The sequence below is a fragment of the Microbacterium sp. EB106-03-03-XG65 genome (assembly GCF_058791955.1).
Genome location: NZ_JBYTEB010000001.1, coordinates 588508 through 644694 on the forward strand (window position 1 = coordinate 588508; position 56187 = coordinate 644694).

General features: G+C 69.0%; 53 protein-coding genes (2 of these 53 cut by a window edge). 24 read left to right on the forward strand and 29 right to left on the reverse strand.

Annotated elements, in window-relative coordinates; all coding sequences use genetic code 11:
- The 3 genes in view from AC3WS6_RS02855 to AC3WS6_RS02865 are tightly spaced (at most 30 nt apart) and all read right to left on the reverse strand, a layout consistent with a single transcriptional unit that may run on beyond the window.
- Positions 1-466, reverse strand: partial view of a carbohydrate ABC transporter permease gene (locus AC3WS6_RS02855; RefSeq protein WP_492499557.1) — the 5' portion only. Its footprint begins 455 nt before the window's first position; only the first 466 of its 921 coding nucleotides appear in the window; it begins with the start codon at positions 464-466; the stop codon falls past the left edge of the window.
- Positions 467-468: 2 nt separating this feature from the next.
- Positions 469-1440 carry a carbohydrate ABC transporter permease gene (locus tag AC3WS6_RS02860; protein WP_492499558.1) on the reverse strand — a complete coding sequence of 324 codons (972 nt, stop codon included), beginning with the start codon at positions 1438-1440 and terminating at the stop codon, positions 469-471.
- 30 nt (positions 1441-1470) lie between these two features.
- Complete coding sequence (locus AC3WS6_RS02865) at positions 1471-2718, reverse strand: extracellular solute-binding protein (protein ID WP_492499559.1); 1248 nt, start codon at positions 2716-2718, stop codon at positions 1471-1473.
- Positions 2719-3008: 290 nt separating this feature from the next.
- Between AC3WS6_RS02865 and AC3WS6_RS02870 the strand changes: the two genes are divergently transcribed.
- From AC3WS6_RS02870 to AC3WS6_RS02890, 5 genes are read left to right on the forward strand one after another with little or no spacing between them, the layout of a single operon-like run.
- Entirely contained in the window at positions 3009-3905 is an 897-nt protein-coding gene (locus tag AC3WS6_RS02870) for an SIS domain-containing protein (protein ID WP_492499560.1), read from the forward strand.
- A 24-nt stretch (positions 3906-3929) separates the two neighbouring features.
- The gene (locus tag AC3WS6_RS02875; protein WP_492499561.1) at positions 3930-4922 is read left to right on the forward strand and encodes an ROK family protein; all 993 of its coding nucleotides are present in this window, start codon (positions 3930-3932) and stop codon (positions 4920-4922) included.
- On the forward strand, positions 4919-5860 hold the full coding sequence (locus AC3WS6_RS02880; protein WP_492499562.1) for a 1-phosphofructokinase family hexose kinase: 942 nt from the start codon (positions 4919-4921) through the stop codon (positions 5858-5860). Before AC3WS6_RS02875 ends, AC3WS6_RS02880 begins: the two co-directional genes overlap by 4 nt.
- On the forward strand, positions 5857-6729 hold the full coding sequence (locus AC3WS6_RS02885; RefSeq protein ID WP_492499563.1) for a class II fructose-bisphosphate aldolase: 873 nt from the start codon (positions 5857-5859) through the stop codon (positions 6727-6729). The genes AC3WS6_RS02880 and AC3WS6_RS02885 overlap by 4 nt, the downstream gene beginning before the upstream one ends.
- A gap of 28 nt (positions 6730-6757) precedes the next feature.
- Positions 6758-7534 (forward strand): DeoR/GlpR family DNA-binding transcription regulator, encoded by a 777-nt coding sequence (locus AC3WS6_RS02890; RefSeq protein ID WP_492499564.1) that lies wholly within the window; start codon positions 6758-6760, stop codon positions 7532-7534.
- Between the two features lie 385 nt (positions 7535-7919).
- On the opposite strand, the gene AC3WS6_RS02895 is transcribed toward AC3WS6_RS02890, so the two are convergent.
- From AC3WS6_RS02895 to AC3WS6_RS02910, 4 genes are all read right to left on the reverse strand, one after another.
- Complete coding sequence (locus AC3WS6_RS02895) at positions 7920-10412, reverse strand: CHAT domain-containing protein (protein WP_492499565.1); 2493 nt, start codon at positions 10410-10412, stop codon at positions 7920-7922.
- A 155-nt stretch (positions 10413-10567) separates the two neighbouring features.
- Positions 10568-12136, reverse strand: coding sequence for a S8 family peptidase (locus AC3WS6_RS02900; RefSeq protein ID WP_492499566.1), 1569 nt, complete (start codon positions 12134-12136; stop codon positions 10568-10570).
- A gap of 185 nt (positions 12137-12321) precedes the next feature.
- Positions 12322-12801, reverse strand: a complete 480-nt coding sequence (locus tag AC3WS6_RS02905; RefSeq protein ID WP_492499567.1) for a hypothetical protein — start codon at positions 12799-12801, stop codon at positions 12322-12324.
- Entirely contained in the window at positions 12798-13424 is a 627-nt protein-coding gene (locus AC3WS6_RS02910) for an RNA polymerase sigma factor (protein WP_492499568.1), read from the reverse strand. Before AC3WS6_RS02910 ends, AC3WS6_RS02905 begins: the two co-directional genes overlap by 4 nt.
- Positions 13425-13924: 500 nt before the next feature.
- Here AC3WS6_RS02910 and AC3WS6_RS02915 point away from each other — a divergent pair, with 500 nt between their 5' ends.
- Positions 13925-14143 (forward strand): SCO4848 family membrane protein, encoded by a 219-nt coding sequence (locus AC3WS6_RS02915; RefSeq protein WP_492499569.1) that lies wholly within the window; start codon positions 13925-13927, stop codon positions 14141-14143.
- 83 nt (positions 14144-14226) lie between these two features.
- Here the strand turns inward: AC3WS6_RS02915 and AC3WS6_RS02920 are convergent, their stop codons facing one another.
- Positions 14227-14685 carry a GyrI-like domain-containing protein gene (locus tag AC3WS6_RS02920; protein ID WP_492499570.1) on the reverse strand — a complete coding sequence of 153 codons (459 nt, stop codon included), beginning with the start codon at positions 14683-14685 and terminating at the stop codon, positions 14227-14229.
- 71 nt (positions 14686-14756) lie between these two features.
- Positions 14757-16061, reverse strand: coding sequence for an MFS transporter (locus tag AC3WS6_RS02925; protein ID WP_492499571.1), 1305 nt, complete (start codon positions 16059-16061; stop codon positions 14757-14759).
- A 75-nt stretch (positions 16062-16136) separates the two neighbouring features.
- Here AC3WS6_RS02925 and AC3WS6_RS02930 point away from each other — a divergent pair, with 75 nt between their 5' ends.
- Complete coding sequence (locus AC3WS6_RS02930) at positions 16137-16718, forward strand: ArsR/SmtB family transcription factor (RefSeq protein ID WP_492499572.1); 582 nt, start codon at positions 16137-16139, stop codon at positions 16716-16718.
- Between the two features lie 9 nt (positions 16719-16727).
- On the opposite strand, the gene AC3WS6_RS02935 is transcribed toward AC3WS6_RS02930, so the two are convergent.
- The 7 genes from AC3WS6_RS02935 to AC3WS6_RS02965 form a co-directional block, all read right to left on the reverse strand.
- Positions 16728-17837, reverse strand: a complete 1110-nt coding sequence (locus tag AC3WS6_RS02935; RefSeq protein WP_492499573.1) for an FUSC family protein — start codon at positions 17835-17837, stop codon at positions 16728-16730.
- A 156-nt stretch (positions 17838-17993) separates the two neighbouring features.
- Positions 17994-18680, reverse strand: a complete 687-nt coding sequence (locus AC3WS6_RS02940) for a hypothetical protein (RefSeq protein ID WP_492499574.1) — start codon at positions 18678-18680, stop codon at positions 17994-17996.
- Positions 18680-19594 carry an ABC transporter ATP-binding protein gene (locus AC3WS6_RS02945; RefSeq protein ID WP_492499575.1) on the reverse strand — a complete coding sequence of 305 codons (915 nt, stop codon included), beginning with the start codon at positions 19592-19594 and terminating at the stop codon, positions 18680-18682. The genes AC3WS6_RS02940 and AC3WS6_RS02945 overlap by 1 nt, the downstream gene beginning before the upstream one ends.
- Positions 19591-19989, reverse strand: a complete 399-nt coding sequence (locus AC3WS6_RS02950) for a GntR family transcriptional regulator (protein ID WP_492499576.1) — start codon at positions 19987-19989, stop codon at positions 19591-19593. The genes AC3WS6_RS02945 and AC3WS6_RS02950 overlap by 4 nt, the downstream gene beginning before the upstream one ends.
- A 299-nt stretch (positions 19990-20288) precedes the next feature.
- Complete coding sequence (locus AC3WS6_RS02955) at positions 20289-21089, reverse strand: efflux permease Rv1217c-related protein (RefSeq protein ID WP_492499577.1); 801 nt, start codon at positions 21087-21089, stop codon at positions 20289-20291.
- Positions 21086-22087: an ABC transporter ATP-binding protein gene (locus AC3WS6_RS02960; RefSeq protein WP_492499578.1), complete on the reverse strand. Its 1002-nt coding sequence runs from the start codon at positions 22085-22087 to the stop codon at positions 21086-21088. The genes AC3WS6_RS02955 and AC3WS6_RS02960 overlap by 4 nt, the downstream gene beginning before the upstream one ends.
- Positions 22084-22740: a TetR/AcrR family transcriptional regulator gene (locus AC3WS6_RS02965; protein WP_492499579.1), complete on the reverse strand. Its 657-nt coding sequence runs from the start codon at positions 22738-22740 to the stop codon at positions 22084-22086. Before AC3WS6_RS02965 ends, AC3WS6_RS02960 begins: the two co-directional genes overlap by 4 nt.
- 61 nt (positions 22741-22801) lie before the next feature.
- Between AC3WS6_RS02965 and AC3WS6_RS02970 the strand changes: the two genes are divergently transcribed.
- The 11 genes from AC3WS6_RS02970 to AC3WS6_RS03020 all read left to right on the forward strand — a co-directional run bounded on the left by AC3WS6_RS02970 (position 22802) and on the right by AC3WS6_RS03020 (position 36975).
- Positions 22802-23929, forward strand: a complete 1128-nt coding sequence (locus AC3WS6_RS02970) for a class I SAM-dependent methyltransferase (RefSeq protein ID WP_492499580.1) — start codon at positions 22802-22804, stop codon at positions 23927-23929.
- Positions 23930-24209: 280 nt separating this feature from the next.
- Positions 24210-27221, forward strand: coding sequence for a hypothetical protein (locus AC3WS6_RS02975; protein ID WP_492499581.1), 3012 nt, complete (start codon positions 24210-24212; stop codon positions 27219-27221).
- Complete coding sequence (locus AC3WS6_RS02980; RefSeq protein WP_492501439.1) at positions 27221-27901, forward strand: alternate-type signal peptide domain-containing protein; 681 nt, start codon at positions 27221-27223, stop codon at positions 27899-27901. The genes AC3WS6_RS02975 and AC3WS6_RS02980 overlap by 1 nt, the downstream gene beginning before the upstream one ends.
- Positions 27898-28887: a hypothetical protein gene (locus AC3WS6_RS02985; protein ID WP_492499582.1), complete on the forward strand. Its 990-nt coding sequence runs from the start codon at positions 27898-27900 to the stop codon at positions 28885-28887. The genes AC3WS6_RS02980 and AC3WS6_RS02985 overlap by 4 nt, the downstream gene beginning before the upstream one ends.
- An 82-nt stretch (positions 28888-28969) precedes the next feature.
- Positions 28970-29782: an alternate-type signal peptide domain-containing protein gene (locus AC3WS6_RS02990; RefSeq protein WP_492499583.1), complete on the forward strand. Its 813-nt coding sequence runs from the start codon at positions 28970-28972 to the stop codon at positions 29780-29782.
- A 58-nt stretch (positions 29783-29840) separates the two neighbouring features.
- Entirely contained in the window at positions 29841-30668 is an 828-nt protein-coding gene (locus tag AC3WS6_RS02995) for a signal peptidase I (RefSeq protein WP_492499584.1), read from the forward strand.
- Positions 30665-31642 (forward strand): hypothetical protein, encoded by a 978-nt coding sequence (locus AC3WS6_RS03000; RefSeq protein WP_492499585.1) that lies wholly within the window; start codon positions 30665-30667, stop codon positions 31640-31642. Before AC3WS6_RS02995 ends, AC3WS6_RS03000 begins: the two co-directional genes overlap by 4 nt.
- A gap of 299 nt (positions 31643-31941) precedes the next feature.
- A complete protein-coding gene (locus AC3WS6_RS03005) occupies positions 31942-33306 on the forward strand; it encodes a quaternary amine ABC transporter ATP-binding protein (protein ID WP_492499586.1) in 1365 nt (454 codons plus the stop codon).
- Complete coding sequence (locus AC3WS6_RS03010) at positions 33306-34331, forward strand: ABC transporter permease (protein WP_492499587.1); 1026 nt, start codon at positions 33306-33308, stop codon at positions 34329-34331. The genes AC3WS6_RS03005 and AC3WS6_RS03010 overlap by 1 nt, the downstream gene beginning before the upstream one ends.
- A 79-nt stretch (positions 34332-34410) precedes the next feature.
- The gene (locus tag AC3WS6_RS03015; RefSeq protein WP_492499588.1) at positions 34411-35328 is read left to right on the forward strand and encodes a glycine betaine ABC transporter substrate-binding protein; all 918 of its coding nucleotides are present in this window, start codon (positions 34411-34413) and stop codon (positions 35326-35328) included.
- Between the two features lie 174 nt (positions 35329-35502).
- Complete coding sequence (locus AC3WS6_RS03020) at positions 35503-36975, forward strand: lipase maturation factor family protein (RefSeq protein ID WP_492499589.1); 1473 nt, start codon at positions 35503-35505, stop codon at positions 36973-36975.
- Between the two features lie 398 nt (positions 36976-37373).
- Here AC3WS6_RS03020 and AC3WS6_RS03025 read toward each other — a convergent pair whose 3' ends face one another.
- From AC3WS6_RS03025 to AC3WS6_RS03045, 5 genes are all read right to left on the reverse strand, one after another.
- Positions 37374-38141, reverse strand: a complete 768-nt coding sequence (locus AC3WS6_RS03025) for an ABC transporter permease (RefSeq protein WP_492499590.1) — start codon at positions 38139-38141, stop codon at positions 37374-37376.
- The gene (locus AC3WS6_RS03030) at positions 38138-38923 is read right to left on the reverse strand and encodes an ABC transporter ATP-binding protein (RefSeq protein ID WP_492499591.1); all 786 of its coding nucleotides are present in this window, start codon (positions 38921-38923) and stop codon (positions 38138-38140) included. Before AC3WS6_RS03030 ends, AC3WS6_RS03025 begins: the two co-directional genes overlap by 4 nt.
- A complete protein-coding gene (locus AC3WS6_RS03035; RefSeq protein WP_492499592.1) occupies positions 38920-39291 on the reverse strand; it encodes a DUF1048 domain-containing protein in 372 nt (123 codons plus the stop codon). The genes AC3WS6_RS03030 and AC3WS6_RS03035 overlap by 4 nt, the downstream gene beginning before the upstream one ends.
- Position 39292: 1 nt before the next feature.
- On the reverse strand, positions 39293-39649 hold the full coding sequence (locus tag AC3WS6_RS03040) for a PadR family transcriptional regulator (RefSeq protein ID WP_492499593.1): 357 nt from the start codon (positions 39647-39649) through the stop codon (positions 39293-39295).
- A gap of 550 nt (positions 39650-40199) precedes the next feature.
- Positions 40200-40931 carry an SGNH/GDSL hydrolase family protein gene (locus AC3WS6_RS03045; protein WP_492499594.1) on the reverse strand — a complete coding sequence of 244 codons (732 nt, stop codon included), beginning with the start codon at positions 40929-40931 and terminating at the stop codon, positions 40200-40202.
- 133 nt (positions 40932-41064) lie between these two features.
- On the opposite strand from AC3WS6_RS03045, the gene AC3WS6_RS03050 reads away from it, so the two are divergent.
- Entirely contained in the window at positions 41065-41541 is a 477-nt protein-coding gene (locus AC3WS6_RS03050; protein ID WP_492499595.1) for an adenylyltransferase/cytidyltransferase family protein, read from the forward strand.
- 54 nt (positions 41542-41595) lie between these two features.
- Here the strand turns inward: AC3WS6_RS03050 and AC3WS6_RS03055 are convergent, their stop codons facing one another.
- The 4 genes from AC3WS6_RS03055 to AC3WS6_RS03070 form a co-directional block, all read right to left on the reverse strand.
- The gene (locus AC3WS6_RS03055; RefSeq protein WP_492499596.1) at positions 41596-42597 is read right to left on the reverse strand and encodes a magnesium and cobalt transport protein CorA; all 1002 of its coding nucleotides are present in this window, start codon (positions 42595-42597) and stop codon (positions 41596-41598) included.
- A 487-nt stretch (positions 42598-43084) separates the two neighbouring features.
- A complete protein-coding gene (locus AC3WS6_RS03060) occupies positions 43085-43933 on the reverse strand; it encodes an SDR family NAD(P)-dependent oxidoreductase (protein WP_492499597.1) in 849 nt (282 codons plus the stop codon).
- Positions 43934-44043: 110 nt separating this feature from the next.
- Positions 44044-45681, reverse strand: a complete 1638-nt coding sequence (locus AC3WS6_RS03065; RefSeq protein WP_492499598.1) for an amidohydrolase — start codon at positions 45679-45681, stop codon at positions 44044-44046.
- Positions 45682-45759: 78 nt separating this feature from the next.
- On the reverse strand, positions 45760-47079 hold the full coding sequence (locus AC3WS6_RS03070; protein WP_492499599.1) for an MFS transporter: 1320 nt from the start codon (positions 47077-47079) through the stop codon (positions 45760-45762).
- Positions 47080-47193: 114 nt separating this feature from the next.
- Here AC3WS6_RS03070 and AC3WS6_RS03075 point away from each other — a divergent pair, with 114 nt between their 5' ends.
- Positions 47194-48132, forward strand: coding sequence for a LysR family transcriptional regulator (locus AC3WS6_RS03075; protein ID WP_492499600.1), 939 nt, complete (start codon positions 47194-47196; stop codon positions 48130-48132).
- 16 nt (positions 48133-48148) lie between these two features.
- Here the strand turns inward: AC3WS6_RS03075 and AC3WS6_RS03080 are convergent, their stop codons facing one another.
- The 4 genes from AC3WS6_RS03080 to AC3WS6_RS03095 all read right to left on the reverse strand — a co-directional run bounded on the left by AC3WS6_RS03080 (position 48149) and on the right by AC3WS6_RS03095 (position 52608).
- Positions 48149-48994, reverse strand: a complete 846-nt coding sequence (locus tag AC3WS6_RS03080) for an SMP-30/gluconolactonase/LRE family protein (RefSeq protein WP_492499601.1) — start codon at positions 48992-48994, stop codon at positions 48149-48151.
- On the reverse strand, positions 48991-49848 hold the full coding sequence (locus tag AC3WS6_RS03085) for a hypothetical protein (protein ID WP_492499602.1): 858 nt from the start codon (positions 49846-49848) through the stop codon (positions 48991-48993). Before AC3WS6_RS03085 ends, AC3WS6_RS03080 begins: the two co-directional genes overlap by 4 nt.
- 44 nt (positions 49849-49892) lie before the next feature.
- Entirely contained in the window at positions 49893-52118 is a 2226-nt protein-coding gene (locus tag AC3WS6_RS03090; protein ID WP_492499603.1) for a glycoside hydrolase family 3 C-terminal domain-containing protein, read from the reverse strand.
- Between the two features lie 139 nt (positions 52119-52257).
- Positions 52258-52608 carry a TraR/DksA family transcriptional regulator gene (locus AC3WS6_RS03095; RefSeq protein ID WP_492499604.1) on the reverse strand — a complete coding sequence of 117 codons (351 nt, stop codon included), beginning with the start codon at positions 52606-52608 and terminating at the stop codon, positions 52258-52260.
- 212 nt (positions 52609-52820) lie between these two features.
- Here AC3WS6_RS03095 and phnD point away from each other — a divergent pair, with 212 nt between their 5' ends.
- The 4 genes from phnD to AC3WS6_RS03115 form a co-directional block, all read left to right on the forward strand.
- Positions 52821-53723, forward strand: coding sequence for a phosphate/phosphite/phosphonate ABC transporter substrate-binding protein (gene phnD, locus AC3WS6_RS03100; protein ID WP_492499605.1), 903 nt, complete (start codon positions 52821-52823; stop codon positions 53721-53723).
- A 68-nt stretch (positions 53724-53791) separates the two neighbouring features.
- Positions 53792-54610 carry a phosphonate ABC transporter ATP-binding protein gene (locus tag AC3WS6_RS03105; protein ID WP_492499606.1) on the forward strand — a complete coding sequence of 273 codons (819 nt, stop codon included), beginning with the start codon at positions 53792-53794 and terminating at the stop codon, positions 54608-54610.
- Positions 54597-55433: a phosphonate ABC transporter, permease protein PhnE gene (gene phnE, locus AC3WS6_RS03110; protein ID WP_492499607.1), complete on the forward strand. Its 837-nt coding sequence runs from the start codon at positions 54597-54599 to the stop codon at positions 55431-55433. The genes AC3WS6_RS03105 and phnE overlap by 14 nt, the downstream gene beginning before the upstream one ends.
- On the forward strand, positions 55430-56187 hold the 5' portion of the coding sequence (locus AC3WS6_RS03115) for a tyrosine-protein phosphatase (RefSeq protein WP_492499608.1). It continues 10 nt past the right edge of the window; only the first 758 of its 768 coding nucleotides appear in the window; it begins with the start codon at positions 55430-55432; the stop codon falls past the right edge of the window. Before phnE ends, AC3WS6_RS03115 begins: the two co-directional genes overlap by 4 nt.

Sequence of the window (56187 nt, forward strand, 5' to 3'; positions counted from 1 at the left end):
GGCCGGAGGTGAGCACAGCCGGCTGCAGCATCTGCGTCACGATCACGAGGAACAGGAACACCATGCGCCCCGGGAATTTGAAGCGCGCGGTGTAATACGCGGCGGGCAGCGAGACCAGCAGCACGAGCAGCGTCGCGAACACGGCGATGATGATCGTCGAGATGAGGTTGTACGGCAGCGGCGTCTCGGGAGTCGACCACATCGAGATGTAGTTCTCCCAGTGCCACTCGACCGGCAGGTAGGTCGGGTCGACCGAGCGGATCTGCGACTTCGTCTTCACGGAGCCGAAGAACATGATCAGGTACGGCAGCACGAAGATCGCGAGCACCAGGATGCCGGCGGCCATGCGCAGGATGACGCGGGGCAGCGTGACCTGGTCTTCGGTGTAGCGACGCTTGCGTCCGGGGATGCGCGGCGCGGCGTCGGGGCCTGCGGTCGTGACGAGGGCGGTCTCGGTCAGGGTCATGATCAGACCTCCTTCATGGGCTTGACGGCCTTGACGTAGATCGCGACGATCACGATCACGATGAGGAAGGCCACGACCGAGAGCGCGCTCGCGACGTCGACCTTCTTCTGCAGCTCGATGTACTTGAAGATCATCGTCATGATCGTGTCGGCCCCGTAGCCGGGGATCGACCCCGTCATCACCTTGAGGATCGGCAGCGAGTTGAACACGTTGATGATGTTGATGAGCACCGCGACCGCGAGAGCACTCCGCAGCTGCGGCAGCACGATCGTCCAGTAGGTGCGCGCGGCTCCCGCGCCGTCCATCTTCGCGGCCTCGAGGGTGTCGGCTGGAACCGTCTGCAGCCCCGCGAGGATCGTGTAGGTCGTGAAGGGCAGCGACACGAAGATCGCGATCACGATCGACCAGGCGAACGCGGTGGCCGGGTTCTTGGTCCAGCCGTAGCCGACCGCGTCATCTGCGAGACCGATGTCGTAGAGGAACTTGTTGAAGACGCCGAAGTACGGCTCGAGGCTGTAGTAGAAGACCATCGTGGTCATCACGACGGATGCCGCCCACGGCACGATGACCGCCATGCGCACGATCTGGCGGCCGGGGAAGGCCTTGTTGAGGATCTGCGCGAGTCCGAGCGAGATGAGCACGGTGAAGGCGACCACCACCACGACCCAGACGATCGTGCGGAAGATGATCGGCCAGAACTCGGCGAATGTGAACACCGTCACGAAGTTGTCGAAACCGACCGAGCCCTTGTCGAGACCCGAGAGTGAGATGTCGCGGGTGGAGTTGAAGAACATCACCCCGGCGGGAAACAGCACCACGCCGATGATGAGGAGCAGCGCGGGGGCGATCCAGGGCAGCGCCTGGAGCAGGTCCTTGCCGCCCGGTCTGCCGGCGGCACGCGGGCGGCCCGCCGGGGTGCGGGGGCGGCCGGTGGCCGCCCCCGCGAGGTTCGAGGATTCTTTCGTCTGGCTCATGGGATACCCGAACCTCTCCGTCTGCGGGGCTCAGCCCGCGTCGACCTGTGCCTGGATCTCGGTCAGGACATCCTGCGCGGACTTCGTCTGCAGCTGGCCGAACAGCGACTTGAAGGCGCCGTCGGCGGCCGACCACTTCTCGTTCGTCGACGGGTAGAACTGCGCGTCGGGCAGCACGTCGAGGAACGGCTTGAGAGCCTCCTCGCCGGAGAGCTGCTCGGCACCCGACTTGGTGACGGGCAGGAAGCCTTCGGCCTGCACCCACGGCACGTACACGTCGGCCGAGTAGTAGTAGTCGAAGAAGGCGGTGATCGCCTCCTGCTTGTCGCCGTCGTTCTGGAAGGCCATCAGCTGATCCATGACGCCGAGGGTGAAGGGCGAGCCGTCCTTCGTGGGGATCGGGACGATCGAGTAGTCGAGCTCGGGGTTGCCCTCTTCGATCTGACCGACCGTCGGCGGGAGGCCGACCTGCATGCCGATCTTGCCCTGGATGAAGATGTCCATCAGGGGTGAGCGCTGCGTCGAACCCGGGTCTGCCTGCGTGGCACCGGCATCGATCATCTTCTTGATCTGCTCGGCGCCGACGAGGTTCTCGGGGGTGTCGATCGTGATCTCCGACGCGTCGCCGAACGATCCGCCGCCGCCCCAGAGCCACACGGCCGCCTCGGCCTGAGCCTCTTCAGAACCGAGCGGCATGCCGTAGCCCGCGACGCCGCCGCCGAGTGCCGACACCTTGGTCGCGGCATCCAGCAGCTCGTCCCAGGTTGTGGGCGCCTCGACGCCGGCCTGCGAGAGCAGTGCGTTGTTGACGAACAGCGCGCGAGCGGATGCGATGAGCGGCAGCGCGTAGGCGGTGCCGTCGACCTCGGCGTTCGCGAGGAAGGCATCCTGGAAGTCGGAGTACGTGTCTTCCGACACGACGTCCTCGACCGGGTAAAGCAGCTCGTCGCCGACGAAGCCGGCGAAGGGGCCGCCGTTGTAGATGTCCGGTGCCTCGCCGGCCTGGATCTTGGTGGAGACGACCTTCTCGAGGTTGTCCCAGGACTGCACCTCGAGGTTGACCGTGATGTCGGGGTTCTCCTTCTCGAACCCGGCGATCACGTCTTCCCACAGTCCCTTGGTGGCGTCCGAGTAGCTGGGCACCAGGAGGTCGAGCGTGGACGCTCCGTCGGCGTCGCCTCCGCCGCCGTCGGTCGAGCCGCCGAACCCGCACGAAGCGAGCGTGAGCGTGGCGGTGGCCGCCAGGGCGACGGCGCCGAATCGCAGTGACTTCTTCATGTGTATTGCATTCCTCACTGTGGTGGTGGTGCACAGTCGCAAGCACATCTCACGCGACAGTGCGTGTGACCGCATCTCGGGGGAGAAACGGTCGGTCGAGCCGGATCGGCTCGAGGAACCCTCTGCGGACCGGTCCGGTGGAGGGGCGGTGAAGCTGTTGTCTGATTATTTGTCAGGCGAATGAACAAATCAAGGAGTTTCCTTGCGGGATTCCCTTGAGTCGAAATACTATGATCGAATAACCGTCAAAACAATCACAAACTTGCAACATCTGGTCCGGAGGGCCCGACATGACCGAACTTCTCCCCGGCGCACACATGCGCGAAGAACTGAACTCGCAGCCCCAGACCTGGGCCCGCGCGGCCGATCTCCGCGACATGCAGGCGCTGCTGCCGGCATCCGGGGCCCGCATCGCCGTCGTCGGATGCGGCACGTCGTGGTTCATGGCGCAGTCCTACGCGTTCCTCCGCGAGACCGCGGGGCAGGGCGAGACCGACGCGTTCGCGGCATCCGAGGCGTTCACGGACCGCGGCTACGACGCCGTCGTCGCGCTGACGCGCTCGGGAACGACGACCGAGGTGCTCGAACTCGTCGACCGAATCAAGGGCCGCGTCCCCACGATCGGCGTGATCGGCGACGAGACCTCGCCGCTCGTCTCGCTCGTCGACGACGCCGTGCTGCTGCCTTTCGCCGATGAGAAGTCGGTCGTGCAGACCCGGTTCGCGACCACAGCACTGGCGCTGTTCCGGGCATCCCTGGGCGAAGACCTCACCGGCGCGATCGATGACGCCACCGCTGTGCTCGCCGCCGAGGACGACGACGAGCTGCGAGACGCCGAGCAGTACTCGTTCCTTGGACGCGGGTGGACCGTCGGCCTGGCGCACGAGGCCGCGCTGAAGATGCGCGAGTCGTCGCAGTCATGGACCGAGTCGTACCCGTCGATGGAGTACCGCCACGGCCCGATCGCGATCGCCGCCCCCGGCCGCGTCACCTGGCAGTTCGGCGAGGCGCCCGAGGGGCTGGCCGCTCAGGTCGAAGCAACGGGCGCGCGGTTCGTGCAGCATCCGATCGATCCCCTCGCCGACCTCGCGCGTCTGCACCGCGTGGCGCTGGACCGTGCCGTGGCCCGCGGGCTCGACCCGGACCAGCCTCGCAACCTCACCCGCTCCGTCATCCTGGATGCATGAGCCGGTCGTGCGGCGGAGTGATCGATGACCAGCGCTGAGGATGCCGCGAGCATCGCCGATGTCGTGAGCGACGCCTCTGGTGAGAGGCTCGCCGCCGCGCGTCCTCTGGGCCTCGGCGCGCCGGTGCTGGCCTTCGACGTGGGCGGCACCGACATCAAGTCGGCGCTGTTCGACGCCGAGGGCACCGCGCTCGGCCTTCGCCGCACGCCCACCCCGGTGGCCGACGGGGATCGCACCGGAGTGCTGATCGAACGCCTGGGCGCGCTCGCCGCCGAGCTGCGAGCCGATCATCCCGACGTCGTGCCGCAGGCGGCAGGACTCGTGGTGCCCGGAATCGTCGACGCGGAGGCCGGCCTCGGCGTCTTCGCGAGCAATCTCGGTTGGCGCGATTCGCCGCTGCGCGATCTCGCGTCGGCGAGTCTGGGTCTGCCGGTCGCGTTCGATCACGACGTGCGGGCGGCGAGCTGGGCCGAGCACCGCCTCGGCGGAGCCCGCGCCTACGCGAACTCCGTCGTGCTGGTGATCGGCACCGGCATCGCGGGTGCCCTGCTGGTCGGCGGCGAGCCGTACACGGCCGGCGGCTACGCGGGCGAGATCGGCCACTCTCCGATCGCCGACGGGCCGATCTGCGCCTGCGGTGCGCGCGGATGCCTCGAGGTGGTCGCGTCGGCCGGAGCCATCGCCCGCCGGTACCGCGAAGCAACGGGCATCAACCCCGACGGCGCCCGAGACGTGATCGCCCGCGCCGCAGCCGGCGACCGGGTCGCCGCCGAGATCTGGAACTCGGCACTCGATGCGCTCACCCTCTCGCTCGCGCAGCTGACGGCCGTCGTGGCGCCCGAGGCGATCGTGATCGGCGGCGGACTCTCGCGCGCCGGCGGAGCACTGTTCGACGAGCTGCGCACCCGGCTCGCCGCGCGGCTGAGCTTTCACCGCCTGCCCGCCCTCGTGCCGGCAGAGCTGTCGGGCAACGCCGGGATCCTGGGTGCAGCCCTGCGCGCAAGGGAGCTCGCATGATCCTCACCGTCACCCCGAACCCGGCACTGGACCTCACCTGGCATGTCGAGCGGCTGACTCCCGGCGAGACGCACAGGGCGGATGCCGGGGCGGCGCGTGCCGGCGGAAAAGGCATCAACGTCGCCAGGGTCGCGCACGCCCAGGGATCTTCAGTGCTCGCGGTGTCGACCGCCGGCGGGCGCAGCGGTGTCGAGTTCGCTGCCGAGCTCGGGGCCAGCGGAGTGCCGAACCGCCTCGTTCCGGTGGCCGGTGCCACGCGGCAGAGCGTCGCGATCGTCGACGAGGCACTCGGAGACTCGACGGTCGTGAACGAACGGGGCATCAATCCCACCGACCCCGAGTGGGCTGAGGTGCTGGGCGAGGTCGTCGACGCGCTCCCCGGAGCGCAGGTGCTCGTGATCTCGGGCAGCCTGCCGCCCGGGGCGCCCGAGACGCTGCTGCCGCTGTTGATCGGCACCGCGCGGGATGCCGGTGTGCCCGTGATCGTCGACACCTCGGGGCCGGCGCTGCTGCACGCGGCGGACGCCGGAGCATCCGTGCTCAAGCCCAACGCGGCCGAGCTCGTCGAGGCGACCGGCATCAGCGACCCTGTCGACGGCGCGCGCTCGCTGATCGAGCGCGGCACAGACCTCGTGCTGTTGTCGCTCGGCGCCGAGGGCATGCTCGCCGTCACGGCATCCGGTGTGCTGCGCGCGCGACTCGACGCGCCGCTCGCCGGCAACCCGACCGGTGCGGGCGACGCCGCCGTGGCCGCATGCGCGGTGCTCTACGCCGACGGCATCCGGGATCCCGAGGTCATCCTGCGTCGGGCCACCGCCTGGTCGGCCGCCGCGGTGCTCATGCCGCTCGCGGGGGAGATCTCCGACGAATGGCCCGCGCTCGAGTCGCGACTGGTCGTGACCCCCTCCGGTCCGACCGCACGAGAGGAACGTCTGTGACCCTTGTCTCCGCCCGCGGGCTCGTGTCGGATGCCGCGGCTCGCGGCACCGGCATCGGTGCCTTCAACGTGATCCACCTCGAGACCGCCGAGGGTCTCGTTCGCGCCTCGGCCGACGCCGGACTGCCCGTGATCCTGCAGATCTCGCAGAACTGCGCCGACTATCACGGCGGGCTCGAACCCATCGCGGTGGCGACCCTCGCGGTCGCCCGGCGCGCGTCGACCCCGGTGGCGGTGCACCTGGATCACGCCGAGCGCCCCGAACTCGTCGACGAGGCCATCGCGCTCGGCTTCGGGTCGGTCATGTTCGACGGAGGCGCGCTGCCCTACGACGAGAACGTCGCGATGACCGCGGCCGTCGCCGCACGCGCGCACGCCGCCGGGGTCTACATCGAGGGCGAACTGGGCGAAGTCGGCGGGAAGGACGGCGCGCACGCGCCGGGAGTGCGCACCGACCCCCACGAGGCACGGGCGTTCGTGGCGGCCACCGGCGTCGATGCGCTCGCCGTGGCCGTGGGCTCTTCCCACGCGATGACCGATCGCACGGCATCCCTCGATCTCGAGCTGATCTCACGGCTTCGCGAGGCGCTGCCCGTGCCGTTGGTGCTGCACGGATCGTCGGGTGTGGCGGATGCGACCATCGCCGCCGCCGTGCGTGCGGGGATGACGAAGATCAACGTCTCGACGCACCTGAACGGATTCTTCACGCGGGCGATCCGCTCGACCCTGCAGGCCGACGAGAAGCTCGTCGACTCGAGGAAGTACCTCACACCGGCGCGGGAAGCGCTCGCGGCGGAAGCGGCGCGGATGCTGCGGCTGTTCGCCCTCGAGCTCGGCGAGCCCGCCGAAGCCGTCGAGGTGGCGCGGTGAATGCCGCGAACCCGGGCAGGATGGTGACATGAAGCGCGCCGCCCGCCTGAATGCGATCCTCGACCTGCTGGCCGCGGACGGCGAGGTGAACGTCGACGAACTCGTCGAGCGCTTCGGCGCCTCGGCCGCCACGACGCGCCGAGATCTCGACTCGCTCGCCGAGCAGCGACTGCTCACCCGCACCCACGGCGGCGCGGTGGCGCACGACGTCGCCTACGAGCTGCCGATCCGCTACCGCAGCCACCAGCGCACGCAGCAGAAGGAGAGCATCGCCCAGGCGGCTGCCGCGCTCGTCGCCCCCGGCATGGTCGTCGGACTCTCGGGCGGCACCACGACCACCGCCATCGCCGCGGCGCTCGCGGCTCGGGACGATCTCTCGGCGGGTCCCGGAATCACGGTCGTGACCAACGCCGTGAACATCGCCGCGCAGCTCGCGACGCGGCCGGACATCAAGGTCGTGGTGACGGGCGGCGTGATCCACTCGCGCAGCTACGAGCTGGTGGGCCCGTTCGTCGAGCAGCTGCTGCGCGGCGTGCGACTCGACATGGCCTTCATCGGCGTCAACGGCATCCACGCCGAAGCCGGCGCCACCACGCAGGACGAGCGCGAGGCGGCCGTCAACCGCATGATGGCCGAGCGTGCCCGTCGAGCCGTGGTCGTCACCGACAGCAGCAAGCTCGGCACGGTCGCGTTCGCCGCCGTCGGCGGTGTGGAGCTGTTCCCCGTTCTCCTCACCGACGACGGCGCGGACCCGGCGTCCCTGGCCGAGTTCCGCGCGGCGGGCTATGAGGTCCTGACCTCCTGACCCCCTGACCGCCTGGGCCTCCGGGTGTCCCCTGACCCCCCCGGGCCCCTTCCTTTGTCTTCGAATCGCGCACTTTGCAGAAAAACGGGCCCGAAAACTGCACAGTGAGCGATTCGAACGGGGTGGGGTCCCGAAAAAGTGGGTGGGGATCCCGAACGGCTGGGGCTCCCGAAAAAGGGGGGCTCCTGGTGGGGGTGCCGCGCCCCTTCTCGCGGCACCCCCGGAGTAGATGGTGTCCTGTCGTTCCCTCACACTCCCCAGTGCACGAGGGTTCCCCAATCCGACTGCGCCTCCCTCGCGCTTCGTTTCCGAAGCCCTCCGCTGGCACCTTCTGGAGATAAGGAGAGGGCAGTCGATGTCCTGATACATCGACTGGAGAAAAGTTTCAGAGTCCGCTTCCGTGGCACTGGAAAGGCGCGCTGAGCCCCGTGGACTCGGATGCCGCGGCCAGCGCGACGGCCGGACGTGCGCCCGCCGCGAGTTCGGCGTGCACGGCCCCGAGCAGCTCGCAGGCGACGTCGTCCGCCACCACCACGGGGGCGGCGATCACACAGCCGGTGCCGGCATGCAACCAGACCCGGGTCATGCCCAGCGCCTCCTCGCCCCAGCGCACCGACGAACGGCCGAGCTCGCACGCCGAGAGCACCACGGTGCCGGGCGCGCGCGAGATCAGGTCGACGTCGTACCCGAACAGGGTGCCGTCGGCGAGTTCGAACCCCGAGAACAGCGGGTTGTCGACCGCGTGGCGGCCGTGGGCGGCGATGTGCAGCACGTCGACCTGCTCCGCGAGCTCGGTGACGGCGCTGACCCGCGCGCGGTCGCCGATCAGGACGCGTGCGTCAGCCCACGACGAGGCGGCGGTACTCACCTCCTCCTCGGCCCGCGCGACACGGGGCCCGGTCGCGAAACCGGCCGTCGACGACCGTGACGACGACCCGCGCGCGTCGATCCCGCGTGGCGCGGCCTCGCGCGGTGCTGTCTGGCGCTGCTCGGCGATGCGCCTCGCGTCGCCGAGCAGTCGCGAGACCGAGGTCGCGATCGTGAACGGCGTGCCGCGCATTCCGGGCAGCATCGCCCACGGGATGCCGCCCAGCATGCCGGGAACCGTGAGCGCGAGTCGAGCGGCCCCGCCTGTCGCGGCGCGCGCGGGCGCGAGAAGGGCGTCGTCGAGCCGTCGCAGTCTCTCGTCGAGCGAACGCGTCACGATGTGTGCCATGGGCCCGCCATGCGTGAGGGCCGCCACATCGAGGTCGGCGCGGAGTCCGTCGAGTGCGGCCTCGATGCGCGGCAGCGACAGCTCGACGATCGACGCGCCCGATGCCGTCGCGGCCACGCACAGCAGAGCGTCGCGGGTGTAGACGTAGGCCAGGATCGCCGTGTCTCCGTCGAGCCGGGCTCTGGTCGCGGCGAGCCCCAGTCGCTCATGGCTCCCGCCGACGCCGGTCGACGACCACTGCCGATCGCGCACCCGATCGCGCAGCTCGCGCACGCGCGCGTCGGTCGTCCAATCCGATCCGGCGAGGTCGGCGCGCAGCATCCGCAGTTCGGCCAGGTCGGCCGACAGATCGGTGTCATGCGGCGGGCGCACCGGGGCGACGTGCTGGCTCAGATGCCTCGCGCGCTCGGACCACTCGAACAGCACCTCGGGGTCGCGAGACCGCGCGGCTGCCGTGAGACCGGTGAACATCAGCTCGGTGCCGTGCATCGCCACGGACGCCTGCAGGTCGAGCGCGCCGAACGACTGCTGCCACGCGGTGAGCAGGTCGAGTCCCTCGGCGGCGATGCGGCGAGCCTCGGCATCCTTCCCCCGCGCAGCGGCCCGCAGTGCTCGCACCTCGTGTGCGCGCAGGCGCAGGGGGGTCGGGGCGTCGGCGGTGAGTCGGGGCAGGCGCCCGCCGTCGGCCAGCCGAGCGGTGAGCGACACGGCCGCAGCCTCGGTGCGGAAGCCTCCTCGGGTGAGGGCGTCGATCGTGCGCGCGAAGTCGGCGGAGGACGGCGGCGCGTGCGGGCGTGTGCGCAACCGCGCTTCGAGGCGCACGGCCTCGGCGCGGGCGGCCCAGCCCTCACTCCCCAAAGCGGCGAAACGACGGGATGCTGTCGCTGCGGCCCGCTCGGCGGCCGGGGCGTCGTGCCGCAGCAGCGATCGGGCGAGGTGGAACTCGGCCTCTCCTCGTGCCTGCCGCATGCGCTGTGCCCCGAAGCGCGCCGCCACGGCGGTGAGCAGTGCCTCGGCCTCTGTGGTGAGGCCGGCGTCACGCAGCACCTCGGCGCGGTCGAGGTCGCTGATCGCGGCGGCGAGGTCGCTCGTCGCGGCGAGGATCGGCCGGGATCGGGTCATCAGAGCGAGCGCGGTGACGAGGTCGCCGCCGAGCAGAGCGACGTAGCCGAGGTTGTGGCGGGCCTCGGCGAGCGGCTCCTCGGCTCCGTGCGCCTCGTAGGCGGCGATGGCCCGCTGCAGATCGGCCGAGCACTCGTCGAGTCGATGCCGCTGCATGCGGGCGACCGAGCGGCTCATCAGACAGTTCGCGCTCTCGATCGATCCCTCGCCGAGGCCGTCGATGGCCCTGGTGAGAAAGAGATCGGCCTCTTCGAGGCGCCCTGCGTGCAGCAGCAGTGTGCCCAGCTGCCCGTTCGCGAGCGCGATCGTCTCGTCACTGAGGCCCGGGCGGGCCAGCGCTTCGCGCGACAGCTGCTCGGCCTCGCCCGGTCGGCCGGTCTGGGCGAGCACATACGCCAGGGTCCCGTCGATGCGTGCGCGCAGATCGGAGTCGTCGGTGCGGGCGGATGCGGCGGTCAGCGCTCGTCGAGCCTGCGCGAACCGGCGGGAGTTGGCTGCGTCGACGCCGCGCTGATGCAGCTCGAGAGCAGTCAGGGGCATTGCACCAGAATGCCGGTATGTCTGGTCGCACGGAAGGTGTGTGGCAGCATCCGCCCTTCCGGTGCCGCGCGGATGGCTGGTTGGTGGCCGGATGGCTGACGATCCGGCGGTGAGTCTTCAGCCAAACGGGCATCCTCCAGCCATCCGGCCTCCGTCTACCCCTTCGTCTTCGGCGAGGGCAGCGTCGCGAGCACGGCGGCGACGGCCTTGGCCGCGGATGCCGCAGTGGCGCCCTGCTCCGGCACCGTGCCCAGCTGTGCGGCGACGCGTCCGGCGACGTAGGGCGCCGCGAACGATGTGCCGCTCCAGATCGAGAAGCCCCCGCGGTAGTCGTCGGGGTCGATCGTCTCGCGCCGCAGCCCTGCGACGTCTGCTCTGGTGGTCGCCTGCTCACCGCCGACGAAGGCGGGCGACGTGCTGACCACGGCCGCCCCGGGCGCATACACGTGCACCCACGGCCCCACGTTCGAGAACAGCGCGACCGAGCGGGCCGACGGGTTGAGGGCGCCGACCGACACGTGCGGGGCATCGGCGTCACGCGGGATGCCGTTGTCGGCGCCGGGCCACGGCCACAGTGAGGCCGGGAACGACGGCCGGTCGATCGCATCATTGCCCGCCGAGCACACGACGACGCACCCGAGCTCTCGGGCTGTGCTGAGCAGCGCGTTGAGGGTCAGGCTGAACTGACCGTCGACGGGCGTCTCGTGGTAGTACCCGAGCGACAGGTTGAGCACGTCGATCGGATGCCCGGTCGAGGGGTCTTCGCGGTGTCGCCGCAGAAGTTCGACGACCTGGGCGACCGCGGTCAGGAACGTGCTCTCGTCGATCACGCCCAACGCACCGGCCACGCGGATCGACAGGATGTCGGCATCCGGCGCCGTCTGGCGGATGATGCCCGCGATGAACGTGCCGTGACCGGCGACGGCGTCGATCTCTCCGTCGAGCTGCCCGTACAGGTCGGGGTAGCGCTCGGGGTCGGCGTCGTCGGTGAGTCCGATCGGCACGCCGTCGATCTCGATGTGCCGTGTGACGATGTCGTCCGGCAGCCAGTCGTGCACCCCGCAGCCCGTGTCGAGCACGGCCACCACCGGGCGACGACCGCGCTTCGGGGCTGCACCGCGCCGAGGGGCCGGTCCGAGCCAGGTCACCGGCTGGCGTGCGCCGCGCCCGGGCTCGAGGTAGTCGTCGCTGCCGCCGACCCCCGCGCCGCGCACGGGGTTGGTGCGGGTGAACGGGTTGGTGCGGGTGAAGGGATTGGTACGGGTGAACGGGTTGAGCCCGACCGGGTCGATCGACAGCACGTGCTCGAGGCTTGTCCTCGGCATCGGTGTGCCCGAACTGCGACGGGCACGCTGCAGTACGCGCCAAGCGTCGGGCGGAACCGGCGACTCTCCGCGGGTCGGTTCGTCGGGGGTCGTCAGTCGCGCACGCAAGAAGCCGGGCACGCCGGGAACCAGTGGATCGGCCGCGCGCAGAGCATCCGGCGATTCGATCTCGAGCCTCCAGCCGAACGAGCCGGCCGCTTCTCGCAGCTCGCGGATCTCTTCGTCGTACGCCTCTTGGCCGTTCTCCTGATCCTGTGTGATCAGCAGGCGGTCCTGCAGATACGCGGTCGGGAAGGCGCGGAACCCGCCGACGGGCTCGACCGCCGGATCGAGCGCCGTCCCCCGTCTGATCGACCCCTCGGCTCGGTCCTGCCAGCTCCACCCTCTGGGCTGCTCCATCGTCGGTCCTCTCCTCGCGGGTGAGCCCGCGTCCTCTGCGGGATGAGCCCGCATCCTGTGCGGGGGATCCCGCGGTGTGTGCGGGGCGGCCCGCTTCCGGTGAGAGGTCCTGCGAGGCGCGGGAGTCGCTCAGCGGTGGTGTGCACGGGTCGCCCCGTTGTTCGCGCGGGTCGACCCGCGGTGGATCACAACTCGAACTGCGGGGTCGACAGGGTGCGTTCCTGGTCGCCGACCGTGGTGCTGAGACGCACCAGGGTGAGTCCGTCGGGCACGTCGTCGAAACTGAAGCGACCGGTCTCGCTCGTCGTCGTGGAACGGATGCGCTCGCCCTGCGCGAGCTCGATCGCGCCCGAGATCGAGTCGACCCATCCGTCGACGCGGTGGGCGCCGCTCGCTGTGCGGGTGACGTGCAGCAGGATGCTGGTGGTGCCGTCGCTGAACTGCAGCGTCAGCGCGTCGGAGTCGCCGCGCACAGCACCCAGCGGCTCCTCGACGAGGGTGAGCAGCGCGTACTCCTCCGAGAGTCCTTCGGCAGCGACGACCGCGATCATGCGATCGATCAGCGCGGCGGGCACCGGGTCGACGTCGCGCCAGAGCGAACGCAGCTGCGCGAACAGTTCGGCATCGTCATGCGTGTCGCCGTCGGCTCGGTCGTTCGCACTCATGGGCTGCCCTCCGTTCGAGGCGTGGGGGCATCCAACAGGTCGCGCAGCTTGGCGAGGCAGCGCCGACGGGTGGGGCCGATGCTGCCGACGGGCATCGCGAGGTCGGCCGCGAGGCGGGCGTAGTCGGGTCGCTCCTCGAAGGCGATCACACGCAGCAGCCGCTGGCAACGCTCTGCGAGGCGGCGCACCGCAGCCCACAACCGGCGGTTCTCGTCGCCGGTCGTGGCGTGCTGCTCGGCCGACTGCTGCTCGGGAAGCAGCGCATCGAGAGCATCCGACTCGGTCGTGTCGACCCTGTTGTGTGCTTTGCCCGCCCGCCAGGCCTCGCGGCGCGCGGTGGTGGTCAACCAGGCCGAGACGGCCTGCGGGTCGCTGATCGAACGGTGCCCGCGCACCATCTGCAGCCACGTCGTCTGGATGACGTCTTCGGCGAGCGTCCGGTCGAGACCATAGGCCCGCACGACATGCCAGAGCACAGGCGTCATCAGCCGCACGAGGTCGTCCATCGCGCGGCTGTCGCCGTCCCGCCATGCGTCGAAGAACTGAGCGGCTCGCCTCCAGCGCGCCGCTCCGTCGTCCGGTGCAGGATCGAGGGCGGCGCCATCGGGTGCGCCGTCGATCATGAGTCCCATTGTGATCACACCAGTAAGGAGCACGGCAAGAGGCTGCTGATACATGGACTCGGTATGTTTTCGGAATCCTCGCCGGGGTGCGGGGTGCGGGGTGCGGGGTGCGGGGTGTGGGGTGTGGGGTGCGGGGTGCCGGGGTGCGGGGTGCGGGGTGTGGGGTGTGGGGTGCGGGGTGCCGGGGTGCGGGTGCGGGGTGCGGGGTGCCGGGGGCCGGATGCCGGGGTGCGGGGGGCCGGATGCCGGGGTGCGGGGGCTGGGTGCATGGCGGATTCACGGATGCATGGCCGGAAACCGTGTTCTGGGCCTGCAGGTGTGATCCGGGCATGCATTCGGTTCACCAGATCGGATGCCGGATGCCGGGTGCCGGATGCCGGATGCCGGATGCCGGATGCGGAGTGCGGGGGTGCCGGGTGCCGGGTGCCGGGTGCCGGGCGACGGGTGCTGGGTACGGGGCGGCGAACGGGGAGGGATGCCGCGGACGATACCGTTGAGGGGTGATCGCCCTCGCCGTCGTGCTCTTCCTCAATGCCGCCTTCAACGTGCTGGTGTGGCCCCGTTTCTACAAGCGCGTCGCGACTGACCCGCGGGCTCGGGATGCCGAGGGCAAGGCCACGACGTTCCTCAAGGTGCACGCCGTGCTGATCGCGATCGCTCTGGTTCTCGCGCTCGTCTCAGTGCTCGTCGGCATTGCGGCACTCACCGGCGCGCTCTGACGGTCGAGTTGCTGGCGCGCCCGTTCACCAGTCCGGTTCAGCGCCCCTGAGTATCAGCGCTCCGCCGGTCAGTGCCCCGCCGGTCAGGCGCGGGTGACCGGCTGCTGCAGCTCGGTGATCCAGTCGGCCTGATCCTCCGACTCCGACTGCAGGTAGACCTCGCGGCAGGCTCCGCGCGGTTCGGCTCCGCGTGCGGCGATCGCCTGGTTCAGCGCATGCCAGCTGTCGTCGATCGTCGCCATGGCCCCGTGATGTGTGGCGGTGAAGGCCGACTCGACGGCGGGTAGCTCGACGATGACGAGGTCGTCGATCGCCGGCCCGTCGTAGGTGAAACCGACCGTGATGCGCACGCCGTGCTTGTTCATGTCGTACTCGGCGATCGGCAGCCCGGGCTCACCGCCCGAGGCGGTGATCGCGTCGGCGACCTGGTCGAACAGCGGCCCCACCACGGCGGCGACCTCGGGCTGCGACGAGACGGTCTCGGTGAGTGCCGCCAGGCGGACGTAAGGGAGTGGCTTCTCGGTGATCGGCATGTCGGACATCATCGTCTCCTCAGGTCGCGTGCTCGTGCCGCCGATCCTACGCAGACGCACAGACATCGGCCAGCATCCGCTCATTCCCTCTCGTACTGCTTCGCGTGGTCGGCCCAGCGCGCCTCGACGGGCAGTGCGCGGAGCGCCCGGTTGCCCAGCGCGAGGGCGACCGCGAGCACGCAGAGCACCGCGCACATGAGGATCGTCCCCTCGCGACCGATCCAGGTGAGGCCGAAGCCGGCGATCAGCGGCGCGAGCGGCATGGCGCCCATGCCGAGCACTGCGGCGGCGCTGTTGGCGCGTCCGAGCAGCTGCGTGGGCGTGGCCACCATGAAGTAGCCCATCATGCCCGCGTTCAGGGCCGGCAGAAGCAGCACCGAGGCGCCGAGCACCGCGATGATCGCCCACGGCTCGGTCACCATCGAGAGCACGATCGTGCCCACCGCGACGATCGAGAGTCCGCTGATCGCCAGCACGCCCGCGCGGATCCGCGGCACGAGCATCGGCGCGACGACGGCACCCGCGAGCATCACGGCGCCGAGGCCCGCGCTGAGCGATCCGATCAGCAACTCGGAGTATCCGGCCTGCTGCAGCGCGTAGATCACCGTCGTGATCGCCGCGTTGAATCCCAGGTTGATGACGGTGATGATCGCCAGCACTCCGCCCAGGTCGGGTCGGGAGAGCAGCCATGCGAACCCCTCCCGCAGTTCGGACCGGGCGCTCGATCCGTTTTCCGGCCGGACCCCACCCGCACGACCACCCGCACGACCACCCCGACCACCCGCCCCACCCGCCGCGCGCCGCAGCAGCATCCCCGCCGTCGCCGCCGCGACCGCATGGCAGAGGGTCATGACGACGCCGACCATCCAACCGCCGACCCCGAGCAGGAGCCCGCCCAGTGGGCCGCCGGCCAGCTGCAGCGCGGCATCCCGACCCTGGTTCGCCGCCTGGGCGCGGCCCATCGCGTCATCGGGCACGATCTCTTTGATCGCACTCTCGCCGGCCACGTCGAAGAGGCCGCCGCGGGCGGCCAGCAGCACGTTCGCGGCCAGCAGCGTGCCGAAGGTGAGCGCATCGGCGAGAGCCAGCAGAGTGAAGGCCCCGGCCAGCACGATGCCGACGAGCGAGCCGGTGAGCATGAGAAGGATGCGTCGATGCCGATCGGCGAGGATGCCGCCGGCGAGCGTGAGCACGAGACGGGATGCCATGCCTGCGCCGCCGATGATGCCCGCCTGGGCGGGATCGTTCGTGACGATGAGGGCGAGCAGGGGGATCGCGAACGCGAACAGCGCGGCGGCGAGTCCTTTGCTCGTGTCGCTCACGAGCCAGGTCAGGTAACGGGTGTTCCGCCAGAGCCGATGAGGCACGGTCATGCTTGTCGTCATGCCCGCCACTCTAATTCCGCAAGAACACTTGCGCAACTATTCTTGCGCAATGACCGGTGCGGATAGGATCTGAGAATGGCCCAGGGCACTCACGGCGAAGATCCCGTATGGATGACGACGGCGATGCTCAAGGCCTATACGCATCCGCTGCGGCGACAGATCCTGCGCCTGCTCGCACGTCACGATCACATGCGCGCGGCCGACATCGCGGCCGAGCTCGACGTCGCCGCGAACAGTGTGAGCTTTCACCTGCGCACGCTCGCCGACGCGGGCCTCATCGTCGAGGCACCCGAGCACGCCCGCGATCGGCGCGACCGCGTCTGGGCACCGGTGAAGGGCGCGATGAGCGTGGGCGACCCCGACCATCCGGTCCCCGACGAAGAGCTCGGCGGGGCCGTGGTGCGAGCCGTGGCCGCCGAGCATCAAGACCTTCTGCAGCGCGTGATCGCCTGGTCGCCCGAGTACTACGGGGGGCGAGCCTCGGGCATCCATGCCGTGCTGCAGCAACGCACCACACGGCTCACCGAGGCCGAGTTCACGTCGGTGATGGAGATCTTCGACAAGGCGATGGCCGATGCCGAAGCCGCGCACGATGACGACGACCCCGCCGGGCGCTTCTGGCAGATCGACATCGTGGCCGCCGACGACACGATCTGACCGTCGGCGTCAGTCGTCGGCGACCTCGCGATGCCCGCTGAGGATCAGGATGCGGCGCAGATGCATCGCCGCCAGCACGCCTGGCCCCATCGAACTGCGCACGTCGATCGTGCGGTCGTCGACCGTCTCGAGCAGCAGGCGGATGGCGCGCGCCGCGTCAGCGCGGGCGCGGTGGTCTTCTGAGGTCAGAGGCTCCTCCTGGGCGATGACCTCGGCGACCGCGTGGCATGCGGCCGACAGTGGTTCGGGCAGCGCGTCGTCGAGATGCAGGGCGCCGGGGCGGTCCCAGATGGTGTCGGCGATCTCGTCGGAGATGCTCCTGATCAGGTGCGCGATGCGGTCGAGAGCGGCGAGTTCGGCGTGCAGATGCCGGGTCTCACCGCGGCGCCCCATCGCGCGGGGATTGCCTCGCCGGCTGTCGTCGGCATCCGACAGGGCCCTCTGCAGCTCCGCCGTCGTATCGGCGAGCGAGGCCGCATCATCGGCCCACTGGTGATTCTCGGGCGGCCACGATTCCGACACCGCCCACCCGATGTCGTGCAGATGCTCGCTGAGCTGCGAGCGGAAGGCACCGACTTTCGCCGCGGCGGCGAGGGTCAGAGGCGCGGGCGCGATCACCAGGTTCACCACGAGTCCGACCACGACGCCGACGGCCGTCTGCACCAGGTAGCCGATCGAGTAGTCGTCGGCGTTCTGTCCGCCGATGATCAGCACGAAGAGCGCGGCCATCGGCACGTACTCGCGGCCGACGCCGAACCACCCGGTTCCCGAGACGAGCACGCCGATGCCGACCACGGCCGGGATCGTCCACCACGTCGGCCCGACCGTCAACACGACCACCGCGGCGAGCCCGATGCCGGCAGCCAGTCCGAGCAGGGTCTGCAGGCCCGAGCGCACGGATCCCATGAGCGTCGGATACATGCTGACCAGGGCGCCGAGGGGCGCGTAATAGGGATACTGGTCGGTGACTCCGGGCATGTGCGGGGCGATCAGCCATGCGAGCCCCACCGCCAACGCGGTCTTGGCGACGAGCAGCAGTCGCGCAGGTTCGACCGCCTCGCGCAGCGAGCGCACGATGCCGGGGCGGCGCGCGCGCACTCGTGTTCTGATGTTCGTCACGGCATCCTCTCGTCATCCTCCCCGCAGAGTGACGCTAGCCGTTCGGCATCCTTCGTCGCACCCGCTTGCATCCGGGCGTGAGGGCGGGTAGCGGAGCACGCGAAGACGCCGGCCGCCCCGGGTGGGGGCGGCCGGCGTCGAGTGAGCCGCGGGTGATCAGGGGGTCGCCCGGCGGAACGCGAGGAACGAGATGCCGGTGAGCACCACGACCGCCGCGAGGCCCCAGAGCGCGAGGCCCAGCGCGCCGGCGTCGAGGATGCTGACCCAGACCTGTCGCCACAGCTCGAGCCGCGTGGCGAGGAATGCGAGTCCGACCAGGACGAGGGCGAGACCGACTCCGACGATCGTGAGTGCGGTCGGCCCCCAGCTCTTGTAGATGGTCGCTCCCGTGAAGCCGACCACGAACAGGAACAGGGCGAGCGAGAAGTACACGATGAACGCGCCGACGGGCCCCGCCTCCCAGAGCCACGGAAGGTAGAAGACGTATCCGTTGATGCCGTAGCCGTTGGTCAGCGTCTCGATCGCGCCGCCGAGGAGGAACACCACTCCCAGGAAGGCACTGCCGAGGATCGCCGTGAGCATGGTTCCGACGAAGAAGTCCCGTCGGGTGATGCTCATCGCCTGCGAGAACGGGAAGGTGAGCGTCATCGCCGAGATGCCGATCGCGAAGAAGTACCAGAGAGGCGCCTGTCCGCCGCCGCCGTACTTGGGGCCGTCGGTCGGGATCATCGCGTAGATGAGGATCGAGATGACGGTCGCGGAGCCGAGGATGATCAGCGGCACCCAGATGAACGTCTGACGGTTGATGAGCTGCAGCCGGATGACGTTGAGCGTGCGTCGCATCAGCGCACCTCCTCTTTCGCTTCGATTCCTCTGGTGGTGGCGGTCTGCGCCTTCTGCGTGAGACGGACGATCAGCTGCTGCAGCGAGACGGGCGCGAGATCGAGCCCGGATGCCGTGACCTGTGCGCGGTCTGCGGCAGACAGCGCCCCGAGCACGGTGACGGAGGCCACGCGGCCGAGTGCCTCGCGATGCAGCACCTCGCGGTCGGCGGCCCACGCGTCGACCTTGGTCGCATCGCCGACCACGGTGACGGCGCGGTCGCGCACGGCATCCGTGTCTTCGTTGAGGAGGATCTTGCCGTCGTCGATCACGATGACCTTCTCGATGAGGTTCGACACCTCGTCGATCAGGTGCGACGAGAGGATGATCGTTCGTGGGTGCTCGGCGTAGTCCTCGAGCAGACGGTCGTAGAAGATCTGCCTGGCGACGGCGTCGAGACCCAGGTACGGCTCGTCGAAGAAGGTCAGCTCGGCGCGCGAGGCGAGCCCGATGATGACCCCGACGGCCGAGAGCTGTCCGCGGGAGAGCTTCTTGATGGTCTGCTTCATCGGCAGCTGGAACTGCTCGATGAGCTCGTCGGCCAGCTCCTGGTTCCAGTTGTGGAAGAACAGGCTCGCCGCCTTGAACGCGTGACGCGGGTAGGCGTCATCCGGGTACTTCTGGCTCTCGCGCACGAAGCAGATGCGGTTGAGGACCCTGGTGTTCTCGTAGGGGTGCTCGCCGAACACGCGCACGGTGCCGGACGACTCGAAGTTCTGGGCCGTGAGGATCGACATGAGCGTGGTCTTGCCCGCGCCGTTGCGGCCGAGCAGTCCGTAGATCGCGCCGCCTTCGAGGCTGAGCGAGACGTTGTCGAGCGCGTTCTTCTCTTTGTAGTGCTTGGTGAGGTTCTGCACCTCGATGACGGCGGTCATGCGGGGGACGTCCCTTCTGTCTGAGCTGTCTGGGCTGTGTGGGTCGCGCGCTCGTGCAGCAGCGCGGCGAGGTCGTCGGCGCCGAGACCGAGCGTGCGGGCCTCGGCGATGAGCGGGTCGATGTAGCGATCGGCGAACGCGGCGCGGCGTTCGCCGAGGAGCAGGTCTTTCGCGCCGGCGGCGACGAACATGCCGATGCCGCGCCGCTTGTACAGCACTCCCTTGTCGGTGAGCATGGCGACTCCCTTCGCTGCCGTGGCGGGGTTGATCCGGTAGAAGCCGGCGAGCTCGTTCGTCGAGGGCGCCTGCGACTCTTCTTCGAGCGAGCCGTCGAGGATCGAGTCCTCGATCTGCTCGGCGATCTGGAGGAAGAGAGGCTTTCCTTCTTCGATCACGAGTCCTCCGCCGCGGTTAGTGGGTTAGTTACTCGACTAGGTAACCACTGAACTTAGATCGTGTCAACCGGGGATTCTGAGATCGACGTGCTCCTCGCCGACTGGGGTGGTCACCCACCGCGGAGCCGAGCGAGACGAAACGCGTCACAGTTGCGAGAGCGGCTCGCGTCGTTTCGTCTCAGGCGACTTCGTCGTCTTCGCTCAACGACCGACGCTCGTGACCGGTCGTTGAGCAAGCCCGGCGGAGCCGAGCGAGACGAAACGCGTCACAGTTGCGAGATTCGCTCAATGACCGGCGCTCAGCCGCGCAGATCCCGGGTGCGCAGCGCGAGGGCCGATGCGACGACGAACGCCAGCGCCAGACCCCAGGTGAGGGCGAGTCCCCCCGCATCGACGCCCTCGGCGAGCGGCGACTGCCGGTAGACCCAGGCGTACGGCGAGAGAGCGTTCACCCATTCGAGGTCGTCGGACTGCTTCGCCAGGGCCTGCAGGATGTAGCCGACCACCGCGATTCCCGCACCGACCCCGGTCGCCCAGACGCGGCGGCCGGTCGCGGCTCCGGCGAGCAGAGCGGCGGATGCGGTGAGCGCGGCGAGCCCGGTGAGAGCGGCGCTCGCGCCCACGATGCGCCAGCCCTCGAGGTCGAGTTCGGCGGAGTCGTTCAGCACCCAGACGACGAGGCCCGAGAAGGCGCCGAGCCACAGCAGCCGCACGAGCACGGCGAGCGCCGACTCGAGTGCGTACTGGCCGCGCCCGATGCCGTGCGCCAGGTCGAGTTCCGCGCGGCCGCTCTCTTCTGCGCCGGCGATCGCCGCGGATCCCCAGAGCACTGCGGCGATCGTCGTCAGCAGAAAGCCCATCAGGCCGTAGAAGGTGCTCTGCGTGTACCCGGCGCCGCTCGAGATCTGGTCGTAGCCGAGCGTGTCGACGAGCTCGGGCGGCAGTGCCGAGATGATGTCTTCGAGTTGGCCGCCGCCGCCCAGGCTCGGGTACAGCGGCAGGTACAGGCACAGCACGGCGGCCAGGCCGATCGTCCATCCGAGCAGACTGCGCCAGGACTCGCGCAGGTTGCGCCGGAACACCGGCAGGATGCGGTTCATCGCTGCTCCTTCCCATCTTGGCGCGCTCGCCGGGTCGCGGGCGGTGGTGCGGCCGACGCGGACGCGGGGATGGATGCGGCGGCGTCGCCGTAGAGCCGCAGCACGGACTCCTCGAGGTCGGGCTCCTCGACGGTCAGATCCCGCACCTCGAACGGCGCGAGTGCCTTGATGAAGGGGTCGATCGCGCCCTCGACCGTGCCCGACAGCCTCAGCACGCCGTCGGCATCCGTCGTGTCGATTCCGGTGAGCCCGGGAACCCGCTCGAACGTCGCGCGGGCGCCCACCGCGTCGGTCGTGAGCACCTGGACCCGCACCCGTCGGATCGACCCCAGCCGCAGTGAGGCGACGTCGCCGTCGGCGACGACCCGTCCGTTTGCGAGCACCGCGACCTCGTCGGCGGTCTGCTGGATCTCGCTCAGCACATGCGAGCTCAGCAGCACGGTCTGTCCGGCATCCTTCGCCTCGCGCACCAGCTGCAGGAACTCCCGCTGCACCAGAGGGTCGAGGCCGCTCGTCGGCTCGTCGAGGATCAGCAGCTCCGGCCGGTGCATGAACGCCTGGATCAGCCCGACCTTCTGCTTGTTGCCCTTCGACAGCGTGCGCACGGGCCGCGACAGGTCGACGCCGAGGCGATCGGCGAGTTCGCGACCCGTGCGCAGGGTCGCGGCGGCGTCCGGCGACCCTGAGACCTGGGCGTAGAACGACAGGGTCCGGTGTCCGCTCGCTCGCCCTTCGAGGTGCAGCTCGCCCGGCACGTATCCGATGCGCCGTCGCAGTGCGGCGCCGCCGTGGCGCGGGTCTTCGCCGAGGACTCGCACGCTGCCCGACGACGGGCGGATGACGTCGACCAGGGTGCGCAGCGTGGTCGTCTTGCCCGCACCGTTGGGGCCGATGAGTCCGAAGACGGTTCCCGGACGCACTCTCAGGTCGAGCTCGTGCAGCGCGATGCGGCTGCCGTAGCGCTTGTGCAGACGGTCGATCCGGATCGTGTCGGTCATGATGCGTCTCCTTCTGTGGCGCCGCCCTCTGCCGCGAGGGCGTCGCGCGCGCCGTCGAGCAGCGCGGTCGTCGAGTAGATGCCGTGCGTCAGCAGCTCGAGGGTGGGCAGTGTGGTGCGGAGCAGTCCGGCAGGGCTCAGCTGATCGGCGCCCAGTGCCCGCGCGATCTGACTGCGCATCACGACCGGGCCGAGTCCGATGAGGGTCACGAGCAGCGTGGTCATCTCCGGATCGCTCATGGGCTCGAGCATTCCGGCCGCGCCCTGCTCGTCGAGCACGTCGCGCGTGCTGGCGAGGAAGCTGTCGAACAGCCGATCGGCGCCGGGGGAGCCGTCGACGAGCATGCGTGAGAGATAGTCGACGTAGGGCCCGTACCGCTCGAGATCGTGCAGCGCCGCGCGGATGCGGTCGCGGGTCGGCGCGTGGATCAGGTCGTGCTCTTCGTCGATGAAGACACCGACCACGTAGTCGTCGCACTCGCTGCGGAGCGCGTTCTTGTCGCCGAAGTGGTGCACGATCAATGCCGGGCTGACGCCGGCCGCCTTCGCGATGCCACGCAGGCTCGCTCCGTCGAATCCCTCGCGGGCGAAGGCGACGATGGCTGTGTCGCGGATCCGGGCCCGCGCGGTGAGATCCTCAGAAGCTGAACGCATGTACAGCAGACTAAACACTTGTTCAGTCCGATTCAAGAGGTGGCGCTCGTACTCTGGAGACGTGGACTTCCCCTTCAATCGTCTGCGCCGCTGGCCCGACGTCGAGGCCGACAACCTACAGGCCCACGACGCGACCGACCTGCTGCTCGTCGAGCGGGCCCTCTCGTCGGGGGTCGACGGGCGCGCGGTCGCGGTCATCGGCGACGAGTACGGAGCGATCACGCTCGCCCTGACGGATGCCGGACTCAACGGCATCCGCGTGCATCAGGACCTGGCGACGGGCCGACGGGCGCTTCTGCGCAACGCTGACGAGCTCGGGATCTCGGGGTTCTCCTCGCATGAACTCGACGCCTCTCTGCTCGACGGTGCACGCCTCGTGCTGCTGCAGCTGCCCAAGGCGCTCGCCGAACTCGAGGAGATCGCGGATGCGGTGGCGCGCTGGGCCGCCCCGGATGTCGTGCTCGTGGCGGGAGGGCGCGTGAAGCACATGACCATCGCCCAGAACGAGGTGATCGCGCGCAGCTTCGCCGAGGTGCAGGCGCAGCGGGCCGAGCGCAAGTCCCGCCTGGTCGTGGCCACCCGCGCGCTGCCGGTGCCCGAAGAGCCGCCGTTCCCCGTCGCGGCGCGGCATGACGGGCTGACTCTGGTCGCACACGGGGGTGCGTTCGCGGGGGCACGCCTCGACATCGGCACTCGGGTGCTGCTCGACGTGCTCCGACGCGACCGGGTCGTCGGCGACGAGAGTCCGGATCGGCCCGCGGTCGTCGTCGACCTGGGCTGCGGAACCGGCGCGCTCGCCGCCTCGTACGCCCTCGCCCATCCGGCGTCTCGCGTGATCGCCACCGATCGATCGGCCGCGGCGGTCGCCTCTGCCCGCGCCACGATGGTCGCGAACGGCGTCGACGGGCGCGTCACGGTCATGCACGACGACGCAGGCTCCGAGATCGCCGACGCGAGTGTCGACGTCGTGCTGCTCAACCCGCCCTTCCACCTCGGTAGCAGCGTGCACACGGGCGCGGCGACGCGACTCTTCGAGGCCGCCGCCCGCATCCTGCATCCCGGCGGCGAGCTCTTCACGGTCTACAACTCGGCGCTCGGGTACCGCTCCGAACTCACCCGCCTCGTGGGTGCGACCGAGCAGCTCGATCGCACGCCGAAGTTCACGGTGACGCGCAGCACCCGGCGCTGACTCGCCCCTCGCGGCGCCGTCGCCACAAGCGCGGGTGCGCGATCCGGCGCGCCCGGACGGTCGAGGTGACCCCGCCGACAGATATATCGGTTGATCGGGGTTTTTCGGAGCGTGTGGCACGCACGCTACGCACGGAGAGTGCGCGAGTACGCAAATCCCCACCGCGCACCACTCAGGACCGCCCGGACCGGGCCTGAGGTCCCCCACCTGGAGATGTCATAGAGACGTCAGCCACTCCAGGACATCGCCGCGCGACCGCGCAGTTGGGGAACTCAGAAAAATGCGAACTCGTAGAACCGACGGCGGGCGCCGCCGCAAGGCCACCGCTCTGGGCGTGACGCTCGCCATCGCAGCAGGGCTGCTCACTCCGATCGCCATCGCGACGGTGGCTCAGGCGGCGACCGAGCTGTCGATCAACTCACTGGGCCTCGAGGCCGCCGCCGGCTCACTCACCGACGGGCGATGCGAGTCCACCGCCGGAACGTGCACCCTGCGCGCGGCCATCCAGGAATCGAACGCCCTGAACGCCCCCGCCGGAGAGGTGACCATCGGTGTCGATCCCGGCTTCGCCGGTGGCAACATCGCGATCACGAACACCGCCGCGACGCGGATGAGGAGCACCGCGCTGGCAGCGGCGAACGGCGCGGTGGCCGGTGACGTCAGCGGTGACGTCAACGGCGCGATCTACGAGGTGACGGCGCCGGTCACCATCGACCTGGAGCACAAGATCACCGTGCATCCGGCTGGAGCGGGCGACCTCGCCGTCGCTCCCTTCCACCTCAACGGCCCCGACATCACCGTCCGCGCTGTCGACAACGTCTGGGCGGGGGAGACCTCGTTCTACATCGGACCGATGGCCAAGCGCGTGACCCTCGACGACATCGAGGTCCGCACGGTCACCTACTACCCCGAGCGCTTCTTCGTCGTGCGGGGCGGGGCCGAAGACATCACGGTCTCGAACTCCACGATCAGCGGCTTCGCCTCCAACGAGAGGGACTGGAACTGGGGCGTGGTCGAGGGGAGCACCGCGTCCTTCCCCGTCAAGGGACTCACCGTCACCGGCAACACCTACATCGCCAGCGACGCGAGCGGCGCGTGCAACGGAAGCACAGCCGCGGGATGCACCTCGACACCCGTCGAGGCCTACGAACAGCACATCACCGAGCTCGTCTTCTCCGACAACGTCGCCTCGAACATCAACCGCTCAGCCGCCTCGGACGCCCGTGCCCTCGACCTCCGCTACGCCACGGTGGGGAAGCTGAAGGTTGCAGGCAACACGTTCTCCGCCCCCTACTACCGTGCTCGCCAGGCGGTGGTCGACCTGGCATACGCCAACCTCGACAGCTTCGAGATCGTCGGAAACGACTTCACGCAGATGTCGGGCAACGGCGATGTCGACGACTCGGCGGCTGCGATCGTGCTTCCCACAGACAAGCGCATCGGCACGCGCGGAGAGATCTCCGACAACCAGTTCGTCGCGACGGGAACCCTGAACACGCAGGCCGTGTACTGGAACGGTCTCGAATCGACCGACTCCGCCGCGAACCTCGCCGACTCCCGCGTCTCGATCGTCGACAACCACTTCGACGGCTTCTCCACCAGCGCATCGCGCTCCAGCATCCGGATGACGCAGACAGGCGTGGTGGAGATCGCCCGCAATACGTTCGGCACCCGGTCGGGAAGCCAGGCCAACACCGTCCTCGAGGAGTTCGCCGGCAACGGCTCCGTCGCGTCGACTCTCGTCAGCAACCTGAACGCCTCCGCGAACGCGAAGCTGAACACGTGGTGGCCGACCGCGCGCACCAGTGCGAACGTGCAGACCACTCCGCTCACCGCGGCCGAGTGCACGGTGCCGCTCGAGGTGGCCCCGCCCGCCGACGCGGAGAACACCACCGACTACGCCGCGGGCCGTTATCCCGCCGTGCCTGTCGCACTCGACGTCTATTGGACCCAGGGGAACGACGCGGAGGTCTACATCGGCCGCTACGACGTCACAGCCAACCAGCGTCAGACGCTGCAGGTCGCTCTGCCCATGCCGGGTGACGAGCTGCTCGAGAAGAACAACGGCAAGGGCCCCGTCGACCCCGTCTCGGGGGCCGTGAGCGGCGCCCTGCGCGTGCAGACCATCGAACCCCCGGTCGGAACCGCGTCGCCGTCATCGCAGTACTCGCGAGTCGCGGTCATCGACGGCAGCTGCCGTCCGGTGCTCACGATCGCGCAGGCGGCCACACAGAACGAGGAGACGCACGCCCGCGACCTGCACTTCACGCTCACCTCGTCGATGCAGCTCGACGCAGCGACGGTGGCCATCGAGGACTTCGTCGTCGCGGCGACGAGCGCCACGTCCGAAGGGCTCGACGGCGTCATCGCCGGCATCAGCACGATCGACGCCGCCAGGCTGAACCCGCGCATCGTCTCGGTCTCCGAGGTCGCCGGCAGCTCGGGCACGCAGTTCGATGTCGTGGTGCGCGTCGACGACACGGCCCGCGTGACCGTATCGATCGGTGCGGACACCGTCGCCATCCCCTCGGGGCTCGGGAACATCAGTGGAGCGACCACGGGCACCACCCGCGCCACCGACAACATCGTGACGTTCGTGAACCCCATCACCGCTCAGCCCAGCAAGTTCACGGTCGTGACGGGCGACGAGCGGGGCAAGAACTTCACCTACATGCTGGCGGCCGGTGCTCCCGCTCCGACCGAGCAGCTGAAGTTCACGACGAGCATCAGCCAGCCCGCGGGCACGCCGAAGCTCTCTCTGAGCACACCGACGCCGGTGATCAACGGCGGAGCCTCGCAGACGACGGCCATCGTGGTGACCGCTGCCGCAGGTGATGCGGAGGCGGGCACGAAGACGACGATCTCGGCGACCGTCGCGACGGGCGACCCCAACTACGACGGTCTGCTCGTGCTCGATGTGACCACGTATCTCTACGCCACCGACCCTGTCATCAACATCGCGAAGCGCGCCTACACCGACGTCGTCGATGCCTCCTCCGTGGAGCGGATCGAAGCGACGGGCACGCCCGCTCCCCGCGACAGCCGCCTCACAGACGGTCAGCCGGTGTGCTTCGTATACACCGTCTCCAACACCTCTGCCGATGACTGGGTCACGGTTCTCCGCGACATCCAGGTCAAGGACTCCGACGAGCGCCTCGGCGATGCCGGTCTGATCGGCACCATCCCGTCGCTGCAGAGCGGGGACTCCACGAAGCTGTTCTCCTGCGTCTCGCTCATCCCCGCGGACACCACGGTCGACGGCCCGATCGCAGAGTCGGGTGACGCCCCGTGATGACGCATGCACGACGCCTGTCGAGCCTTCGGCGCCCCGGCCTCGCGGCCGCAGCACCTTTTCTGGTCGGACTGCTCATCGCGGGTGCATCGGCCGGAGGAACGTATGCCCTCTGGTCGGCGAGCACGTCAGCCAGCCTCGGCGACATCACCGCCGGCAACCTCAGGCTCGTCTCGATGGACACGACCTGGAGTCAGATCACTCCGGGAACCGGTGCCGCAGAGGAGCTCCCGCTCACCGGGACGCCCGCAGACTTCCGCGTCATGCCCGGCGACGTCATCACCATCACCCAGAACGTCGAGTCGTACCTCCAGGGCAACAATCTCAGCGCGGGGCTCGCGGTCGACTATGCGACCGGGAGCGACGCCGCTCAGGATGTCGAGGACGGACTGATCGCGCTGTCGTTCCACATCGAGAACGCAGAGGGCGTCCAGGTCGCTCCCGCGAGCGGAACCGCGCCGTTCGGCACGACTCTTGCGGTGGGCGGTCTGACCGGCACCGATCGAGGGGTCGTCGAAGACTGGAAGGTCGTCATCTCTGCGGAGATCCTCGGCGACTACGACTGGGTCGACGGCGACTCCGTCGACGACGCACCTGCCCAGTGGGCAGCCGGGAACATCGTCGTCACCCTCGAGCAGCTCCGCGCAGGAGCCGGCTTCGTCGAGGGAGGGACCCCATGAGCCGCAAGAGCGAACGCCGGGCGAAAGGGCCGCGCAGGCACACCCGCGGTCGCTCCTACGCGCAGGCCGCCATCGGCGGACTCGTTCTGGGAGCGCTCGCCGCCAGCACCGTTCCCGCCGCATACGCCCTGTGGGCGATGGATGATGCCGTCACCATTCCCGCGTTCGACCACGGTCGCGTCGCCTTCGCGGCGGCTCCGACCGACGGGTCGGCGGCTCTCGTGCACACCGCGGACGGTGCCGCTGTCGAGATCGTCCTGCCCGGGTCGGCGATGGCTGAAGTTCTGGGCCAGACCGAGCCCGGCGCTGCCCCGATCATCTGGACCTTCGAGGCCACCGGATGGGCCGACGGCATCGCCGGCCTCGTGTACGACGTGTCCGTGACCTCGCAGGTCGCGAGCGACGGGTCCGTTCACGATGTGAGCGCCGGAGTGGGCCAGGAGGGCACGCTTCTTCGCTACTCGACCCTCAAGGTGTACCCCGCCGACGCCGGAGGCGGATGCACGGACGTGCCCGCGACCCCGGAGGCCCCCGAAGGGGAGACGCCGAAGAACGTCATGGTGTTCGACGGTCAGGCCCATCAGCTTCAGGCGCCCGGAGCCCGGGGCGATGGCGGATCGAGTCAGACGTGGTGCGCGGCGATGGCCTTCATCAACACGCCGGACGGCAGCTACGTCAACGATGCTTTCGCGCAGGGCGCCGCGGAGGACGGAAAGGTCTACGGAGCGCTCGACACCTGGAACACGGCCGTGAGCTTCCCGCCCTCGTTGCCGTTGCTCGGCACGTACGTCAACGAGGCCGAAGCCACCGGTGTCGCCGAAGACCAGACCCGCCCGAGGGACGTGGACGTCTGGAGTGCGGCGCTCTACCCGGACCCGAGCAACGAGCCCGACATCACGATCGTCCTCGACCCCGCAGTGACGAACCTCAACGCGGCAGTGACGCAACCCAGCGATCACTTCGCGATCACGACCTCGAACGAATAACCGCGTTCGGCGCAAGCCCCGACGGCCACCCGGCCTCGGTCGAACCAGTCCCTCGCAGGGGGCTACAAGCAGAAAGAGAAACATGGACAGCCACGCATCAACAATCGTTGTCACCGAGGAGCGCAAGCGTCGCCGGGGACTGGTGTGGATCGGTCTCGGAGCAGTCGCTCTTCTTTCGGGAGGGTCGACGTTCGCCCTCTGGAGCGCCAACGACACCTTCGCGGGCGGAGACATCACCGCTGGTGACCTCAACCTCGTGCAGACGGCTGACACCTCGTTCTACGACGTGTCCGCCGACCGTGCCGACGCGACCGACACGCTCGTCGGCACCGACGGCTCGCAGCTCGGACACCTGATCGACGACGCGTCCTGGCGCGCCGTCCCGGGTGACAAGGTCGCTGCCGCGTTCTCGGCAGATGTCACGCTCGAGGGCGACAACCTCGTCGGCAAGCTCTCGGTGGCCGGCCTCGACGCGATGACCGACGGCAACGCATCCATGACCTGGTCGTACGAGGTCTACAACCAGGGTGTGCTGCTCGTCTCCGAGACCGCGGTCCCCGCGGACAGCGGCCTGTTCTACCTGTCCGCACCGGCCACCGGTCAGGCGGACGGCGTCGACGACGGCGTTCCCATGGCTGCCACCGCCGGTGGCGCTGCGGGTTCGACCGTCTTCCAGATGACGGACACGTCCGAGGACGTCACCGTGGTGCTCTACGGCACGTTCGACAGCACCGCCGGTGACGCCGGCAAGGCCGCGGTCGCCGCGGACGGCAGCTACTCGGATCAGACCGAGGCCGCGACGGGCACCCGCGAGGATGCCCTGACCGTCGACACCCTCGCCGAGCTGAAGCTGCAGCTCGACCAGGTCCGCGACACGGGCTCGCAGTTCAAGTAAGCAGGCCCGATCATCGGGGCACCCGCGTACGCGGGTGCCCCACGACAAGGAGAAGAAAGTGCCTCGCAACCGAATCAGATCCACGCGGACCCGGCAGGGCGCCGGACTCCGTCTGGCACGGGTGCCCGGCTCTCTCTGGCAGTCGCTCGGCGCCTTCCTCGGAGCGATCGCGGCCGGCGTCATCATCGTCGCCGTCGCGACCCTGTTCCTCATCCCGCGCATCCTCGGGGGAGACAGCGTCACCGTGCTCACCGGTTCGATGGAGCCCGGCCTCGCACCGGGCGACGTCGTGGCCGTACGAGGGATCGCGGAGGAGGACGTCTGCACCGACGTCTCGATCGGCGACATCGTCACCTACTACCCCACCCCCGACGACCCGGCGCTCATCACCCACCGCGTCATCGCCAAGACCGTCGGCAACTACGACGACGGCACGTCCTGTCGCCTCATCCTGCAGGGAGACGCGAACTCCGCGCCGGACGAACCGGTCTCGCCCGAGCAGGTGCGCGGCGTGTTCCTGTACGGCATCCCGGCCGTGGGATGGGCGCGGAGCTGGGTCGAGGACAACAAGATCCTCGTCTTCTCGCTCTTCGCCCTCCTGGCCGTGGGCGTCTACGCGCTCGATCGGGCCCGCCCCCGAACACGCATCCGCACGATCGCGGGGGCGCACACCGCCCCCGACACCGCCCCCGACACCGCCCCCGACACCGCCTCCTCTTCCGCTGATGACAACGGTGCATCCAGCGGTGACGCGTCGCTCCGACGGCGGGAGCTGGATCTGCGGGAACGAGAGCTCACTCTTCGTGAACGTGAGATCGCGCTTCTGGAACAGCAATTCCGTGCCACCGCAACAGCCCCATCGTCTCCGCGAGAGGAACACCCGTGAGTGCCTACATCGACGTCTCCGGCGACAGCTATTCCCTGAAGCAGTCTTCGCGGCTGGTACGCGGCGCGCGAGTCCTCGGCGCCATCGCGCTCGTGCTGGCCGCCCTCATCTCTGCGCTGTTCTACCTCGCTCCGGCGAGTGCCACCGTGTTCGGCACACGCGCTCCGGCGGACGACGCGCGCAGCGCCGCCGCCGGCGCGGAGACGGATGCCGCAGCCGCCGGCGTCGCGCCGATCATCGCCACCGAGGGCGATTTGCTCTCCGGTCGATGGGATGGGCGCACCGTCCATCTCGATTGGCGAGGCGACGACCATGCGACGGCCGAGGCGAGCTTCGTGGGCGATCGTGTGGTGTCGCCCGGCGACCGCGTCTTCCGCACGCTCGGTGTGCGAAACGACGGCCCCTCCGACGGCGTCATGGCCGTCGGACTCGTGCTGGCCGAGACCGTGCCGGTGCTGGCCGCCAACCCGGAGCTCGGCGACCACGTCACACTGTTCTGGGACATCGCCGGAGTGACCGGATCCGCGCCGTTCTCCGACCTGCTCGCTCTCGACGACGGGCGTCCCGAACTCGTGCAGGTGCAGGTGCCACGTGGCGCCGACGTTCCCGTCACCGTCGGATTCGAGGTGCCGGCATCGCTGACCACCGAGATGAACGCGCACGCAGAGTCGACCGACTTGCGTTTCGACATCGTCGTGCAGATCGAGGGCGACACGAGCACGACACCTCCGATCCTCGCGCAGACGGGCGCGGATGCTGCGCTCACCGGGGCCCTCGTCGCTCTCGCGCTCGGAATCGCTGCCGCCGAACTGCTCCTGCTCGCTGCCCGTCGTCGTCGGTGCGACGTCTGCGACGACGTGATCGGGCGCGGTGCGCCCTGGGTTGCTCGGCGCGCGGCATCCGGCGAGCGGGAGATCCTCTGCGTCACGTGCGCGCCGGTTCCCGTTCGCTCCGCACCGGTGTTCTCGACGTGAGACGAATCCCCGGTCAGCCGCCGAAACTGAACGCCTTTCGGGATCGTGGATTTGCCCCTGACCGGCCATTTCGTTACGTTGGTCTGCGGGCCTGACGGCCCGAAGACCAGTCCGCGACCACGTCCTTCTTTCGAATGTGCTGTGCTGCGAAGAGGCGTGGACGTACGGTCGATGCTCTATCGCGGTGGATCCGAAATCCGCCGTCCGCGCCGCCACAGCTTCAACTCGAAACGGCCGGGAGGATCACCCGGGCGTAACCGAAGCAGGCTCAGCCGCCCCAGGCGAGCCGCAGGGGAAACGTGTCCGAAATCGCTCTTGAAGCGCGCAGTCTGTACAAGGTGTTCGGGAAGAATCCGAGCAGTGCCGTCCGTCGACTGAAGGCCGGTGAGAGCAGATCCGCAGTCAGCGACGCAGGAACCGCCGCCGTCATCGACGCCAGTTTCACCGTCAACCGGGGTGAGATCTTCGTGATCATGGGGCTCTCCGGCTCCGGCAAGTCCACAATCATCCGCATGCTCAACGGTCTGCATGACGCGACCGACGGATCGGTCGTCGTCAACGGCGACTCCATCACCGGCATCCCGTCCGGTCGTCTGCGGGAGATCCGCCGCGATCGCATCTCGATGGTGTTCCAGCACTTCGCGCTGTTGCCGCACCGCACGGTCGCCGCGAACGTCGCCTACCCCCTCGAGCTGAAGGGCGTGGGCAAAGACGAGCGGCTGAAGAAGGCCGAGGAGATCCTCGCCCTCGTGGGACTCGAGGGCCAGGCCGACAAGCTTCCCTCCGAACTCTCGGGCGGCATGCAGCAGCGCGTGGGCATCGCCCGTGCGCTCGCGGCCGACTCCGACATCCTGCTCATGGACGAGGCGTTCAGCGCGCTCGACCCCCTGATCCGTCGTGAGATGCAGGAGCAGCTGCTCGAACTCCAGGAGAAGCTGCAGAAGACCATCGTCTTCATCACCCATGACCTCAACGAGGCCATGTTCCTCGGCGACCGCATCGCCGTGATGCGAGACGGCCGCATCGTGCAGATCGGCACGCCGGAGGACATCCTCACCGACCCCGCGAACGACTACGTCGAGCAGTTCGTGCAGGACGTCGACCGCGCCCGCGTGCTCACGGCGGCGAACGTCATGGAGCGCCCCCGCCCGGTCGTCGCCGACACCGCAGGCCCCCGCACGGCGCTTCGCCAGATGCGCGACGCCTTCATGTCGGCCACCTACGTCACCGGCCGCGACCGCCGCCTGCTCGGCATCGTCACCGACCGTGATGCGGTGAAGCTCGTGCGCCAGGGCGTCACGACCCTCGACTCGATCATCAAGCCGGTGCCGCAGAGCGTCAGCAAGGACGAGGTGCTGATGAACCTCTTCATCCCCTCGGTCGAGTCGCCGCTGCCGCTGGCGGTGGTGGATGCCGAGGGTCGCCTCGTCGGTGTGATCCCCCGCATCACCCTGCTCGCCGCCCTGGGCCCCGGGCCCGGTGCCACGGGCGAGCTCACCCTGCCGCTTCTTCCGATGCCGCAGGCCGAGATCGACGCCGTGCTCGACGACGGCTGGACGGCAGAGCCCGGGATGGCTGAGCGAGGAGCGCAGCACCGAGACCCGGTCGTTGAGCGAGGAGCGCAGCACCGAGACGAAACGCAGACGAAGGAGGAGGTGCGCTGATGGATGGTTTCCGCATTCCCCTCGGATCCTGGGTCGCATCGGGCGTCGACTGGATCAAGACGAACCTCGACGGTCTGCTCGACGTCATCTCGTTCGTGGTCAGCTTCCTGGTCGACGGCCTCACCCGCGCCCTGCTGAGCCCGCATTTCGTGGTCATCATCGTGATCGCCGCGCTCATCGCGTGGCTCGTCCGGTCGTGGCAGCTCGCGATCGGCACCCTCGTCTCGTTCGGGCTGATCGTGGCCATGGGCCTCTGGGTCCCCGCGATGCAGACCCTCGCCCTCGTGCTCGTCGCCGCGGTGATCGCCGTGCTGATCGCGGTGCCGCTCGGCATCTGGTCGGCCCGCAACGCCACGGTGCGCGCGGTGCTCAAGCCCGTGCTCGACTTCATGCAGACCATGCCGGCTTTCGTGTACCTGATCCCGGCGATCGTGTTCTTCAGCATCGGCGTCGTGCCCGGCCTGGTCGCGACCGTGATCTTCGCGCTGCCTCCGGGCGTGCGACTGACCGAGCTCGGCATCCGCGGAGTCGACTCCGAGACCGTCGAGGCCGGCCAGGCGTTCGGTGCGAAGCCGGGTCAGATCCTGCGCGGCATCCAGCTTCCGCTCGCGATGCCGACCATCCTCGCCGGCGTCAACCAGGTCATCATGCTCGCGCTGTCGATGGCGGTCATCGCCGGAATGGCGGGCGCCGACGGCCTCGGAAAGATCGTCGTCGAAGCGATCTCCACCATCAACATCGCCAAGGGCGTCGAGGCGGGTCTGGGCGTCGTGCTCATCGCGGTCTTCCTCGATCGCGTCACCGCAGCGCTCGGCGACCTGGGCAGCAACCGCTCGTCGCTGCTCGGGATGCTGGCGCGTCGCCGCACCCAGAAGCGTCTTGCCGCGGCATCCGCGTCGGTCGAGTCGACGGCTCCCGCCTCGGCCGTCTCGGCTGAGTCGGCCGAGGCGAAGGATGCTGCCGACGAGGCCGAGCGACTGAAGGCCTCCCCGCGCCGCGCCCCCGTCGGCGGCGGCGTGCACTGACTCATCCCTCCCGCAAGAGAAAAGCAACACCGCAGTACGCAGCACCACAGCACAGATATACGGAACGAGAGAGATTCACATGAAGAAGAAGATCCTGACGATCGCGGCCATCGGCGCCGCAGCGACCCTGACGCTCGCCGGATGCAGCGGCGACGGCATGGGCGGCACCGGCGGAGGCACCGGTGGCAGCGAGTCCGGTTCGGGCGACAAGGGCACGATCACGCTGGGCTTCCTGCCCTCGTGGACCGACGGACTCAGCACGGCGTACCTGCTGCAGGACCAGCTCGAGAAGATCGGGTACACGGTTGAGCTGAAGACGCTGACCGAGGCGGGACCGCTCTACACCGGCCTCGCCCAGGGCGACGTCGACATCTACCCGTCGGCCTGGCCCGAGCTGACGCACGCCGAGTACATGAACACCTACGGTGACGACATCGAAGACCTCGGTGCGTACTACGACAACGCGAAGCTGACCCTCGCGGTGCCGGAGTACTCCGACCTGACCTCTATCGAGGACCTCGCCGGCAAGGGCGCAGAGCTCGACGGCAAGATCTACGGCATCGAGCCGGGCGCCGGCCTCACTGCGCAGACGCAGAAGATGATGCCCGAGTACGGTCTCGACGGCGAGTACGAGCTCGTCACCTCCTCGACCGCGGCGATGCTCACCGAGCTGAAGTCGGCGACCGACAAGCAGGAGGACATCGTCGTGACGCTGTGGCGTCCGTTCTGGGCCAACGACGCCTTCCCCGTCAAGGACCTCGAAGACCCCAAGGGCGCCATGGGCGAGTCCGAGGCCCTGCACTTCCTCGGCACGAAGGGCTTCGCAGAGGAGTTCCCCGAGGCCGCCGAGCTGATCGAGCAGATCAAGCTCGACGACGAGCAGTACGGCTCGCTCGAGGACCTGGTCGTCAACGAGTACGGCGAGGGCAAGGAAGCGGATGCCGTCGACGCGTGGCTCGAGGAGCACGGCGACGACTTCGACTGGGTCGTCAGCTGATCTGACCCGGTGTGTCCCGCCCACGCGATGGGCGGACTTCTCCCCGATGGGCGGAGGATCTCTCACGGATCCTCCGCCCATCGGCGTGTATGCCGCCCGTCACGTTCGCTCAACGACTGTAGGCGGGCGCGCAACCCCCTTCGGCACGTCGCCGCCCGGGCATAGCCTGTGCCCGTGGACGGGTTCGCGGCAGTCGATTTCGGGTTCGCCCGCGAGGTCCTGCAGAGGGGCATCGCGGCGCTGTACCTCGTCGCGTTCGTCTCTACCCTGAATCAGTTCCGTCCGCTGCTCGGTGAGCACGGACTGCTGCCGGCGCCGGCGCTGCTCGACTGGATCGCGCAGAAGAAGGAACGGCGGCGGATGCTGCATCCGACGCTCTTCGCGCGCATCCGGTACTCCGACCGCAGGCTCGCGCTGCTGTGCGGGGCCGGGATCGTCGTCTCGGCGGTGCTGGTGGTCGGCATTCCGCAGTGGGGTCCGCCGTGGGTGCCGATGCTGTGCTTCGTCGCACTGTGGCTCGGCTACATGTCGGTGGTGAGCATCGGTCAGACGTTTTACTCGTTCGGCTGGGAGATGCTGCTGCTCGAGGCGGGGTTCTTGGCCGCGTTCCTCGGCTCGAACGACCAGCCGCCGCCGACCGTCGTGATCGTGCTGTTCTGGTGGCTGCTGTTCCGCGTCGAGTTCGGTGCCGGCATGATCAAGATCCGCGGCGGGCGGGAGTGGCGCGATCTCACGGCGCTGATGTATCACCACGAGACGCAGCCGATGCCGGGGCCGCTCAGCAGGCAGGCTCATCTGCTGCCCCGGTGGTTCCATCGGGCCGAGGTCGTGGGCAATCACTTCGCGCAGCTCGTGGTGCCGTTCTTCGTGTTCGCGCCGCTGCTGTCGGTCTGGATTCCCGGTCCCGCGCCCCAGATCGTCGGGACGGTGGCCGCGACGATCATGATCGCGACCCAGGTGTGGCTCGTCGCGACAGGCAACTTCGCCTGGCTGAACTGGGTGACGATCGTGATCGCCTTCTCGGCGATCGGACTGCCGGGGGTGGGCGCGGCGCCGCGCGACGATGCGATGGACGACACGCTGTGGCCCGGCATCCCGCTGTACTGGTTCGTGCTCACGGCGGCCGTGGGCGTGCTCGTCGTGGCGCTGAGCGGGCCCGCCCTGCGCAACCTGTTCGCGCGGCGGCAGCTGATGAACGCGAGCTTCAACCGGTGGCAGATCGGCAACGCCTACGGAGCGTTCGGCACGGTCACGAAGCAGCGGGTCGAGATCGTCGTCGAGGGATCGGTCGACGACGACGGTCTGCTGTGGCGCGAGTACGAGTTCAAGGGAAAGCCGGGCGACGTGCGACGCATCCCCCGGCAGTTCGCGCCGTACCACCTTCGCCTCGACTGGCTGATGTGGTTCCTGCCGCTCGGCCGTTCGCTCGACGACTGGTTCACGGTCTTCCTGCTGCGACTGCTCGAGGCCGATGCTCCGACACTCGCTCTGCTGCGGTCGGACCCGTTCGACGGTGAGCCGCCGCGGTGGGTGCGCGCCGTGTCATACCGCTACCGCTTCGCGACGCGGGCCGAACGGCGCGACGGCGCCGGGGTGTGGGTGCGCACGCGCCAGTCCGTTGTGCTCGGTCCCCTGGGGCTGCGGTAGGCCGCGGCGCCCGGCATTCGGCATCCGCAGCGAAGGCGATCGCGCGCAACGAAGGACGGATGCGGTGATCTACTCCTTCGCAGTGCGAGAAGTCCTTCACGGGGTGCGCGATGCCCGTGAGCCGCCCCCCGCCGGGAGGGGAACTCCGCGTCGGGAGGCCGATTCGAGCGTGAGGCTCCTCCCGAGGGGGAGAAGGCCGCCCTACCCGGGCAGCGCGGGGCAGGGAGCAGCCGACCCCGTCGGGAGGGGAACTCCGCGTCAGCGGCCAGGTCACGCGGGCCAGGGAGCAGCCGACGCCGAAGCGCGGCGAAACGCCCCGGCCGGGCGCGGGGCCCGGACGGAGCGTTCCGTCACTTCGACTCGCTGCGCTCGCTCAGTACGGCGCTCACTGCAGACGTTCAACTGACCTTCTTGCGGTACGAGATGATCGCGAACACGTAGGCGACGACCAGGATGCCGACGCACCAGGCGAGAGCGACCCAGATGTCGGTGCCGACCGGCTGCTCGGCGAACAGCGCCTGGATGGTGTTGACGATCGAGGTGACCGGCTGGTTCTCGGCGAACCACTGCACCGGCCCCGGCATCGTGTCGGTCGGCACGAAGGCCGAGCTGATGAACGGCAGGAAGATCAGCGGATACGAGAACGCGCTCGCCCCGTCGACCGTCTTGGCGTTGAGTCCCGCGATGATCGCGAGCCACGTGAGGGCCAGGGTGAACAGCATCAGGATGCCGATCACGGCCAGCCACGCCCAGACGCTCGCCCCGGTGCGGAATCCCATCAGGAACCCGACCGCGAAGATGATGGCCAGCGTGATGGCGTTCGCCGTCAGAGACGTGAGCACGTGCGCCCACAGCACACTCGATCGGGCGATCGGCATGGAGTGGAACCGCTCGAAGATGCCGCTCTGCATGTCGGTGAAGAGCCGGAACGCGGTGTAGGCGATTCCCGATGCGATCGCGATCAGCAGGATGCCGGGCAGCAGGTAGTTCACGTAGTTGTCGACTCCGGTGCTCGTCTGCAGAGCACCGCCGAAGACGTAGACGAACAGCAGCATCAGGGCGATCGGGGTGACCGCGGTCGTGATGATCGTGTCGGGACTGCGGAAGATGTGCCGCATCGAGCGGCCGGTGAGTGTCGCCGTATCGGCGGCGAAGTGCGTGCTCATGCTGCGTTCTCCCTTCCGGTGGTCGAACCCGACTTCGGTCCGATGAGAGTGAGGAAGATCTCCTCGAGGGTGGGCTGCTTCTCGACGTACTCGACCTTCGCCGCGGGCAGCAGGCGCTTGAGCTCGGCGAGGGTGCCGTCGGCGATGATCCGACCCTCGTGCAGGATCGCGATACGGTCGGCCAGCTGTTCGGCCTCGTCGAGGTACTGCGTAGTGAGCAGCACGGTGGTGCCGGTGTTCGCGAGCTTCTTCACGACGTCCCACACCTCGAGGCGGGCTTCGGGGTCGAGGCCGGTCGTCGGCTCGTCGAGATAGATGACCTCGGGATTCCCGACGAGGCTCATCGCGATGTCGAGCCGGCGGCGCATACCGCCGGAGTAGGTGCCGACCTTGCGGCCCCCGGCATCCGTCAAGCGGAACGTCGCGAGCAGCTCGTCGGCGACCGTGTCGGGGTCGGGCAGGTGGCGCAGCTTGGCCACGAGCACGAGGTTCTCGCGTCCGGTGAGGATCTCGTCGACGGCGGCGAACTGACCGGTGAGGCTGATGCGCTGACGCACGCCCAGGGGGTCGGCGGCCACGTCGATCCCCTGCACGGTGGCTGCGCCGGCATCCGACTTCAACAGTGTCGAGAGGATGCGGACCATCGTCGTCTTGCCGGCGCCGTTCGAGCCGAGCAGGGCGAAGATCGTCCCCTTCTCGACCTCGAAGTCGACACCGCGCAACACGTGCAGGTCTTTGTAGGACTTCTCGATGCCGCGAACGGCGATCGCTGGTGCGTTCATGATTTTGACTCCTTCTTCTTTGCATCGTCGAATGCCTTGATGAGGCGTGCGCGCTCCTTGTCGATCCACTGGGTTCCGCCGTACGCCTGGGCGTAGGTCTCGGTGAACTCGACGGGGTCGTCTCCCGTGATGTCGGTGATCGGGGTGCCGTCGATCGCGGCGCGTTCCCACAGATCGGCGAGATCGACGAAAATCTGCACGAGGGTGTCGCCGTCGGTGATGCCCCCGTAGTACATCGTGTAGCGGTGCTGGGCGAGGGCGGTCGTGCGGTACGGCTCGGGGAGGGCGTCGATGCGCTTCTTCGCATCGCGGTACTGCTTCTTCTGCTCGAGCGATCCGGTGAGCGCTTCGATCCACTTGGCGGCCATGTCAGTTCTCCTTGTTGTTCGTGTGCGTGTTCGTGCTGTTCGTGTTCAGCCGTTCGATGCGCTCGGAGAGGAAGCTCCAGGTCTTCCAGAACTCCTCGAGCTCCTGCGTGCCGGCGGGGTTGAGGGAGTAGACCTTGCGGGGCGGCCCCTTCTCGCTCGGCACCTTCTCGACGTCGACGAGCTTCTTCTGCTCGACGCGCACGAGCAGTGCGTAGATCGTGCCCTCGGCGATGTCGGTGAATCCGTGGTCGCGGATGCGGCTGGTGATCTCGTAGCCGTAGGCCGGCTGCTCGGCGAGGAGAGCCAGGACGATGCCCTCGAGAGTGCCCTTGAGCATCTCGGTCATCTGCTTGCCCATGAGAGCCTCCTTTCGTTGTTCGGTACTCAGTGTTGCTGGGTACCGGTACAAAGTAACACTGACTACCGGTACCTAGCAACACCGAATACCGAGATTCGTGATCTGCACTTTCCCCGGGCGAACCTCCAGAGTGAGGGGATGACGTCGGCGGTGGCCTGGTCGTGGCGGAACGCCCTGCACGGGGCGGTGCTCGGTCTGCCGGCCGGCGCCGCGATGCTGAGCGATCCGCAGATCGGGCTGGCTCTTGCGGTCGGTGTGCTCCCCGCCGCGGGACTCGGAGTCACGAGCAGCCGGAGGCAGCGGGCCATGAGCCTCGTCGTCGGCGTCATCGCAGTGGTATTGGCGTTCGAGGAGCCGTGGGGGGTGACCTCACCTGGGAAGGGCGACCGCGCGGGGTCGGTTTCGCATCTCGCCCTGGTGCGGGGTCAATTTCGCATGCGAGGCGGGCCTGGGCGGTGTTCTTTTGACCCCGCATGAGTGCTGGGGCGCAGGACCGGGCGCGGGATGGGGCGCGCGATGGAGCGAGGGACCCGGCGCGGGATGCGGCCGTTCAGCCGTTCAGCCGAGCCGCGGTGATCCAGGCCTCGAGCAGCGGCAGGGTGCGGTCGCGATCCGGCTCGGGGCAGATGCCGAGGCCGTTGGCGAGCTCGAGCGCGAGCGCGGCGTGACCGGCGCCGTTCGGGTGGAACGGGTCGTTCATGAGCCCCCAGGGCACGCCCCCGTGACCGAGTTCGGTGAACCTCGCATGCTGGTCGACGAGGATCACGTCTTCACTCGCGGCGACCTCGCGCACGGCATCCGCGAATTCGGTGAGCCGCTCGCGTCCCGGTGCGTTGGCCGTGTCGATCGAGGGCGGCGTCTGCAGTACGACGATCGCGCTCAGCTCTCGCACGCGGGCGACGAACTCACGCAGCGATGCCTCGAAGTCGGCGGGAGCCACGAGCGGGCTGCCGGGCAGCGTCGACATGTCGTTCGTGCCGATCATGAGCGTGACCACGTCGGGGCGCCACGACTGCACGCGCCGGTCGAAGTCGTCGAGGATGTCGGTCAGCCGGTGCCCGCTGATCGCCGTGTTGATCACGGCGTCGCGCGTGCGGGCGAGCTCTCCGCGGATCAGCTCGTGCAGGTGCTCGGAATAGCTGCGGCCGCCGTGCGTGTGCACGAGTCCGTGCGTGATGGAGTCTCCCGTGATCACCCAGTTCAACGGGTCGGAGCCCGCGAGCAGTTCGGTGAGACGGTGCAGATCGGAGGCGGCGGATGCGGGGGATTCGGCGTGCGGCACGGTGTCGAGCCTACTGGCGCAGTGTCGGTATTCCGCTCTGTGAGTCCCCGGCATCCGGCCGAGCGGATCAGGCGGGCGGCGCGCGCTATATAGGATCGCCTGGGACAACCGCACGATTCACAAGGGGGAGCGAATGTCGCAGGATCAGACCAAGAAGCATCAGGATTACAACCCGGGACCGCGCGTCGGCATCACGTTCTCGACGTTCGATCTGCTGCACGCCGGGCACATCAAGATGCTGGCCGAGGCCAAGCGGCAGTGCGACTACCTCATCTGCGGGCTGCAGATGGACCCCACTCTCGACCGCCCCGAGAAGAACGCACCGACCCAGACCGTGGTCGAGCGGTACATCCAGCTGCGAGGCTGCGAGTACGTCGACGAGATCGTGCCGTATTCGACCGAGGAAGACCTGGAAGACATCCTCCGGTCGTTCAAGATCGATGTGCGCATCGTCGGCGACGAGTACGAGAACCGCGACTTCACGGGCAGGGACTACTGCGAAGAGCGCGGAATCGAGCTGTACTTCAACACCCGCGACCACCGCTTCTCGAGCTCGGGTCTGCGCAAGATCGTCGCGGCGAAGGAAGCAGAGCGCACCGCGCGAGGCTGACGCTCTGCGCCGGCGCCCCCGGTTCGGGTGCGCCGGCGATGAGGGCGCGGGGTGTCACAACCACTTCTTGTACTTGAACACTCCGTAGAGGCCGACGGCGAAAGCGGCCATCGCGGCGATCGCGACCGGGTAGCCGAACGACCAGCTCAGCTCCGGCATCCCCTCGAAGTTCATGCCGTAGACCGTGCCGACGAGCGTGGGAGCGAAGATGATCGCCGCCCACGACGAGATCTTCTTGATCTCGTCGTTCTGCGCCAGACCCGCCTCGGTCTGCCGTCGCGCGACGAGAGCCGAGTGCACCGTGAGGGCGTTCTCGAGGATCGCCCGGAACGAGTCGACCCGCTCGTTCACGCGGATCACGTGGTCGAGCACGTCACGCAGCGACCGCTGCAGCTCTTCGTCGATGCGGTACTTCTCAGATCCGCGGCGCAGCCATTCCAGCATCCCGGCGAGGGGGTGCACGGCGCGCTGGAAGTTGATGACCTCACGGGAAAGCTCGTAGATGCGGCGCGAGAGGGCATCGTCGTCGCTGTCGCCGAAGAGCTGGTCCTCGATCTCGTCGATGTCGTTGAGCAGGCCGGTGACGATCGGCTCGTACCCGTCGACCACCTCGTCGAGGATCGCGTAGAACACGGCCTCCGGTCCCATAGCGAGCAGCTCGGGGTGCGCCTCCATGCGCCGACGCACCGCGGCGAGGTCGGGCGATTCCGCGTGCCGGATCGTGACGACGAAGTCCGGACCCACGAACAGGTGCAGCTCGCCGAACTCGATCGACTCCTGCTCATCGCGGTAGCGGGCGGGGCGCAGCACGGCGAAGAGCGTGTCGCCGTAGCGCTCGACCTTCGACCTCTGGTGCCCCGACAGCGCGTCTTCGACGGCGAGCGGATGCAGGTCGAACTCACGCGCGACCGAGGCGACCTCCTGGGGGCTCGGTCGGTAGAGGCCGATCCAGGCGATGCCGCCGTGCGCGTCGAGCGACCGGTAGGTCTCGTCGAGGTTCTTCGGGGTCTCGACGCGACGTCCGTGGACGTACACGCCGTTGTCGATGAGGGCCATGGCGGGCTCCGTTCTCGCAGGCGCACGCCGAGCTGGAGGGGCGTGCGCAGTATTCGTCAGGGGGCGGATGACGCCGCCGACGGCTGCGGAGCAGGACGTGCAGGTGCGGAGCGGATGCTCAACGCACGGATGCCGTCAGACGCGACGCAACGAAGGCGGCGTCGCAACTATCACCGGACATCGCCATCACCGCCTCTCGCGCTCTGAAGGGGCCACCTGACCCGATGTGCCAGCATACTCCTGGATTCCGGGGAGGCGGCTCCTCGGCCGCCCCCGTCCCCGCCCGTCCCCGTCCGGCCGTCCCCGGTCTGTCCCCATCCGGCCGTCCCCGTCCGGCCGTCCCCGTCTGTCCGGCCGTCCCCCCCCTGTTCTTTCGAATCGCGCACTTTGCAGTCTGCGGGCCCTTGAATCTGCAATGTGCGCGATTCGAAAAAGGGGGAGGGGCCGGGGCCCGGGGCAGGCGGGGGTGAGGGTCAGCAGGGGGCGGTCAGCGGGGGGTGATCCCGACGAGTTCGGCACTCTTCTGCCACAGGGCTTCGGCCAGAGCGGCGTCGTCGACCTGCGGGTTGACGCGATTGCTGAGGGTGCGCTCGTCGTAGTACGCGCCCGAGAACCAGGTCTCGTCGGGCGTTCCCTCGATGAACCAGCGCAGGATGCTGCCGCCCTCTTCGACGCCGGTCAGCAGGAACCGACCGAGGAAGCTCTGATAGATGAGTCGCATGATGCTCGACGAGTCGGCCGCGAAGTTCGTCCGCACCGTGCCGGGGTGGAAGGCGACCGAGCTCAGCCCGTCGGCGTGGAACTTCGTGTGCAGGCTCTTCGTGAAGAGCACGTTCGCGAGCTTCGCGTCTCCATACGCCTTGTTCGCACTGTACTTGCGCGCGTTGTCGAGGTCGTCGATGTCGATGTGTCCGAAGAGTCGGTGGCCCACGCTCGAGGTGTTGATGACCGCGGCGTCCGACTGCAGAAGGCGAGGCAGCAGCAGATTCGTCAGCAGGAACGGCGCCAGATGATTCACCTGGAAGGTCTTCTCGTGGCCGTCGACCGTGGGGGTGCGATCGCCGAAGATGCCTCCGGCGTTGTTCGCGAGCACGTCGATGCCGTCGTCGCCCACAGCATCCAGGATCTTCGCCGCCAGCTCGCGCACATCGTCGAGTCGGGCGAAGTCGGCGGTGAACCACTCGGCGCCCGAGTCGGCGGCCACCGCCCGGGTCTTCTCGACCGATCGGCCGACCAGGATGAGTCGATCGCCGGATGCCGCGAGCTGGCGCGCGGCTGCAGCGCCGATGCCGTCGGATGCTCCGGTGATGACGATCGTCTTCGCGTCGCCGGTCACGCGGCAGCATCCTTCGCGGTGACGTGCTCATAGGAGATCTGGTCTGAGATGCCGCGCATCCGTCCGCCCTTCGTGGTGGGACCCGGTCTCCCGAGGCTATAGCAGCAGAGTCAGGACCCCTCGCCGAACACGACCTCGCCGCCGACGACCGTCGTGGTGACCTCCTGCTCGGAGATCCGCTCGGGCTCGATCTCGTAGAGGTCGTCGCTCAGCGCGATGAAGTCGGCGAGCATGCCGACCTTCAGCGTGCCCTTGTGCTGCTCCTGCCCGACGGCATACGCCGAGCCGCGGGTGTACGCACGCACCGCCTCGTCGACGCTCACACGCTCGCGCGCCCCGAGCACTTCGCCGCTCGACGTGCGGCGCAGCACCATGTCGCGCAGCGAGACGAGGGGGTTCGCGTCGGAGATGGGCGAATCGGTCGAGCCGTTGAGCACGATCCCGGCATCCGCCAAGGACTTCACGCGGTAGATGTCGTCTCGGCGGTCAGCGTCGACGGCCGCCGCCATGCCGTCGCCGAAGTCCGAGACGAACACTCCCTGCGGCACGGGGATCACGCCGAGACGGGCCGCCCGGGCGATGTCGTCGTCGCTCGCGAGGGCGAAATGCTCGATGCGGTGCCGCACGTCGGGCCTCGGCGCGATCCGCTGCGCGTGCTCGATCGCGTCGAGCACGTGCGTGATCGCGCGGTCGCCGATCGCATGGGTGGCGACGGTCCATCCCGCGAGGTGCGCCCCGACGATGTAGTCGCGCAGCGCCTCGGGTTCGTGCAGCAGCACTCCGAAGTTGTCGGCCTCGCCGTGGAAGCACGCGTGCATCGCGGCGGAGCGACCGATGAACGAACCGTCGGCGACGATCTTCACCGGGCCGACGCGCAGCATGTCGTCGCCGAGGCCGGTGCGGATGCCGAGGTCGAGGCCGAGCATCCGCTTGTCCGGCAGGTCCGAGAACGGATGCAGCACCGTGATGTAGGGCATCAGGGTCGTCCGCACCCGCAGCAGACGCTGCTCGACCGCCGTCTGGTACGCGTGGTAGTCGAGCGGGTTGTTGCCGACCATGCGGATCTCGCCGATGCCGGGCTCGGTCACCGAGGTGAGGCCGTAGCTCAGCGCCTGATCGCTCGCGAGCCCGAGGTTGCGCTGCACCTCGTCGAGGCCCATCGGCCGCACGAGGGCGAAGATCGGGGCCATCGCCGACTCCTGCAGCAGACCCTGCGGGCGTCCGTCGGCGTCGCGGGGGGTGCCGCCGCCCGCGATGTCGGGAAACCCGTCTCGTCGCGGGTATCCGGCCAGCTCGAAGGCCCGCGTGTTGGCGACCATCATGTGCCCCGAGACGTGCTCGAGGATCACCGGGCGTCCGCCCGACACCCGATCCAGAGCCTCGGCGGTGGGGTGGCCCTCGAGGAAGTTCTGGTCGTATCCGGAGCCGCGCACCCAAGCATCCGGAGCCAGGCCGTCGGCGTGAACCCGCACCGCGTCATACAGCTCGGCGAGAGAGTTCACGGCGCCGGGGCGCAGGTTCAGCGATGCCAGCCGGAAGCCCGTGAGCGAGAGGTGGTGGTGGGCGTCGTGGAAGCCGGGCAGCACGGGCTGGCCGGCCAGATCCACGACGTGTTCCGCGTCGACCCCGTGCAGGTCGTCGTCGAAGCCGACGATGCGTCCGTTGAGCGTGCCGATGCTGTGCGCCGTGGGCCGCTCGGGGTCGAGGGTGCGGATGCGGGCATTGGTGAAGATCGCGTCTACGCGCATGGTCTCTCCGGTCTTCGATGACGGGCGGTGGAAGCCCGACCGCCGGCGGGCGGCGGTCGGGCCGTTCTGTTGCGGCTGTCAGGCGGAGGCGACAGCCGCGGTCTCGGCCTCGACCGATCGGCTGATCCGGCGCTGCAGGCCCCAGACGCCGGCGATCGTGACGAGGATCATCGCGGCGTAGAAGACCGCGACGCCCCAGACGCTGCCGCCGCTGGAGTTGAGGATCCACTGGGCGACGAGCGGCGTGGAACCGCCGAACACGGTCGCACACAGCTGATAGGCCAGCGAGACGCCGGAGTAGCGGATCCGCGCGGGGAACGCGGAGGCCAGGAGGGTCGCCAGCAGTGCGTAGTACGCGGTGCTGCCGATGATCGTGGCGTAGAGCGTCACGGTGATCCACAGCGGGGAGGCCGCCTGAATGGCGAGGAAGTACGGCACGGTGAGCAGCACGCTGAGCACGAGGCCGGCGAGCATGACGCGGGCGATGCCGAGCCGCTCGGCGATCTTCGCGGCGATCGGCTGCCAGATGAACTGCAGGATCGCCATGCCCAGCAGGATGTTGAGCATCAGCTGACGGTCGATGCCGAGCGAGCCGGTCGTCCAGGCGAGCAGGAACGTGTTCGAGAAGTAGGCGTTCGAGATTCCCATGACCGAGGCGAGCACGCCGAGGCCGATGAGCAGCGGTGCGGTGCGGAGGGCGACGAGCACCGGGGCGCTCACGACCTCCTTGCTCTCCTTCGCGGCGACGAAGTCGGGGGATTCCTCGACCTTCACGCGGATCACGAGCCCCACGATCACGAGGATGGCAGAGACGAGGAACGGGATGCGCCAGCCCCAGGTGATGAACTGCTCGTCGGGAAGCAGACCCACGAGCAGGAACATGAGGGTCGCGAGGATGGATCCGGCGGGCGAGCCCTGCTGCACCCAGGCGCCGGCGAGGCCCTTCTTCTCGGCTCTGGCGTTCTCGGTCGACAGCAGCACGGCCCCGCCCCATTCGCCGCCGACCGCGAAGCCCTGGAGGCCCCGGAGCACGACGAGGAGGATCGGCGCGAGCATGCCGATCTGCGCGTAGGTGGGGAGGAGGCCGATGAGTGTGGTCGCGCTGCCCATCAGGATGAGGGTCAGGACGAGCACGTTCTTGCGGCCGAACTTGTCGCCGAAGTGGCCGAACACCAGACCGCCGACGGGGCGCATCAGGAATCCGACCCAGAAGGTGGCGAACGAGGCGAGGAGGGCGGCGCCGGGCGCGACCTCCGGATAGAAGACGCGGCCGAAGACGAGAGCGGCGGCCGTGCCGAAGATGTAGAAGTCGTACCACTCGATCGCGGTGCCCACGAAGGCACCCACCATCGAACGACGTTGCCGGGCAGTGCTGATGTCAGTGCGCGAGTTGGCCATCGGGAAGGCTCTCTCTGTCAGGGGGAGTCGGGTGCTGATCGGGTGTGCCCATCCTCACCGCCACAGCCCATGCTCGTCCAATGAAGAAAACGGGTAACGGCATACGCTTTGTGTATGTACGGAGAGCGAGAGCTGGAAGCATTCGTCGCGGTCGTCGACTGCGGGTCGGTGAGTGTCGCCGCAGAACGCCTGATCAGAACGCAACCCACCGTGTCGCGACAGATCGCTTCGCTCGAGCGCCAGGTGGGTGCGGCGCTGTTCCGACGCATGCCGCACGGAATGGTGAAGACCTATGCGGGCGACCGTCTCGAGCCGATGGCGCGCGACCTCGTGCGACGGGGGCGACGCGCCCGCGAGGTGATGACGGGCGTCGTGCAGAAGGAGCGCTCGTTCGTCGCGGCCGCTCCCGAGATGACGAGCGTGCTCGTGCTCGCCCCGTTCATCGCGGGCGGGGGTCCGATCTCCGACGTGGTCGTGGCGACGCCGCCCGAGACCTACGACCGGCTGCGCAGCGGTGCGGATCTCGCGGTGACGACGAGCGTGCCGGATTCTCGGCTGAGCAGCGTGCGGGTCATGACGCTGCCCCTGCTGTGCCAGATGCCGGCGTCCCATCCGCTGGCGGTGCACGAGCGGCCCGAGCTGCAGGAGATGCTCGCCGCCCCCTTCCTGACGTCCGGAACGGGTTCCGCGGCGTGGACGCAGATCCAGCGGGCGGCGGAGGGCGAGGGGTGGTCGACCGAGATGGCGGGCTTCGGCGCCGATGCCCCGATCATCCAGGCGCGTTCGTCGGCCGGACACGGTCCGTGCGTCGTCGTCGAGCCGCCGCGGTTCGGGCTGGTCTCCCGGCCGCTACACCACCGGGGGCGACCGATGCAGTGCGCTCTCTATGCGAGCTGGGAGCGCACTCACTACGCCCGCGAGGACATCCGGGACGTGGCCGAGCAGCTGACAGCGTTCGCAGCCGGTCACGTGCGGGGGCTGTACGACCCGGTGGCGGAGATCGAAGGGGCCGCGGGTCAGGCGTCGCAGGTCGAGAGGGTCGCTCGGGGCTGAGGGCGCGCGCGGAGTCTCAACCGGCGAACGGCACGACGGGCAGACCGCGAACCCCGGGGCGCACGGCGAACAGGGATCCGGCCTCCGTGCCGTGGTCGGAGCCGAGCCCCTGGGCCGAGGTGGTGATGAAGAGCGTGGCGAGGTCGTCGCCGCCGAAGGTGCACGCGCTCACCTGGGGGACGGGCAGTTCGATGCGGGCGATCTGCGATCCGTCGGCCGCGTAGCCGTGCACGGCCCCGCCGCCCCACAGCGCCACCCAGACCGACCCGTCTGCGGCCACAGTGAGTCCGTCGGGGCTGCCGAGATCCTCGGGGATCGACACGAAACCGCGGCGGTCGCGAAGGTCGCCATCGATCACGTCGAACACATCGACGCGTCCGGTCGCAGTGTCGACGTAATACGCGCGCGCCCCGTCGGCGGTGAAACCGATGCCGTTCGAGACCTCGACGCCGGAGAGCACCTCGGTCGTGGCGAGATCTGCCCCGATCCGCAGAACGCGGCCCACCGCGCCGGCGTCGTCGAGTGCCATCGAGCCGGCCAGAAGCCGGCCGCGCGTGTCGACCGTGCCGTCGTTGAATCGCGCCTGACCGAGGTCGAACGTGGCGGCGATGCGGGTGGGCCCGTCGGCCGTGTCGGCGAGGTGCAGGCTTCGGGATCCCAGGGCCACGAACCCGCCGGAGGTCCTCGGACGGAAGAACGCGGCGTAGTCGTCGTCGAGGTGCAGGCGATGGATGCCGTCATCGCGCAGCGTCACGAGGTCGGCGGCCTCGCCGTCGACCCAGCGGATGCCGCCCCACGACGGTGACCACGCGGGTGCTTCGGCGTGCCCGCAGATCGGGCCGGTGAGGTTCTCGGGGGTCACTGTGTGTCATCCTTCCGGATCGGCATCCGCTGGGGTGGGGGTGGCACCGCGCTGCCGGGGGCGGGGGCGGTCGCCGGCGCCGCAGCGTCCGGCACCGCAGCATCCGGCGCCGTCGCCGGCGTCGCCTGTGCCGTGAGCTCGCGGGCGACCTGCTTCTCGAGCACCTGCACCGCTTCGTCGCTCAGCAGGATGAGCCCTTCGAGCTCGTCGCGCACGCGCCGGTAGGCGACGTTGCGCTCGGCCTGAGTGGCCGACTCGTCGACCGCGACCTTGAGCAGCTGCTGCGCCCGGTCGAGGCGCTTGCGCTCGGGTTCGGTGAAGGTCGAGTCACGCAGACGCCGCGCGTCCTTCTCGGCGATCTCGAACGCCACCGCGTAGGCGCCCACGGCGTCGAGGTACTCCGACACCTGGCGTTCCGTGACGCTCGAATCCGCGGATGCCGGACGCAGAGCATCCGCGGTCTTCTTCGCGCGCAGGAACGCGGCGACCAGCGGCTGGCGCCCGTCGCTCATGGCGGGGTAGGCGATCAGCTTGGCCACGTCGAGCTCGTAGTCGAGCCATCTCGCGGTGATCTCATCGTGCTCGGCGAACAGTCGCTCGAGCAGGGCGTGCGGGGCGACGGGTGCCGTGGTGTCGAGGATCACGGGTCCGGCGTGCAGAGTCTTGCCGCGGGCTTCGAGCTGGGCGGCCTTGATCTCGGCCTTGAGGCGCAGGGTCTCGATGCGTCGTTCGTGTCGGCGCTTCGAACTGCGCTCCCACGCCTTCGCGGCACCGCCCGCCATCCCCATGATCGGGAACACGAGCCACCAGTAGTCGCCCGCGAAATTCCAGAACCCCCGGATGAACTCGTCCATGATGCCTCAGCCTACTTCTCGGGCTTCCCCGAGAGGTGCGAGGCTCAGCCGCGCTGTGCGCGCTCGACCAGTGCGACGAGCTCGGCGCGCGGCAGCGGGAACCCGTCGAGGCGTCCGACGGGGAAGTTGCCGAGCATCTTGAGCATCTCGTCGCCCTCTGCGCCGAACTTCTCGGCGATGACGGCGCCGAACTCCGCACCGACCACCGGATCTCCCAGAAGCTCTTCGAACGACGAGCCGAGGGTCACGGGCAGCACGACCTCGTCACCCGTGACGGCGACGGCGGTCGAGGCGCGCAGGTCGCGGCTCGAGGATCCGACCTCGACCACGTACTCGCCGTCTTCGACGATCCACCCGTCGACGCGGGTGTCCCAGTATGCGAGCTCGGCACGGCGCAGCCGCAGCTCGACCTGCCTCGTCTCACCCGGCTCGATCAGCACCGAGGCGAAGGCCTTCAGCTCGCGGGGCGCGCGCTGCACCGACGAGCCGGGCAGGCTCGTGTACGCCTGCACGACCTCGCGGCCCGCGACGGTTCCGGCGTTCGTGACGGGCACGGCGACGATGACGTCGCCCGAGCCGTCGACGGATGCCGTCGCCTCGCCGTACGAGAACGTCGTGTACGACAGGCCGTGGCCGAACGGGTACGCGACCGGCATGCGGCGCGCGTCGTACCAGCGGTATCCGACCAGCAGCCCCTCGCCGTAGACCGAGTGGCCGTGCTCGCCCGGGAAGCTGCCGAACGCGGGGGTGTCTTCGAGGCGCAGCGGGATCGTCTCGGCCAGACGGCCCGACGGGTTCACCACGCCGAACAGCACGTCGGCCGTGCCGCCGCCACCGGCCTGGCCGAGCAGCCAGGCCTCGACGATCGCGGGCACCCGGTCGGCGAAGGGCATCGCCACCACGCCGCCGTTGGACAGCACGACGACCGTGTTCGGGTTCGCCTCGACGACCGCGTCGAGCAGCGCGAGCTGCGCCGCCGGAAGGTCGATGTGCTCTCGGTCGAAGCCTTCGGACTCCTCGTGGGCGGGCACGCCCAGGAAGACCACGGCGACGTCGGCGGCCGCTGCGGCGGTCACGGCCTCAGCCCGCAGAGCATCCGCATCCGTCTCCGCATCCGTCTCGCCGGTCGTGTATCCCGCGGCGAACGCGACGTCGGCGCTGCTGAGCGCACGGATCTCATCGATCGCGGTGTCGATGCGAGTCGGGTTGATCTGCGACGAGCCGGCACCCTGGAAGCGCGGGGTGCGGGCGAACTCGCCGATCACCGCGAGCGTCGCGGTGGGCTGCAGGGGCAGGATGCCGCCTTCGTTGCGCAGCAGCACGATCGAGCGACCGGCGACCTCACGGGCGAGTGCGTGGTGCGCATCGACGTCGAGGGGGCCGGATGCCGCGGGGCGCGCCTGCGCCTTGCGGGTGAGGTCGATGAGCCGGTCGACCACGGTGTCGAGGTCGGACTCGGCGAGGCTGCCGTTCTGCACGGCGGCGACGATCTCGGCATCCGTGCGTCCGTTCGATGAGGGCATCTCGAGGTCCATGCCGGCGACGAGGCCGGTGACCCGATCGTTCACCGCGCCCCAGTCCGAGACCACGATGCCCTCGAAGCCCCACTCGTCGCGCAGCACGGTCGTCAGCAGCCACGGATCCTCCGACGCGTAGACGCCGTTGATGCGGTTGTACGAGCACATGACCGTCCACGGCTGGGCGTCTTCGACGACCCGCTGGAACCCGCGCAGGTAGATCTCGCGCAGGGTGCGGGGGTCGACGTCGCTCGAGACGCGCAGGCGATCGGTCTCCTGGTTGTTCGCCGCGAAGTGCTTGAGCGACGATCCCACGCCCTGCGACTGGATGCCGCGCACGAGACCAGCGCCCATCGCGCCCGAGACGATCGGGTCTTCCGACATGTACTCGAAGTTGCGTCCGCAGAGCGGCGAGCGCTTGATGTTGATGCCGGGGCCGAGGATCACGGCGACGTCTTCGATGGCCGACTCGATGCCGAGCGCCACGCCGACGCGTTCGGCGAGCTCGGGATCGAAGGTGGCCGAGAGGCCGACGGCCGGCGGGAAGCAGGTGGCGGGCACGCTGCCGGCGAGCCCGAGGTGGTCGGTGTCGCCGCCCTGCTTGCGCAGACCGTGGGGACCGTCGGTGAGCATGAGCGAGGGGATGCCGACGCGATCGACGCTCTTGGTGGTCCAGAAGTCGGCTCCGCTGGTGAGCGATGCCTTCTCGTCGAGGGTGAGGTCCTGGGCGCGCGCGCCGGTGGGCTCGGACATGTGGTTCCTCTCGCCGTTGAGCCGGTTCTGCGCCGCATCCGGGAGGGCGGCTTCTGCTCGAATGTGAAAACCTTATACCGTTAGATTTTTGTTCACAACCCGTGCAGGTCAGACCGGGCCCGGGTGACGAGGGGTGGGATCAGAGCCCGAGCTTCTCCGCGCACGCGACGCAGTGCGTGGCGAACGGACGCACCTCGAGCCGCGCGGCCGGGATCGGTCGGCCGCAGCTCGCGCACACGCCATAGGTGCCGTCATCCACGCGTGCGATCGCGTCGTCGACCTGCTGGAGCTCGGATGCCGCGGCCTCGGCGAGCCCTGTCAGCCGGGACCACTCCGACGAGAGCGTGACGCCCTCGGGGTCGTGTTCGTCGTCATCGTTCGACCCCTCGCGGTCGTGCATCAGCTCGGCGAGCGTGGCCGCGGTCGAGGCGACCCGCTCCGCCCCGTCAGCACGCAACGATTCGAGGCGTGCGCGCGCATCCGTCGTCATGCCCACACTCTAGGTCGGGTGTCCGACACTCGGCATTCGGTCTCTGCGGCATCCGGCATCCGAGACCCGAGACCCAAGCACCGAGCCCCGTCACCAGTCGTTCACCCAGCGTTCCGTTTCGAGTACGGCGGTCTCGTAATTGCCTGTCACCTTCGCGAGTTGGAATACCACTGTTCTCGGAATTCGGGAACGCCTCCTCCCGAAAGGTCATCATGCGCCGCTTCACCCTGCCCGCCATCGGCCTCCTCGGCGTCGCCGCCCTCGCCCTCACTGGCTGCCAGAGCCCGACCGCCGAAGCGGCTCCTGCCGACCCGAACGCGCCCATCACGATCGCCACACTTCCGGTCGGCGACGACCCCACCGCCGAGAACCCGATCGAGGTCTTCGCCCAGCTCCTCGAAGAGTCCACGGGCCGTGACGTCGAGATCACCGACGTGCCCGACTACCTCAGCGTCGTCGAGGCGATCCGTGCCGACCACGTCGACATCGGCATCATGAGTGGCTTCCCCTCGGCGCTGGCCGTCAACACCGGCGAGGTCGACGCGCTCGTCGCGTTCCAGGGAGACGGCAAGCCGGTCTCGACCTGCGTGGTGCTGAACGACTCGCCGATCCAGACGGTCGAAGACCTCGAGGGCAAGACGGTCGCCTTCGCCGACCAGGCATCGAGCTCGGGATACTTCATGCCGGTGTACATGCTGCATGAGGCCGGCCTCGAACAGGGCGCCGACTACGAGGCGATCTTCGCCGGCGGGCACGAGGGCAGCTTCGCCGCTCTGCAGCAGGGACAGGTGGATGCCGCGTGCACCGCCGTCATGCTGACCGAGCTCGGCGCACCGATGTTCCCGTTCGCGGACGGCGAGTGGCGTGCGGTCGGCGAGAGCCCGGCCATGGACATCCAGGGCGCCGTGCTCGGACGCCAGTCGCTCGACGCCGAGACCCGCACGGTCATCCAGGAGGGCATCGCCGAGGTCTTCTCGCCCGAGAACGCCGAGGCCCTCGGCGCGTACGGCGCCTTCGCCGCCGCCCCGCAGACGGTCGACCCGGATGCCTCGTCGTTCGAGTCCTTCGCCGAGATCGCCGCTGTCGCCGGCGTCGAGCTCAAGGACCTGAAGTGACGAGTGACGGCGTTACGTCTCGCTCCGCTCGCTCAACGCACAACGAGGTTCTGGTCGTCGAGCGAGGAGTGGAGCGACGAGACGAAACGTCGACCGCCCGCACCTCCACCGCCGAACTCCGTCGGGCCCTGCCGCTGGTCACCGTGCGGGACCTCAGTGTCGCGTACGACACGACCACGGTGCTCGACGGAGTGGACCTCGACCTGTTCCCGGGCGAGATGGTCGCGCTGCTCGGCGCCTCGGGCTCGGGCAAGTCGACGTTGATGCGCAGCCTCACGGGGTTCGCGCCGATCTCGGCCGGGTCGGTGCGGGTCGCCGGTCACGACGTCACGAACCTCGCGCGAGGAGAGCTGCGCATGCTGCGGTCGGACGTCGGCCAGGTGTTCCAGCAGTTCAACCTCATCCCGCGACTGAGCGTCATGACGAACGTCCTCGCCGGAGCCCTGCACGGTGCCGGACCCCTCAACCTGATCGGCGGCTTCAGGAGCGCGCACCGTCGGCGTGCGCTCGAACTGCTCGACCGGGTCGGCATCGTGCACAAGGCGAACGCTCCCGCTCGGTCGCTCTCGGGCGGACAGCAGCAGCGCGTCGCGATCGCCCGTGCCCTCATGCAGCAGCCCAAGGTGATCCTCGCCGACGAGCCGGTCGCGTCTCTCGACCCCAAGCTCGCAGACTCGGTGCTCGAGCTGCTGCGCGAGATCGCCACCGAAGACGGCATCCCGGTGCTCGTCAGCCTGCACGTGCTGCCGCTCGCCCTCGCTCACAGTGATCGCATCATCGGCCTGCGGCACGGACGCATGCTGGTGGCCGGCGCCACATCGCAGCTGGATGCCGCGGCCCTCGCGCCGCTCTACGACGACGAGGAGCACGACGATGACGCTCACTGACCCGAGGCCCACGACGACACGGCCGGCCCTCGATGCGGCGGAGCGTTCTCGGCTCGAGCGCGCCTTCCGTGTGCCGCGCGCGCGGTTCCTGATCGGACTCCCGATCGCCGCGCTGCTGCTGATCTGGTCGTTCAACGGCGCCGAGTTCAACTTCATCAAGCTGGGTGACGGCGCGGTCAACATGGGCGAGTTCCTGTCGCGCCTGTTCCCGCCGGACTTCTCGAAGATCGGCACGATCCTCGCGCTGCTGCTCGAGACGTTCCAGATGGCGGTCGTCGGCACCGTGCTCGGGGCCGTGCTCTCGCTGCTCGTCGCCTTCGGGGCGTCATCGAACATCGCCCCGAAGTGGGTCTACTACCCGACGAGATGGGTGATGAACATCATCCGCTCGGTGCCCGACCTGGTGTTCGCGCTCATGTTCGTCTCGGCCGTCGGACTCGGTCCGTTCGCCGGCATCCTGGCCATGACGCTCGGATCCATCGGCTCGATCGGCAAGATCTTCGCCGAGGCCATGGAGCAGGTCGACCGCGGGCCCGTCGTCGCGATGGAAGCGGTCGGCGCCTCGAAGCGACAGGTCATCCAGTACGGCATCCTGCCGCAGAGTGCCCCGCTGCTCACCTCGTACACGCTGCTGCTGTTCGAGGGCAATGTGCGCGGCGCGACCATCCTGGGCCTCGTCGGCGCCGGTGGCATCGGCCTCGAGCTGACCACCGCGATGCGCATGTACGACTACGGCCACCTCAGCGCCATCATCATCTGCATCATCGTGCTCGTCACGGCGATCGACCAGGGCAGCGCCCTCATCCGAAGGAGAATCACATGACCATCGCCGACATCGACCTGGTGCTCAGCGCCCCCGTCAACCTGCGCGACCTCGGCGGCATCCCGATCGACGGCGGAGTGCTGCGCGAAGGCCTGGCGATCCGCACCGACGACCTCGCCTACGTCACGACCGAGATCGCGTCACAGCTCGTCGCCGCGGGGCTCACGGCGATCATCGATCTGCGCTCGCCGCTCGAGGTCTCGGTCACGGGGCGGGGTCCGCTCGCCGACTACCCCGTCGCGTACCACCACCTGCCGCTGATCGCGGATGTCGGGGAGTCGATGAACCGGGAGGCTCCCGAGCTCAGCCACGACGCGATGGGGCGGATGTACCTGCGCATGGTCGAGGTCGCCGCGCCCCAGCTCGTCACGGCGCTGAACGTGATCGCGCACACCCCGGGGACTGCGGCATTCCACTGCGCAGCCGGGCGCGATCGCACCGGCGTGGTGGCGGCGATGCTGCTGCTCGCTCTCGGGGCGGCGGATGACGACATCGTCGCCGACTACGCCCTGACCGGCGGCAACATGGTCGCGATCATGCAGCGCACCGCTCCCGTGATGGGCGCGATGTGGAAGGCGCTCGGGTTCGACGCGTCGGCCGTCGAGTCGACCTCGTCGCTGCTCGAAGGGTCGATGGAGGTGTCGATGCGCACCCTGCTCGACACGCTTCGCGAGCAGCACGGCGATACGCTCGCGCCGCTGCGGGCGGCCGGTCTGTCGGATGCGACGATTGCGCGGCTCCGTGAGCGGGCGCT

Excerpts from the sequence above, each read along its gene's own strand:
- AC3WS6_RS03095 (WP_492499604.1), bottom strand. The coding sequence starts at position 52,608 with ATGACGACGGATGCGCGCGCACGCCTCGAATCGTTGCGTGCTGACGGG.
- phnE (WP_492499607.1), top strand. The coding sequence starts at position 54,597 with ATGACGCTCACTGACCCGAGGCCCACGACGACACGGCCGGCCCTCGAT.
- AC3WS6_RS03085 (WP_492499602.1), bottom strand. The coding sequence starts at position 49,848 with ATGGACGAGTTCATCCGGGGGTTCTGGAATTTCGCGGGCGACTACTGG.
- AC3WS6_RS02860 (WP_492499558.1), bottom strand. The coding sequence starts at position 1,440 with ATGAGCCAGACGAAAGAATCCTCGAACCTCGCGGGGGCGGCCACCGGC.
- AC3WS6_RS02890 (WP_492499564.1), top strand. The coding sequence starts at position 6,758 with ATGAAGCGCGCCGCCCGCCTGAATGCGATCCTCGACCTGCTGGCCGCG.
- AC3WS6_RS02940 (WP_492499574.1), bottom strand. The coding sequence starts at position 18,680 with ATGCGACGCACGCTCAACGTCATCCGGCTGCAGCTCATCAACCGTCAG.
- AC3WS6_RS02980 (WP_492501439.1), top strand. The coding sequence starts at position 27,221 with ATGACGCATGCACGACGCCTGTCGAGCCTTCGGCGCCCCGGCCTCGCG.
- AC3WS6_RS02920 (WP_492499570.1), bottom strand. The coding sequence starts at position 14,685 with ATGTCCGACATGCCGATCACCGAGAAGCCACTCCCTTACGTCCGCCTG.
- AC3WS6_RS03035 (WP_492499592.1), bottom strand. The coding sequence starts at position 39,291 with ATGGCCGCCAAGTGGATCGAAGCGCTCACCGGATCGCTCGAGCAGAAG.
- AC3WS6_RS02990 (WP_492499583.1), top strand. The coding sequence starts at position 28,970 with ATGGACAGCCACGCATCAACAATCGTTGTCACCGAGGAGCGCAAGCGT.
- AC3WS6_RS03055 (WP_492499596.1), bottom strand. The coding sequence starts at position 42,597 with ATGGCCCTCATCGACAACGGCGTGTACGTCCACGGACGTCGCGTCGAG.
- AC3WS6_RS02960 (WP_492499578.1), bottom strand. The coding sequence starts at position 22,087 with ATGACCGACACGATCCGGATCGACCGTCTGCACAAGCGCTACGGCAGC.
- AC3WS6_RS02910 (WP_492499568.1), bottom strand. The coding sequence starts at position 13,424 with ATGATCGACGGCGCACCCGATGGCGCCGCCCTCGATCCTGCACCGGAC.
- AC3WS6_RS02965 (WP_492499579.1), bottom strand. The coding sequence starts at position 22,740 with ATGCGTTCAGCTTCTGAGGATCTCACCGCGCGGGCCCGGATCCGCGAC.
- AC3WS6_RS02930 (WP_492499572.1), top strand. The coding sequence starts at position 16,137 with ATGGCCCAGGGCACTCACGGCGAAGATCCCGTATGGATGACGACGGCG.
- AC3WS6_RS02945 (WP_492499575.1), bottom strand. The coding sequence starts at position 19,594 with ATGACCGCCGTCATCGAGGTGCAGAACCTCACCAAGCACTACAAAGAG.
- AC3WS6_RS02895 (WP_492499565.1), bottom strand. The coding sequence starts at position 10,412 with ATGCCCCTGACTGCTCTCGAGCTGCATCAGCGCGGCGTCGACGCAGCC.
- AC3WS6_RS02880 (WP_492499562.1), top strand. The coding sequence starts at position 4,919 with ATGATCCTCACCGTCACCCCGAACCCGGCACTGGACCTCACCTGGCAT.
- AC3WS6_RS02975 (WP_492499581.1), top strand. The coding sequence starts at position 24,210 with ATGCGAACTCGTAGAACCGACGGCGGGCGCCGCCGCAAGGCCACCGCT.
- AC3WS6_RS03065 (WP_492499598.1), bottom strand. The coding sequence starts at position 45,681 with ATGCGCGTAGACGCGATCTTCACCAATGCCCGCATCCGCACCCTCGAC.
- AC3WS6_RS02875 (WP_492499561.1), top strand. The coding sequence starts at position 3,930 with ATGACCAGCGCTGAGGATGCCGCGAGCATCGCCGATGTCGTGAGCGAC.
- phnD (WP_492499605.1), top strand. The coding sequence starts at position 52,821 with ATGCGCCGCTTCACCCTGCCCGCCATCGGCCTCCTCGGCGTCGCCGCC.
- AC3WS6_RS03090 (WP_492499603.1), bottom strand. The coding sequence starts at position 52,118 with ATGTCCGAGCCCACCGGCGCGCGCGCCCAGGACCTCACCCTCGACGAG.
- AC3WS6_RS03040 (WP_492499593.1), bottom strand. The coding sequence starts at position 39,649 with ATGGGCAAGCAGATGACCGAGATGCTCAAGGGCACTCTCGAGGGCATC.
- AC3WS6_RS03015 (WP_492499588.1), top strand. The coding sequence starts at position 34,411 with ATGAAGAAGAAGATCCTGACGATCGCGGCCATCGGCGCCGCAGCGACC.
- AC3WS6_RS02985 (WP_492499582.1), top strand. The coding sequence starts at position 27,898 with ATGAGCCGCAAGAGCGAACGCCGGGCGAAAGGGCCGCGCAGGCACACC.
- AC3WS6_RS03075 (WP_492499600.1), top strand. The coding sequence starts at position 47,194 with ATGTACGGAGAGCGAGAGCTGGAAGCATTCGTCGCGGTCGTCGACTGC.
- AC3WS6_RS02870 (WP_492499560.1), top strand. The coding sequence starts at position 3,009 with ATGACCGAACTTCTCCCCGGCGCACACATGCGCGAAGAACTGAACTCG.
- AC3WS6_RS02900 (WP_492499566.1), bottom strand. The coding sequence starts at position 12,136 with ATGGAGCAGCCCAGAGGGTGGAGCTGGCAGGACCGAGCCGAGGGGTCG.
- AC3WS6_RS02865 (WP_492499559.1), bottom strand. The coding sequence starts at position 2,718 with ATGAAGAAGTCACTGCGATTCGGCGCCGTCGCCCTGGCGGCCACCGCC.
- AC3WS6_RS03025 (WP_492499590.1), bottom strand. The coding sequence starts at position 38,141 with ATGAGCACGCACTTCGCCGCCGATACGGCGACACTCACCGGCCGCTCG.
- AC3WS6_RS03050 (WP_492499595.1), top strand. The coding sequence starts at position 41,065 with ATGTCGCAGGATCAGACCAAGAAGCATCAGGATTACAACCCGGGACCG.
- AC3WS6_RS03030 (WP_492499591.1), bottom strand. The coding sequence starts at position 38,923 with ATGAACGCACCAGCGATCGCCGTTCGCGGCATCGAGAAGTCCTACAAA.
- AC3WS6_RS02955 (WP_492499577.1), bottom strand. The coding sequence starts at position 21,089 with ATGAACCGCATCCTGCCGGTGTTCCGGCGCAACCTGCGCGAGTCCTGG.
- AC3WS6_RS03010 (WP_492499587.1), top strand. The coding sequence starts at position 33,306 with ATGGATGGTTTCCGCATTCCCCTCGGATCCTGGGTCGCATCGGGCGTC.
- AC3WS6_RS03070 (WP_492499599.1), bottom strand. The coding sequence starts at position 47,079 with ATGGCCAACTCGCGCACTGACATCAGCACTGCCCGGCAACGTCGTTCG.
- AC3WS6_RS02925 (WP_492499571.1), bottom strand. The coding sequence starts at position 16,061 with ATGACGACAAGCATGACCGTGCCTCATCGGCTCTGGCGGAACACCCGT.
- AC3WS6_RS02905 (WP_492499567.1), bottom strand. The coding sequence starts at position 12,801 with ATGAGTGCGAACGACCGAGCCGACGGCGACACGCATGACGATGCCGAA.